Annotated in this window: 41 protein-coding genes (1 of these 41 running past the window's edge); 22 read left to right on the plus strand and 19 right to left on the minus strand. The window is 72.6% G+C overall.

Annotated elements, in window-relative coordinates; genetic code table 11:
• Positions 1-408: 408 nt before the first annotated feature.
• The gene (locus ACFWP2_RS21565) at positions 409-1605 is read left to right on the plus strand and encodes an SDR family oxidoreductase (protein ID WP_380453713.1); all 1197 of its coding nucleotides are present in this window, start codon (positions 409-411) and stop codon (positions 1603-1605) included.
• Positions 1606-1623: 18 nt separating this feature from the next.
• Here the strand turns inward: ACFWP2_RS21565 and ACFWP2_RS21570 are convergent, their stop codons facing one another.
• From ACFWP2_RS21570 to ACFWP2_RS21585, 4 genes are all read right to left on the minus strand, one after another.
• Positions 1624-2214 carry a hypothetical protein gene (locus ACFWP2_RS21570; protein WP_380453715.1) on the minus strand — a complete coding sequence of 197 codons (591 nt, stop codon included), beginning with the start codon at positions 2212-2214 and terminating at the stop codon, positions 1624-1626.
• A gap of 192 nt (positions 2215-2406) precedes the next feature.
• Positions 2407-3606, minus strand: coding sequence for an NAD(P)/FAD-dependent oxidoreductase (locus tag ACFWP2_RS21575; protein WP_380453717.1), 1200 nt, complete (start codon positions 3604-3606; stop codon positions 2407-2409).
• Complete coding sequence (locus ACFWP2_RS21580) at positions 3603-3800, minus strand: ferredoxin (RefSeq protein ID WP_380453719.1); 198 nt, start codon at positions 3798-3800, stop codon at positions 3603-3605. The genes ACFWP2_RS21575 and ACFWP2_RS21580 overlap by 4 nt, the downstream gene beginning before the upstream one ends.
• A gap of 139 nt (positions 3801-3939) precedes the next feature.
• On the minus strand, positions 3940-5139 hold the full coding sequence (locus ACFWP2_RS21585) for a cytochrome P450 (protein WP_380453721.1): 1200 nt from the start codon (positions 5137-5139) through the stop codon (positions 3940-3942).
• A 201-nt stretch (positions 5140-5340) separates the two neighbouring features.
• Here ACFWP2_RS21585 and ACFWP2_RS21590 point away from each other — a divergent pair, with 201 nt between their 5' ends.
• A complete protein-coding gene (locus tag ACFWP2_RS21590) occupies positions 5341-5946 on the plus strand; it encodes a MarR family winged helix-turn-helix transcriptional regulator (protein WP_380453723.1) in 606 nt (201 codons plus the stop codon).
• 31 nt (positions 5947-5977) lie between these two features.
• A complete protein-coding gene (locus ACFWP2_RS21595) occupies positions 5978-7510 on the plus strand; it encodes a PTS transporter subunit EIIC (protein ID WP_380453725.1) in 1533 nt (510 codons plus the stop codon).
• 89 nt (positions 7511-7599) lie between these two features.
• On the opposite strand, the gene ACFWP2_RS21600 is transcribed toward ACFWP2_RS21595, so the two are convergent.
• Together ACFWP2_RS21600 and ACFWP2_RS21605 are read right to left on the minus strand one after the other, a co-directional pair.
• A complete protein-coding gene (locus tag ACFWP2_RS21600; protein WP_380453728.1) occupies positions 7600-8604 on the minus strand; it encodes a helix-turn-helix domain-containing protein in 1005 nt (334 codons plus the stop codon).
• 153 nt (positions 8605-8757) lie between these two features.
• Positions 8758-9096, minus strand: coding sequence for a hypothetical protein (locus ACFWP2_RS21605; RefSeq protein WP_380453730.1), 339 nt, complete (start codon positions 9094-9096; stop codon positions 8758-8760).
• 294 nt (positions 9097-9390) lie between these two features.
• Between ACFWP2_RS21605 and ACFWP2_RS21610 the strand changes: the two genes are divergently transcribed.
• From ACFWP2_RS21610 to ACFWP2_RS21620, 3 genes are all read left to right on the plus strand, one after another.
• Positions 9391-12156 carry a SpaA isopeptide-forming pilin-related protein gene (locus ACFWP2_RS21610; RefSeq protein ID WP_380453911.1) on the plus strand — a complete coding sequence of 922 codons (2766 nt, stop codon included), beginning with the start codon at positions 9391-9393 and terminating at the stop codon, positions 12154-12156.
• Positions 12157-12316: 160 nt separating this feature from the next.
• Positions 12317-12673, plus strand: a complete 357-nt coding sequence (locus ACFWP2_RS21615; RefSeq protein WP_380453732.1) for an ArsR/SmtB family transcription factor — start codon at positions 12317-12319, stop codon at positions 12671-12673.
• A gap of 150 nt (positions 12674-12823) precedes the next feature.
• Complete coding sequence (locus ACFWP2_RS21620) at positions 12824-14158, plus strand: MFS transporter (RefSeq protein WP_380453734.1); 1335 nt, start codon at positions 12824-12826, stop codon at positions 14156-14158.
• Between the two features lie 205 nt (positions 14159-14363).
• Here ACFWP2_RS21620 and ACFWP2_RS21625 read toward each other — a convergent pair whose 3' ends face one another.
• The gene (locus ACFWP2_RS21625; RefSeq protein ID WP_380453736.1) at positions 14364-15161 is read right to left on the minus strand and encodes a hypothetical protein; all 798 of its coding nucleotides are present in this window, start codon (positions 15159-15161) and stop codon (positions 14364-14366) included.
• A gap of 526 nt (positions 15162-15687) precedes the next feature.
• On the opposite strand from ACFWP2_RS21625, the gene ACFWP2_RS21630 reads away from it, so the two are divergent.
• From ACFWP2_RS21630 to ACFWP2_RS21660, 7 genes are all read left to right on the plus strand, one after another.
• Entirely contained in the window at positions 15688-16530 is an 843-nt protein-coding gene (locus tag ACFWP2_RS21630) for a hypothetical protein (protein ID WP_380453738.1), read from the plus strand.
• A gap of 410 nt (positions 16531-16940) precedes the next feature.
• Positions 16941-17375 (plus strand): hypothetical protein, encoded by a 435-nt coding sequence (locus ACFWP2_RS21635; protein WP_380453740.1) that lies wholly within the window; start codon positions 16941-16943, stop codon positions 17373-17375.
• A 271-nt stretch (positions 17376-17646) separates the two neighbouring features.
• On the plus strand, positions 17647-18543 hold the full coding sequence (locus tag ACFWP2_RS21640) for a S1 family peptidase (protein WP_380453742.1): 897 nt from the start codon (positions 17647-17649) through the stop codon (positions 18541-18543).
• 166 nt (positions 18544-18709) lie between these two features.
• A complete protein-coding gene (locus tag ACFWP2_RS21645; protein ID WP_380453744.1) occupies positions 18710-19612 on the plus strand; it encodes a trypsin-like serine protease in 903 nt (300 codons plus the stop codon).
• A gap of 200 nt (positions 19613-19812) precedes the next feature.
• Positions 19813-21465, plus strand: coding sequence for a phospholipase D-like domain-containing protein (locus ACFWP2_RS21650; RefSeq protein WP_380453746.1), 1653 nt, complete (start codon positions 19813-19815; stop codon positions 21463-21465).
• A gap of 241 nt (positions 21466-21706) precedes the next feature.
• Entirely contained in the window at positions 21707-29272 is a 7566-nt protein-coding gene (locus ACFWP2_RS21655; RefSeq protein WP_380453748.1) for a LamG-like jellyroll fold domain-containing protein, read from the plus strand.
• A gap of 181 nt (positions 29273-29453) precedes the next feature.
• Positions 29454-30794 (plus strand): PP2C family protein-serine/threonine phosphatase, encoded by a 1341-nt coding sequence (locus ACFWP2_RS21660; RefSeq protein WP_380453751.1) that lies wholly within the window; start codon positions 29454-29456, stop codon positions 30792-30794.
• A 64-nt stretch (positions 30795-30858) separates the two neighbouring features.
• Here the strand turns inward: ACFWP2_RS21660 and ACFWP2_RS21665 are convergent, their stop codons facing one another.
• On the minus strand, positions 30859-31830 hold the full coding sequence (locus ACFWP2_RS21665; protein ID WP_380453753.1) for a pyridoxal-phosphate dependent enzyme: 972 nt from the start codon (positions 31828-31830) through the stop codon (positions 30859-30861).
• Between the two features lie 246 nt (positions 31831-32076).
• On the opposite strand from ACFWP2_RS21665, the gene ACFWP2_RS21670 reads away from it, so the two are divergent.
• Positions 32077-33285, plus strand: a complete 1209-nt coding sequence (locus ACFWP2_RS21670; RefSeq protein WP_380453755.1) for a hypothetical protein — start codon at positions 32077-32079, stop codon at positions 33283-33285.
• A gap of 171 nt (positions 33286-33456) precedes the next feature.
• Here the strand turns inward: ACFWP2_RS21670 and ACFWP2_RS21675 are convergent, their stop codons facing one another.
• The 3 genes from ACFWP2_RS21675 to ACFWP2_RS21685 all read right to left on the minus strand — a co-directional run bounded on the left by ACFWP2_RS21675 (position 33457) and on the right by ACFWP2_RS21685 (position 37632).
• Positions 33457-33762 carry a GNAT family N-acetyltransferase gene (locus tag ACFWP2_RS21675; protein ID WP_380453757.1) on the minus strand — a complete coding sequence of 102 codons (306 nt, stop codon included), beginning with the start codon at positions 33760-33762 and terminating at the stop codon, positions 33457-33459.
• A 163-nt stretch (positions 33763-33925) separates the two neighbouring features.
• Positions 33926-36070 carry an NPCBM/NEW2 domain-containing protein gene (locus tag ACFWP2_RS21680; protein WP_380453759.1) on the minus strand — a complete coding sequence of 715 codons (2145 nt, stop codon included), beginning with the start codon at positions 36068-36070 and terminating at the stop codon, positions 33926-33928.
• A gap of 335 nt (positions 36071-36405) precedes the next feature.
• Positions 36406-37632: a hypothetical protein gene (locus ACFWP2_RS21685; RefSeq protein WP_380453761.1), complete on the minus strand. Its 1227-nt coding sequence runs from the start codon at positions 37630-37632 to the stop codon at positions 36406-36408.
• Between the two features lie 194 nt (positions 37633-37826).
• Here ACFWP2_RS21685 and ACFWP2_RS21690 point away from each other — a divergent pair, with 194 nt between their 5' ends.
• The gene (locus ACFWP2_RS21690; RefSeq protein ID WP_380453763.1) at positions 37827-38795 is read left to right on the plus strand and encodes a LuxR C-terminal-related transcriptional regulator; all 969 of its coding nucleotides are present in this window, start codon (positions 37827-37829) and stop codon (positions 38793-38795) included.
• 259 nt (positions 38796-39054) lie between these two features.
• Positions 39055-41829: a SpoIIE family protein phosphatase gene (locus ACFWP2_RS21695; protein WP_380453765.1), complete on the plus strand. Its 2775-nt coding sequence runs from the start codon at positions 39055-39057 to the stop codon at positions 41827-41829.
• Between the two features lie 131 nt (positions 41830-41960).
• Here the strand turns inward: ACFWP2_RS21695 and ACFWP2_RS21700 are convergent, their stop codons facing one another.
• Genes ACFWP2_RS21700 through ACFWP2_RS21710 form a run of 3 tightly spaced genes read right to left on the minus strand, consistent with a single transcriptional unit; the run spans position 41961 to position 44972 of the window.
• On the minus strand, positions 41961-42785 hold the full coding sequence (locus tag ACFWP2_RS21700) for a carbohydrate ABC transporter permease (protein WP_380453767.1): 825 nt from the start codon (positions 42783-42785) through the stop codon (positions 41961-41963).
• Entirely contained in the window at positions 42782-43693 is a 912-nt protein-coding gene (locus tag ACFWP2_RS21705) for a carbohydrate ABC transporter permease (protein ID WP_380453770.1), read from the minus strand. The genes ACFWP2_RS21700 and ACFWP2_RS21705 overlap by 4 nt, the downstream gene beginning before the upstream one ends.
• The gene (locus ACFWP2_RS21710; protein WP_380453772.1) at positions 43683-44972 is read right to left on the minus strand and encodes an extracellular solute-binding protein; all 1290 of its coding nucleotides are present in this window, start codon (positions 44970-44972) and stop codon (positions 43683-43685) included. Before ACFWP2_RS21710 ends, ACFWP2_RS21705 begins: the two co-directional genes overlap by 11 nt.
• 214 nt (positions 44973-45186) lie before the next feature.
• Between ACFWP2_RS21710 and ACFWP2_RS21715 the strand changes: the two genes are divergently transcribed.
• Together ACFWP2_RS21715 and ACFWP2_RS21720 are read left to right on the plus strand one after the other, a co-directional pair.
• Positions 45187-46362: a serine/threonine protein kinase gene (locus ACFWP2_RS21715; protein WP_380453774.1), complete on the plus strand. Its 1176-nt coding sequence runs from the start codon at positions 45187-45189 to the stop codon at positions 46360-46362.
• A gap of 10 nt (positions 46363-46372) precedes the next feature.
• The gene (locus ACFWP2_RS21720) at positions 46373-47179 is read left to right on the plus strand and encodes an HAD family hydrolase (RefSeq protein WP_380453776.1); all 807 of its coding nucleotides are present in this window, start codon (positions 46373-46375) and stop codon (positions 47177-47179) included.
• Here the strand turns inward: ACFWP2_RS21720 and ACFWP2_RS21725 are convergent.
• On the minus strand, positions 47130-48659 hold the full coding sequence (locus ACFWP2_RS21725; protein WP_380453779.1) for a N,N-dimethylformamidase beta subunit family domain-containing protein: 1530 nt from the start codon (positions 48657-48659) through the stop codon (positions 47130-47132). The two genes, ACFWP2_RS21720 and ACFWP2_RS21725, sit on opposite strands and share 50 nt — an antisense overlap.
• Positions 48660-48899: 240 nt before the next feature.
• Here ACFWP2_RS21725 and ACFWP2_RS21730 point away from each other — a divergent pair, with 240 nt between their 5' ends.
• Positions 48900-49745 carry a class I SAM-dependent methyltransferase gene (locus ACFWP2_RS21730; RefSeq protein WP_380453781.1) on the plus strand — a complete coding sequence of 282 codons (846 nt, stop codon included), beginning with the start codon at positions 48900-48902 and terminating at the stop codon, positions 49743-49745.
• A gap of 44 nt (positions 49746-49789) precedes the next feature.
• Positions 49790-50596, plus strand: coding sequence for an N-acetyltransferase (locus ACFWP2_RS21735; RefSeq protein WP_380453783.1), 807 nt, complete (start codon positions 49790-49792; stop codon positions 50594-50596).
• Here the strand turns inward: ACFWP2_RS21735 and ACFWP2_RS21740 are convergent.
• Both ACFWP2_RS21740 and ACFWP2_RS21745 read right to left on the minus strand, forming a co-directional pair.
• Complete coding sequence (locus tag ACFWP2_RS21740) at positions 50565-51686, minus strand: hypothetical protein (protein WP_380453785.1); 1122 nt, start codon at positions 51684-51686, stop codon at positions 50565-50567. The two genes, ACFWP2_RS21735 and ACFWP2_RS21740, sit on opposite strands and share 32 nt — an antisense overlap.
• Positions 51687-51812: 126 nt before the next feature.
• Complete coding sequence (locus ACFWP2_RS21745; protein ID WP_380453787.1) at positions 51813-52043, minus strand: hypothetical protein; 231 nt, start codon at positions 52041-52043, stop codon at positions 51813-51815.
• A 491-nt stretch (positions 52044-52534) separates the two neighbouring features.
• Between ACFWP2_RS21745 and ACFWP2_RS21750 the strand changes: the two genes are divergently transcribed.
• Both ACFWP2_RS21750 and ACFWP2_RS21755 read left to right on the plus strand, forming a co-directional pair.
• The gene (locus ACFWP2_RS21750; RefSeq protein ID WP_380453789.1) at positions 52535-52849 is read left to right on the plus strand and encodes a hypothetical protein; all 315 of its coding nucleotides are present in this window, start codon (positions 52535-52537) and stop codon (positions 52847-52849) included.
• Positions 52850-53169: 320 nt separating this feature from the next.
• Positions 53170-53676, plus strand: a complete 507-nt coding sequence (locus ACFWP2_RS21755) for a hypothetical protein (RefSeq protein ID WP_380453791.1) — start codon at positions 53170-53172, stop codon at positions 53674-53676.
• A gap of 297 nt (positions 53677-53973) precedes the next feature.
• On the opposite strand, the gene ACFWP2_RS21760 is transcribed toward ACFWP2_RS21755, so the two are convergent.
• Positions 53974-56520, minus strand: a complete 2547-nt coding sequence (locus tag ACFWP2_RS21760) for a hypothetical protein (RefSeq protein WP_380453793.1) — start codon at positions 56518-56520, stop codon at positions 53974-53976.
• A gap of 747 nt (positions 56521-57267) precedes the next feature.
• A protein-coding gene (locus ACFWP2_RS21765; protein WP_380453795.1) for a hypothetical protein crosses the window boundary here: on the minus strand, positions 57268-57671 show its 3' portion. Its footprint extends 1057 nt past the window's final position; 404 of the gene's 1461 nt are visible here — the last part of the coding sequence; its start codon lies beyond the right edge, outside the window; the stop codon is at positions 57268-57270.

Raw genomic sequence — 57671 nt, forward strand, 5'->3', positions numbered from 1 at the left:
CCGCTCGGGGAGGTCCCAATGGGCCCCCTGCCCTTCAACTACCCCCCCCTATCCCGGGCACCGCGGGGGGCCCAGGGGTGCGGGGTTGCGCGCGCGACCGAGCGCTCACCCCGGCACCGACGCCCTTTGACGACTCGCCCCCGTTCGGCCGGCGTCGGCGCCGCCGGCGGGCTCTCCGGGGTGCATGTCCCGAGCGCGAGACCAACGATGAGACGCGGCCCGGGAAGTCCGACCGCCTCGGCCGGCGACCTGCCTAGCCGAAGCGGCACACCGCCGCAATGACGACCTCCGACAAGTGGAGGCCTGATCTTCCGTGACGGCGTGGCAGAGGTGGCGCCCGTCGGCGCGGATAGGCTCCGGACGACCGACACCTTGATCACGATCTCCGGATCGGAGAGGCACCACCGCGTGAGCATCCAGCAGATCGCCCCCAAGCAGCGGGGCTACCTGATCGTCAACTCCCACCCGGCCGGGAGCGAAGCCACCGTCGACCGCCAGTGGCAGCGCATCGAGCCCGCGGCTTCGGCCGGCCGGGCCCCGGTCGCCCTGGTCCTCGGCGCCAGCGCCGGATACGGCCAGGCGCTCCTGCTCGCCGGGCTGCGCCGCCAGGGCATCCGCGGCATCGGTGTCGCCTACGAGGCCGACGCCACCGAGCGGCGCACCGCCACCGCCGGCTGGTACCGCACCGCCGCGACCTCGGCCCTGGTGGAGCGGAGCGGGGGAGACTTCACCTTCGTCAACGCCGACGCCTACGCGGACGCCACCCGCGCCGAGGTGCTCAAGCTCCTCACCGAGCGCTACGGCCCGGTCGACTACCTCGTCTACTCGCTCGCCTCGCCCCGGCGCACCGACCCGGCCACCGGCGAGGTCCACCACTCGGTGATCAAGCCGCTCGGCGCGTCGTACACCTCGCCGTCGCTGCTCTTCGACGGCGGCGCCCCGCAGATCGGCACCGTCGACCTCACCCCGGCCGAGGAGGCCGAGCGGGCGGCGACCGTCAAGGTGATGGGCGGCGAGGACTGGCGGCTGTGGGTGCGGGCGCTGGCCGATGCGGAGCTGCTCGCCCCCGGCTTCACCACCGTGGCCCTGTCCTACGTCGGCTCCGAGATCACCGCGCCGGTCTACCGGCAGGGCACGATCGGTGCCGCCAAGGCGCACCTGGAGGCCACCGCCCGTCAGCTCCAGACCGAACTCGCCGACGGCGGAAGGGCGTTCACCGTCGTCGCCGGTGCGGCCGTCACCCAGGCGTCCACCGCCATCCCCTCCATCGCCCTCTACACCTCGCTGCTGCGCATCGCCCTCGGCGAGGACGGCTGGCGCACCACCGACGAGCAGGCCGTGGACCTGTGGGAGCAGCTGACCGGCGCGAAGGAGCTCACCCTGGACGAGCAGGGCCGCATCCGCCTGGACGGCTGGGAGCTCGACCCCGCGGTGCAGGACCGGGTGCGGGAGCTGTGGGCCGATCCGGCGGGCGCGCTGGCCGCCGAGCCGGACGGCGCCGCCTGGTTCTACAACCAGTTCCGGCAGCTGTACGGCTGGGACGTTCCCGGCGTCGACTACACCGCCGAGGTCGAGACCTCGGTGCCCTGGCCCGGGCAGCGGTAGACCGGGTTCGGTCGGTCGTCAGCCCGCCGCGGCTGCGGGCGGCTGCCGCCGGGTGCGGGCCCGCCCCAGCAGCAGGACGGCGAGTACGGCCAGCAGGGCCGCGGCCAGCGCGTACACCGGCAGCCAGAGCGTGGTGGTGGCGGACAGGCAGTCGGCGACGGCGCGTCCTGCCTGCTGTTCCTGGGCGGTGGCGAGCGCGGCGCCGTCCCGGGCGGCCAGGTCGCCGAGGGTGGCCTGCGCCTGCAGCCGCGCGTAGTCGCCCAGGTGGGGGCAGTCGCGGCGGGTTCCCGGCATCGGGAACAGCCAGGACCAGCGCTGCATCGCCGGGGCCAGGGCGAGGGCCACGGTCAGTCCGATGACCAGCGTGTAGGCGGCCAGGCTCCGGACGTAGCCGGCGCCCGCGTCCGTGGCGGGGGTCGGCGGGCGGGTGGAGGAGAGGACCACCGCGAGGAGGGTCAGCCCGAGGTAGGTGGAGAACCACTGCCACGAGCCGGTGGAGAGCGAGAAGGCGAGCACGGCGGCCAGTGCGGTGCCCAGGACCCCGGCCCGGGGGCTCACCGCGGGGATCGGTCCGGGCCCCCGGGCGGCTCGTCGACTGTGGTCGTCCATGCGCGTGCTCCCCTGGCCGGATGCGGGCCACCAGTCTCCGGGGGCGGCCGTTCCGGGACCCTCGCACCATGCCGGTCCGCCCGCCGCCTCGCCCGGTTGGCGGGCGGCGGCGGCCGGCGGACCGTGCCCCCGGGGGACCAGGGACCGGGGACCGGGGGAGGGGCGCTGGGGGGCTGGGGAGCCGGGGAGGCCTCAGACCGGCTCGGGCGGCCACGGGCCGTGCGCCGCCACCTGGGCGCGCAGCCCGCGCAGCGCCCGGGCGGAGGCGATCCCGACCGCGCCAGTGGCCAGGCCGTCCCGGACGCAGACGGCGGCGAAGCGGTGCTCGGCCAGGCTGCCGTCGACCACCTCGAACCGTTCGGCCTCGCCGGGCCGGCCGAACACCTGCACCCGCAGCCTGTACTGGTCGGTCCACAGGTACGGGACCGGCCGGTAGGCCTGCCGGGCGCCGTCCGGGCCGGCCAGCAGGTTCCGGGCCGCGTGCATGGCCTGTTCGGTGGCGTTGGTGCGCTGTTCGATGCGCCGGTGGCGGCCGGTGCGCGGGTCGGGCCAGGAGGCGGCGTCCCCGGCCGCCCAGACGCCGGGGCCGGCGGCGCAGTACTCGTCGCAGACCACGCCGTCGTCCAGCGGGACTCCGCTGCCGGCCAGCCAGTCGGTGGCGGGCTCGGAGCCGACGGCCATCAGCACGGCGTCGGCGGCCAGTTCGGTGTCGTCGGCGAGCCGGACGCCCCGGGCCCGGCCGCCGCGCTCCAGCAGCCCGGTGGCCACGCCGCGGTGGAGCCGCACCCCGTGCTCGCGGTGCAGGCCGGCCAGCAGCGCGGCCGTCTCGGCGCCCAGGACGGCGGACATCGGCGTGGCGCTGGAGGTCAGCCAGGTGACCTCGGCGCCGAGCCCGACGGCGGTGGCCGCCGCCTCGGCGCCGAGCAGCCCGCCGCCGACCACCAACAGCCGTGCGCCCGGCCGCAGTTCCTCGCGCAGAGCGAGGGCGTCGGCGAGGGTGCGCAGCACGTGTGCCCCGGGCCGCGGTGCTTCGGCGCCGGGGAGCCGGCGCGGGCGGACCCCGGTGGCCACGACGAGGGCGTCGCAGCGCACCCGCCGGCCGTCGGAGAGCCGCACGGTGCGCTCCCGGCGGTCCAGCCGTTCGGCCCGGACCCCCAGGCGCAGGTCGAGCCGGAGCTCGTCCAGCGCCTCGGGGCCGCGCAGGGCCAGGCGGTCGGGCTGCCACTCGCCGCCGAGCAGGTGCTTGGACAGCGGCGGCCGGTCGTACGGCGGCTCCGGCTCGGCCCCGATCAGGGTGAGCCGGCCGTCGTAGCCGGATCTGCGCAGCGCCTCGGCGGCGTGCAGTCCGGCCGCGCCGGCGCCGACCACGGCGACCTCCCGCAGTGCGGTCACACCTGCTCCAGCCGGATCGCCGCGGCCGGACAGACGGCGGCGGCGTCCTGGACGGCCTGGTGGAGCTCGGCGGGCGGTTCGGCGTCTAGCAGGACGACGATGCCGTCCTCGTCGCGCTGGTCGAAGACGTCGGGGGCGGCGAGCACGCAGCTCCCGGCGCCGCAGCACTTCTCCTGGTCGATCCGGACGAGCATGGTCTTCCTTTCGGAACGGACGCCCCGGAGGCTGTGAACTCCGGTGCGGGTCAGGTCGGTCGGCGGTGTCGTGGCGGTGTCGTGGTGGTGTTGTCGTGGTGTTGTCGTGGTGTCGTGGCGGCTCCCGGGGGAGCCGGGGTCACCAGGCGACCGGCAGCTCGTGGACGCCGTAGATGAGCATGTCGTCGCGGAAGGGGATCTCCTCGAACGGGACGGCCAGGCGCAGTTCGGGCAGCCGCCGCAGGACGCTGGTCAGGGCGATCTGGAGCTCCAGCCGGGCCAGCGGCTGTCCCAGGCACTGGTGGGGCCCGAAGCCGAAGGCCAGGTGGCGGCGCGCGTCGCGGGTCAGGTCGAGCTCGTCGCCGTCCGGGAACTCCCGCTCGTCCCGGTTGGCGGTGTTGACCATGCAGATGACGCCCTCGCCCGCCGCGATCCGCACGCCGCCCAGCTCGACGTCCGCGGTGGCGACCCTGGCCAGGCCGGAGTGCACGATGGTGAGGTAGCGCAGCAGCTCCTCGACGGCGCCGGGCACGGAATCGGGGTGCTCGCGCAGGTGGTCGAGCTGGGCGGGGTTGCGCAGCAGGGCGAGCACGGAGAGCGCGGTCATGTTCGCCGTGGTCTCGTGTCCGGCCACCAGCAGCAGCCGGCCCATTCCGCCGATCTCCTCGGTGCTCAGCTCGCCGCGCTCCACCAGGCGGCTGAGGATGCCGTCGTCGGGCCGGGTGCGCTTGCTCTCGGTGAGCTCGACCAGGTAGTCGGCCAGCTTGGCCTGGGCGGCGGCGACCTCCTCGCCGGTGGAGTCGCGGCGCAGCAGGACGCGGCTGCACTCCTGGAAGAAGTCGTGGTCCTCGTAGGGAACGCCGAGCAGCAGGCAGATGACCAGCGACGGCAGCGGCAGCGCGAACTCGCGGACGAGGTCGGCCTCGGAGCGTCCGTCGGTCATCCGGTCCAGCAGGTCGTCGGCGATCCGCTGGACCTCGGGGCGCAGCGCCTCGACCTTCTTGATCATGAATTCGCCGGTCAGCATCCGGCGGTGGTGGGCGTGCTCGGGTTCGTCCATCCGGATCATGGTGGGTCGGCCGGTGTTCAGCTGCCGGGCGCCCGAGCTGACGAACGGGAAGCCGGGCCGGGTGGAGTCGGAGCTGAACCGGGCGTCGGCGAGGACCGCCTTGATGTCCTCGTGGCGGGTGACCAGCCAGGGGGTGGAGCCGTCCCACAGGGAGACGCGGCTGACCGGCTCCTCCTGCCGGGCCTGCCCGTAGGCGGGCGGCGGGGTGAACGGGCAGGCGCCGCGGGCGGCGGGGTGGGAGAACCGCGGGGTCTTCTCGGCGGTGGCCATCGGTGAATCCCCTTCCGGGAGTTGAGTCGGGCCCAGTGAACGCGGCCATATTTACGTGCCCAAAGCAACTAACTCACCGTCACGTTAACTCGCGTTCCGTGGCGACGGAAGGGCGCACCGGGAGTCGGCCGAATCTGTCCGAAATCCGGTCGGGCCTTCCGGCCCCGGCCACCGCCCGAACCGGATCGCTACAGTTCCCCCATGTCGGACGAAGAAGACGCCGAAGACGATCGGATCACCACCCCCGCGCCGCGGAGCCCGGACGGCCTGGACGGCCTGGAGGACGTACTGGCCACGCTGGCCTACCTGTTGACGCGCTCTCAGGAACACGAGCGCCGCACGGCCCGGGCCGGCATCACCGCCGCCCGCTCGGACGTCTACCTGCTGCGCGCGCTCGCCGAGGGCGCCGGGGCCAGCCGGGTGAGCGACCTGGCCGACCGCCTGATGGTCAAACCCTCCCACGTCACCCGCCAGATCGACCGCCTCCAGGGCCAGCGGCTGGTGGAACGCAGCCAGGACGCCCAGGACCGGCGGGCCCGCCAGGTGGCCATCACCGCCGACGGGCGCGAGCTGCTGGACCGTCTGAAACAGGCCAACATCATCGGACTCGCCGGCGCGCTGGACGGCGTCCCCGAGCCCGACGTCCTCGCCACCGTCACCGTGCTGCGCCACCTGATCGACCGGTACGTGCACCGGGTACGCACCATGGGGACCGAGGACGACCCGCTCCCGGACCGGGCGGACGGCGGCACCGGCACCCCGCGGGCGGCGGCCCGGCTCGGCACCGCCGCGCACGGCGGCGGTTGAGCCCGGGGACCACCCGGGTACGTCCCCGGGCATGTCGGACGAGAAGAACCGCGCCGTGGCCGAGGCGATCCTCCCGCTCGTCGGTGGCGCCGCCAACATCCGCTCGGTCGCCCACTGCATGACCCGGCTGCGGCTGGGCCTGGCGGACCGTTCCCTGGCCGACACCGAGGCGCTCCGCGCGCTGCCGGCGGTCCTGGGCACGGTCGAGGACGACACCTACCAGATCGTGCTCGGGCCCGCCGCCGTCGCCGGGGTCACCGCGCAGCTGCGCCGCCTGCTGGAGCCCGCCGGCGCGCGGGCCGGGGCGGCCGGGGCGGACGCAGCCGGCGGGGCCGACGGGGCAGGCGGGGCAGGCGGACGGGAGGAGGCCGCCGGACGGGACGGACCGGGATCCGCCCCTACCGCCGAGGACCTCGCCGGACGCGGCGAGCGCATCCGGGCACAGGCCCGGGCGCGCAACGCGACCCCCGTGAAACTCGCGCTGCGCCGGATCGCCGACATCTTCGTCCCGCTGATCCCCGCCCTGATCGGATGCGGGATCGTCGCCGGCCTCGCCGGGGCCCTCGCCAACCTCGGCTGGGCGCCGGCGCTGGTCACCGCCCTGGGCCCGGTCTCCTCCGGCTTCATGTCCCTGATCGCCGTCTTCGTCGGCTACAACACGGCGAAGGAGTTCGGCGGCACACCCGTGCTCGGCGGAGCCGTGGCCAGCGTGATCGTCTACGCGGGAGTCGCCAAGGTGGAGGCCTTCGGCCACCACCTCACCCCCGGACAGGGCGGCGTGGTGGGCGCGCTCGGCGCCGCGCTGCTGGCGGTCCACCTGGAGCGCTGGACCCGCCGGCTGCTGCCCGCCTCCCTGGACGTGCTGCTCACCCCGACCGTCACCGTCCTGCTCGGCGGGCTGGCCGCGCTCTTCGGCCTGATGTTCGTCGCCGGGGAGATCTCCACCGCCATCGGCCACGCCGCCACCTGGCTGCTCGCCCACGGCGGCCTGCTCGCCGGACTCGTGCTCGGCGGCCTCTTCCTGCCGCTGGTCATGCTCGGCCTGCACCAGGCGCTGATCCCGATCCACACCACGCTGATCCAGCAGCAGGGCTCCACCGTCCTGCTGCCGATCCTCGCCATGGCCGGCGCCGGGCAGGTCGGCTGCGCCGTGGCCGTCTACCTGAGGCTGCGCCACAACGCCTCGCTCCGGGCCACCATCAGGTCCGCCCTCCCGGCCGGCCTGCTCGGCGTCGGCGAGCCGCTGGTCTACGGCGTCACCCTGCCGCTGGGGCGCCCCTTCGTCACCGCCTGCGTCGGCGGCGCGGCCGGCGGCGCCTTCGTCGGGGTGGCCGGCCAGCTCGGCGGCGCCGTCGGCTCCACCGCCATCGGCCCCTCCGGCTGGGCCCTCTTCCCCCTGCTGGCCGGCCCGCACGGCCTCCTCGAGGCCGCCGCCGTCTACGGTGGCGGGCTGCTCACCGGCTATGTCGCGGGCTTCCTGGCCACCTGGTTCTTCGGCTTCACCCGCGAGACCCTCGCCGAGTACAACGCCCAGGCCGCCCAGCCGGACCGGACGGCGGGGTAGCCCGCCCCGCCGCGCTCCCGACGAGCCCGGATGAGCGCGGGCCCCGAGCAGCACGGGCCCGGAACGGCGTCGTCGCGCACGCGCCGCGGCTACCGGCCGATCGGCTCGGCGCACGCCAGCAGCCGGTGCTCACGGGGGGTCAGTCCGTACGCGGACTTGAAGGCGCGGCTGAACTCGGGGGCGCGGGGGATGCCGCAGCGGGCGGCGATGACGTGGACCGGCACGGCGTGCAGCGCGGGGTCGGCCAGGTCGCGGCGGGCCTTCTTCAGCCGTTGTCCGCGGATCCACGCGGCGACGGTCTCGCCCTGCAACTCCTGGGTGAAGAGGCGGTGCAGGTAGCTGACCGAGATGTGGTGGGCGGCGGCGACCGTGATCGGTGTCAGGGCGGGGTCGTGGAGGTTGTGCCGGATGAACGCCCGGACGTTCTCGACCAGCGCCCGCCGCCGGGCTTCCGGCGAGAGTACGGTGGCGGCGTCGAGCTCCTGGGCGAGCCAGGCCGCCACCAGGTCGACCAGGACGGTGCCGAGCCGGGCCGCCTCGGTCGGCCGTAGGGCGGCGGCCTGCCGGTCCAGGCCGAGCATGAACTCCGCGAGCAGTGCGCCTGACCCCTCCCGCCCGGACAGCCTCCGGCCGAGCAGATCGCGCAACTGCCGCGGGGGCATCGGCAGCAGTGACACCGGTAGGTCGATGCCCACGCCCTCGACACGGGCCTCGCCGCTGCCGACACCGTAGACCCGCACGTCGTACGGCTGTGAACTGTCGATGACCGCCAGGTCGCCCGGCCTGAACTTCTCGGCCTGGTCCCTTCCGCGCCGGAGCGCGTGACAACCCGCCGTCAGGAACGTCAGGTGGTACAGCTCCGGACCGTCCGAGCTGCGCACCATGCGTTCGGTCCGCCGGAACCGCGCCGACGGGAACGAGGTCCCCAGCAGGGCCACCGGGCCCAGCTCCGATCGCCGCACCTGCCCCGTGAAGTTGTCGGCGTGAGCGCTGGTCGTCTCGCAGTCCCGTGTCCGGGCGAGCGCCTCCCGCCACTGCTCGAAACGGTCCTTCGCGGTCATGCCGGTACCGCTCTGCTCGCTCTCCGCCCCCACGGCCTCTCCACCCCTTGTGATTGTCCTCCCCGCCGAGTGGGAAGGACCTCCCCGCCGACATCATCGTGGCCGGTGGCAGCACACGCTAGTGGAAATTCGAACACGTTCAAAGGTCTGGGGCGTCAGGCGGACGATCACAGGTCAGGGGCCGGATCAGGTCGCCAGGAAGCGCTCCCGGTGCGCCTGCTCGGGCGGGATCCCGGCGAGGGCGGCGGTGCGCAGGACGGCGTCGACCAGGGGCGGCGGTCCGCAGACGTAGAGGTCCGGCGCGGTGCCGCCGAGCTCGGGCAGGGCGGCGGCGAGCAGGTCGGCCGGGGTGCCGGTCGGGCCGGACCGGTCCGGGCCCGGCTTCCAGACGCAGACCTCGTACCGGAAGCCGGGCAACTCGGTTGCGACGGCGGCGAGTTCGTCCAGTCCGAAGACGTCCTGGGACTCGTTGACGCCGAGGAACAGCCGGGCGGGCTGGAGGCGGCGGGTGGGCGGCCTCGACACGTCCAGGATGGAGCCGCCGTTGACGCCGCATCAGGGCCGGAGGACCCCGATCCGGGGCCGGGAGCCTGCCGGTCCGCGTCCGTCGAGGGCGGTGGGGCGCCGCCTCCCGTACGTCCGATCGGGGGCACCTGGCGCGGCATTCAGCTGAAACCGTCCGGCGGGGCGCCGCCGCCGGGGGCTCCGGCGAGAACACTCCGAGGGTTGTCTTTGTGTTCAGATGATGAAAGGACTGATGTGAAGCCCAGTCAGCATCCGGCGGCCGCCGTCACCTGGGGACGAAGACTCGGCAGGGTGATGGGATCCGCCCTGGCCCTGGCGCTCGTCCCCTTCGGCATGTCGCTCGTCGCACCGTCGGCCGCTCACGCGGCCGGCCTTCCGGGCGGCCTCGGGCCCTGCCTGGGCGCGGACTGCCCGGCCACGTTCCCGCCGGTCAACAACGGACCCTTCGCGGGCCGCGACGCCGGAGTGAACATCTTCGTCGGCGGCGACTTCAACGTCAGCGGCTCGGCCGCCGAGGCCGAGGGACACGTGGTCACCCTCGGCAGCTTCACCATGAACAAGGCCGCCGGAGTCAGCTCCGTCTACAACGTCGGCATCGTCGGCGTCGGCTCACGCGTCCCCCCGCCGGACGGAGCCGACTTCCTCACCGCCGGCGGCAACGTCACCGTGGCCCCGGGGCAGCGGCTCCTGGCCGAGGGCGGCGTCGTCCGCTACGCGGGCACGGCCACCGGCACCATCACCGGCACGAAGGTGCAGGACCCGCAGGCCGTGGCCGCCTACACGCCGCTGCGCGCCGAACTGCAGAACGCGAGCGCCTGCTACGCCGGGGTCGGCACGCCCCGCCCCGCCACCGGAACCGCCGTCAACCAGGGCTACCAGACCCTGTTCACGGGTGACGGCACCTCCACCCTCCAGGTCTTCAACGTCGACTTCGACCTCGTCGGGCGCGGCGGCGGCACCCAGGGCGTCGCCTTCGCCGGCATCCCCGCGAACGCGACCGTCCTCGTCAACCTGGTGGGCGACGCCCGCACCATCAACACCTACAGCGGCAGCCTCCAGGACACCGACCCCTGGAACCAGCTGCGCGAGCGCCTGCTGTGGAACTTCCCCACCGCGACGACCGTCACCCTCACGGGATCCGGACAGTTCCAGGGCAGCGTGCTGGCCGGCAACCCGGCCGGCACCGCCACCATGAACCTGCCCGGCCTGAACGGACGGTTCTTCACCGCCGGCACGCTCCAGCACAACTCCGGCCAGGGCATGACCGGGACCGAGTTCCACGCCTACCCCTTCAACGGCAACCTCCCGGAGTGCGGCAACCCCCCGGCCCCCACCGGCTCGACCAGCGTGACGAAGGTCGACTCCGCCACGGGCCAGACCCTGGCGGGCGCGACCTTCCAGCTGTGGCGTGAGACCAACGGCACCGCGGGCCTGCAGACCACGGGAACCACCCCGGACACCAAGGTCGGCGCCCCCTGCACCACCGGGAGGAACGGTGTCTGCTCCACCGCCGACCTCCCGCTCGGGACGTACTACTGGCAGGAGACGGCGGCGCCGCCCGGGTACGACCTGCCCCAGCCCGCCGTGACCACCGTGGTCCTCGACACCGACGGGCAGAACGTCCAGGTCACCGCCCGGGACACCCGGAGCCCGGTCGTCGAGACCGGCTCCACCCACGTGACGAAGATCGACTCCGCCGATTCCCAACCATTGGCGGGCGCGACCTTCCAGCTCTGGCACGAGACCAACGGCGTGCCCGGGCTGCAGAGCACCGGGGCCGACCCGGACGCCGCCGTCGGCCAGCCCTGCGTGACCCCCGCGTCGGGCGTCTGCTCGGCGAGCGGCCTGCCGCTCGGCACGTACTACTGGCAGGAGACCGCTGCCCCCTCCGGCTACGAGCTGCCCGAGCTCAACGTGACCACCGTGGTGCTGAGCACCAACGGGCAGAACACCCCGGTCGACGTCGCCGACACCCAGACCACCGCCCCCACCGGCTCCACCAGCGTGACGAAGATCGACTCCGGCAGCGGGCAGCCGCTCGCGGGCGCGACCTTCCAGCTGTGGCGCGAGAGCAACGGGGTGGCCGGCCTCCAGACCTCCGGGGCCGACCCCGACACGGTCGTCGGCTCCCCGTGCGTCACCCCGGCGTCGGGCGTCTGCTCGGCGGACGGCCTGCCGCTGGGCACGTACTACTGGCAGGAGGTCTCGGCGCCCAACGGGTACGACCTGCCCGAGCTGAACGTGACCACCGTGGTGCTGGGCATGAACGGGCAGAACACCCCGGTCGACGTCGCCGACACCCAGACCACCGCCCCCACCGGCTCCACCTCCGTCACCAAGGTCGACGCCGCCACCGGGCAACCGCTCGCGGGTGCCTCCTTCCAGCTGTGGCGCGAGACCAACGGGGTGGCCGGCCTGCAGACCTCGGGGGCGAGCCCCGACACCGCCGTGGGCTCCGTCTGCGTCACCCCGGCGTCGGGTGCCTGCGTCGCGGACGGCCTGCCGCTGGGCACGTACTACTGGCAGGAGACCGCGGCGCCCCCCGGCTACGACCTGCCGCAGCCGATGGTGGCGACGGTGGTCCTCGACACCGGCGGGCAGAACATCCACGTCACCGTCCGGGACGCGAAGGCGGCCGCCACGTCCACCGCCGTCAAGAAGGTCGACGCCGACACCGGACAGCCGCTGGCCGGCGCGACCTTCCAGCTCTGGCACGAGACCAACGGCGTGCCCGGGCTGCAGACCTCCGGGGCCGACCCGGACACCGCCGTCGGCGCCCCGTGCGTGACCCCCGCGTCGGGCGTCTGCTCGGCGAGCGGTCTGCCGCTGGGCACCTACTACTGGCAGGAGGTCTCCGCGCCCGAGGGCTACAGCCTGCCGCAGTCCCCGGTGACCAGGATCGAACTGACCCGGGACCACCCGTGCATGACGATCACGGTCGAGGACCGCAAGTGCCCGCCGGAGCCGTGCCCGCCCACCCCCTGCCCGCCGGACGGTGAGTGGGGTGAGTACGTGCGCTACACGCCCGTGCCGGGCTTCCTCTGGGGAGTGAACTCATGACCGGGTGAGCTCGATGAGCGCGTGAGCTGACGACCTGGCCGGAGGAGCCCGCGGTGGCCCCTCCGGCCAGGCGTGTCGGGACCGGTCTCCCGGGGCCGGTGTGTCGGGACCGGTGTCGCGACGCTTCGGCAGTCCGGGCCCGGGGCCCTACGATGTCGCCATGAGCGGGAGCCTTCGGATATCAGGTGCACATCATGTGCAGGAGCAGCGGGACGACGAGCGGCTGGAGGCCGCGGCCGGCATCCTGGCGCTGCTCGCCGACCGCACCCGGCTCGCGCTGCTCCAGCGGCTGAGCGCCGGCGAGGCCGACGTGACCACGCTCACCGAGGCGGCCGGAGCCCCCCGGACGTCGGTCAGCCAGCACCTCGGCAAGCTCCGGCTGGCCGGACTGGTCACGACCCGCAAGGACGGCCGGCGCGTCGTGTACGCGCTGCGCCACGGCCACCTGCGCCGACTGGTCGACGAGGCGCTGAGCGTCGCCGACCACCAGATCGGCGAGCTGCCGCCGCACGACTGACCCGTTCCGTTCCGGGTTCTCCGGTTCCGGTTCTTCGGCCCGTGCCCTTCGGGGTGCGGGCCGCTCTTTCGTCAACATGTGCACATGCGTGCACATGTTGACCTATCCTGGTCGTACCGTCCTACCGCGCCCAGTTCGAGCGGGGTCCCCATGCTGTCCGTGCTGCGCAACCGCACCTATCTGCACCTGTTCGCCGCCCAGATCGTCGCCCTGCTGGGCACCGGCCTCGCCACGGTGGCACTCGGCCTCCTCGCGTACGACCTCGCGGGGGTGAACGCCGGATCGGTGCTCGGCACCGCGCTGGCGATCAAGATGCTCGCGTACGTCGGCATCGCGCCGGTGGTCAGCGCACTGGCCCACCGCATCCCGCGCCGGCGCCTGATGGCCGCCTCCGACCTCACCCGGGCCGCCGTCGCCCTCACCCTGCCCTTCGTCACCGAGGTCTGGCAGGTCTACGTCCTGATCTTCGTGCTGCAGTCCGCCTCGGCGGCCTTCACCCCGGCCTTCCAGTCGGTGATCCCCGAGGTACTGCCCGAGGAACGCGCGTACACCCGCGCCCTGTCGCTGTCCCGGCTGGCCTACGACACCGAGAGCCTGGTCAGCCCGGTGCTCGCGGCCGCCCTGCTCGCGCTGATCAGCTACAACTGGCTGTTCTGGGGAACGGCCGGCGGGTTCCTCGCCTCCGCCGTCCTGGTGGTCTCCGCCGCCCTGCCCAAGCCGGTCCGGTCGGAGTCGGTGGGGCCCGAGCCGGTGAGGCCCGGGTCGGCCCGGCGGGAACCGGGCCGGGCGGGCGGGCCCGGCGGGGGCGTGCTCGCCAGGTCCGTCCGCGGCACCCGGCTGTTCCTCGCCGTGCCCCGGCTGCGCGCGATGCTCGCCCTGGACCTCGCGGCAGCCGCCGCCAGCGCGATGGTGATCGTCAACACCGTCGTCTACGTCCGCGGCCCGCTCGGCCGCCCCGCCACCGACGTCCCGATCGCGCTCGGCGCCTACGGGGCCGGGTCGATGGTCGTGGCACTGCTGCTGCCCCGGGTGCTGGACCGGGTGCCGGACCGGACCGTCATGCTTCCGGCGGCCTTCGGCATCGTCGGCCTCTTCGGCCTGCTCGCCGCGCTCACGGCCGCCGGGCCGGGCGCCTGGCGCTGGCCCGTCCTGCTCGCCGTCTGGGCCGCCTTCGGCGCGGTCGGCTCGCTGATCCTCACCCCCACCGGCCGCGTCCTGCGCGACTCGGCGGCCGCCGAGGACCTCCCCGCCGTCTTCGCCGCCCAGTTCTCCCTCTCCCACGGCTGCTGGCTGCTCACCTACCCCCTGGCCGGCTGGCTCGGCGCAACCCTGGGCCTCACCGCGGCCTCCGTCGCGCTCGGCGCCGTCTCCCTCGCCTCCGGCGTCCTGGCCACCCGCGCCTGGCACGCGGTGCCCAGCGCCGTGGCCCCGGCCCCGGCGGCGGCCCCGGCGAGCGGGAAGCGCGGCGCCGCCGTCCCCGGCTGACCGGCCGGCGCGCGGGCGCCCACACGGCGGGGATCCCACCGGCACCGAGCGGGCCGCTCGACCGCCGTGTCGGCCCCGGGCCCGATGCGGCCCGTCGCGCAGGTGGTCGCCCGTCCGCCGTAGGCCCTGAGGCGGGTCAATTCACCAGGCCGCGCCGAGCGGGCCCGCCCCAACCCGCTCCCACCCGGGAGCGAAGATGCCCGGGTCAGCTCGCGGGATAGGTGTCGCTGCGGCTGGTCGATGAGTCGCGGGTGTGCCATTCCAGCACGGTGCTGCCGTCAAGGCGTTCGAGGACGTAGTGGTCGGCGCGCCACCACACCGCCTCCGACGCGTGTGTGCCGGCGGTGAAGGTGCGGGTGACGTCCTGCTCGACGGTGGCCGACTCGGTCGTCGTCGACGAGCTCGTCACCGTCAGCTGCTCGCTGTACGTGGCCGAGAAGGACGTGGAGAAGTGCTTGAACATCACCGACGTGTCGGAGTTCACCGACCAGCCCGTCGTCTTCGACACCGTCTCGGTGTCGCTGCTGGTGAGTCCGAACGTCACCTTGGTGGTGTATGTGTCGCTCGACGCCTCGGTGTGCTCGTAGTAGAACTGGCGGTCCCAGTAGCCGTACCGCTTGAGGACGTAGTACGGGCTGTTGGCCACCTGCCAGCCGACGCCGCCCCCCATGGTGTCGGTGACCAGGGGGAACGGCACGGCGACCTGGCCGACCAGGACTTCGTCGCTGGTGCTCTGCGGGGTGGGTGCGTAGCCGGTCATCCGGGGGATGTCGCCGATGTCGACACCGGAGATCGGCTCCAACCCGGTGATCGTGTCGTAGGTGTCCTCGACGGTGAACTGCCAGTTCTCGTAGGAGCGGTGCGGGTCGCCGGTGCCGCACAGGTTCAGCTGTTCCAGGTGTTCCGACTGGGCGGTGCTGTACGCGGCGACGTTGGCGTACAGTCCGCTGCCGCTGTTCCTGAGGGTGTAGGTGTAGCCAGGCGTGAACGCGGTCGTCTCCATGAGGCTCCTTGTCGACGCTGCCGGACGGCCCCCGGCGAATCGGGCCTGGCCGGGGTGGTCCGGCCCCAGACGCCGCAGGACCGGACCGCTACAGCCTCTCCGCACCCCCTACACGCGACAAGCCAAGAACCGGCCACTCCAGGTGATGCGAACGGATCCTTGCGAGCTCCAGCCGACGAGCCCGGCTTCCGGGCAACGGACCGTGACTGCGAGGGCCGTTGCATGCGGCAGCGCCACGGTGGGCCTCCCGACGCAGTCCATGAAGCCCAAGCGGACCGAGCTCCCCGCCGGGTGGAGCGTGATGGACGACTATCGAGCGGCCAACGTGGCCGGTCAAGCCCCGTCCGTCGGAGCGCTGCTCCAGATCGCCGCCGTTCTCGTTCCTCCCGGTGCGGGCGGACGTGCGGCCGCTGGACCCGAGGTTCCTGGCGACCACCCCCGACCTCGCGGCGGCGTTGGCGGTCTCGGTTGACGACGGCCGCGACGTCTTCGAGCACATCCCTTGCGAATGGAAGGCAGTTCGAGAATGGGCGAGTTCCTTGCCGAGGCCCGCGAAGCGCTGAGGGCGGCGGAGGCGGTCTGCGGGCCGCTGGAGCTGATGGAGATCAGCAACCGGCGGGGTTCGGCGGTGTGGAAGGCCAGCGGTCCGCGCGGTGTGGTGGGCATCAAGCTCGGCACCGGCGAGGCCGCCGACGTCACCGCCCGCGAGGCCGCCGTGCTGGACCAGCTCCCCGGCTACACCGTGACCGCCGGCCGCTTCGACGGCGGAACCTGGTACGTGACCCCGTGGCTGGCCGGACCGTCCACCTGGCAGGTCTTCCGCCCGGTACGTAAAGGCGGCGAGGGGAAGGACGAAGCCCTCGCCGCCGCGGTGGGGCTGTGCCACGCGGTGGCGGACTTCCACGCCGACGGCTGGGTGCACGGGGACCTCCAGCCCGCGCACGGCATCCACGGCGAGGACGGTGTCCGCCTCCTCGACTTCGCCTGGTCCCGCCGGCTCGACAGCACTCCGTGGCGGGCGTTCGACGGCACGATGATCCACCTCACCGCGCCCGAGCTGGCCGCCCGGATCATCAACGGCCCCCAGCCCGTCGAAACGACCCGGACCGCCGACGTCTACGCCCTCGCCGGAACCCTGTGGACCTGTGTCACCGGCAAGTGGCCGCTGGACTACGCGACCGCCGGCCTCGAAGCGGGCACGCCGGTGGAGGCGATCCGCAGGGCCATCGCCCACAGGGCCGTCCCGATGTCCACCGTGATGCCCTGGCCCGCCCTTCAGGCCCGGCTGCGGTACGTCCTGCTGGCCGCGCCCGATGAGCGGCCCACCGCCGCCGAACTGGCGAAGCTCATCGAAACGGTGGACGGGTGATCGAGCTACGGGGAGCCGGGCCCCGGCGACGCCGAGGCCCGCCACTGCTGACGCGACATCATGGCGGCAGCGGCAGCGGCACAGTCGCCCCGCAAGCTGTACGTGCTCGGCCTCGATGTGGACGGTGACCGCGGCGCAGGCGGGTGGCAGGATGCGCGGGTGGAGGAGATCCTGCGGGCCGCCGAGCGAGTGCTGGCCACTCCGTTGTCCGAGCCCGTCGACCTGGGCGGGAGTGCCCGGAGCACCGTGCTGCGCTGTCGGGCGGCCGATGGGCGGAGCGTCGTCGTCAAGGCCTGGCGGGCGGGGAGGAGTACCCGGCGTTCACTCCGGGGGACACCTGCCCGGACAACAACCTGCTCACCCCGCGGGGGCTCCGGCTGCTCGACTTCGAAGTCGCCTGCTACCAGTCGGTGTTCCTGACCGCGGCGTACTGCCGGATGCCGTTCGCCACCTGCTGGTGCGTCTTCGCTCTCCCCGCGGGACTGGCCCGGCGGATCGAGGAGGCGTACCGGGCCGAGGTCGTCCCGGTGTATCCGGCGTTGGCCGACGACGCGGTGTGGGAGGCCGGGATGCGGCAGGCCGTCGCCGTGTGGACGGTGAACGCGACCGTACGCCTGCTGCCGCGCACCGTCGAGGACCTCCCGACGCACCGGACCCGGCGGCCGGTGCCGACCTGGCGTCAGGTGCTCAGGCACCGCTGGGAGACGGCGGCGGCGCTCGACGGGTTCCCCGCGTTCACGGAGGCGATGCGGCGCCTGCTGCGCGAGGTTGCCGACGGTTGGGGGACGGCCCCGCTGCCGGGCTACCCCTGCTTCGCACCGGGCGGGGCCGTACACGGCAGGTGACGGCCGTGCCGCGCGCTCGGGGGAGCGCCTGTTCGAGCCCGGGCCCGCCCGGCGGTGGCGGGGACGGTTGTCGAGAAGGTGTGCAGGCCCGTGTCCGAAGTCTTGTGCCGCTCCACGGGCCTGCCCATACTTCCCGTCAGCGCCTGTCAGGGGCAGCTCGTCCGCGGTGGCTCCCCAAGGGCGCCGTCGGGTGTCCGCGCGCCTTGTCCCCTGATCGCGCCTCACGGCCCCCACACCCTCAGGGGGCCTCTCACTCCCAGGAGGAGACCCAGTGAGGACCACGCGCACCATCCCCCACACCGGCACCACGAGGACCGTCCGGCTGCTCGCCGCCGCCGTCGGCCTGCTGTCCGCCACCGCGGTCGCCGCGCCGAGCGCGGTCGCCGCTCCCGCTCCCGCTCCCGATCCGTCCGCCGCCCCGGCCCGACTGGCGGCGGTGGGCGACGCCGTGCAGCGGACGGACGTCAACGGCATCGCCTGGTACGTCGACCAGGCGGCCGGCCGCGTCGTCGTCACGGCGGACGACACCGTCCCGCCGGTCGCGATCGCCAGGATCAGGCAGGCCGCGGGTTCCGACGCCGCCACCCTGCGGATCCAGCGCACCGCCGGGACCTTCCGGCCGCTGCTCGCGGCCGGTGCCGCCGTCTACGGTGGCCAGTACCGCTGTTCGCTCGGCTTCAACGTGGTGAGCGGCTCCACGTACTACTTCCTCACCGCGGGGCACTGCGGGAACGTCGCGAGCACCTGGTACACCAACTCCGGTCACACCACGCTGATCGGATCCACCGTCAACTCCAGCTTCCCGGGCAACGACTACGCGCTGGTCCGCTACGACAACGCCGCGCTGAGCCACAGTGGCGGGTTCTCCTCCGCCCCGGACGCCGTCGTCGGCGAGTCGGTCAAGCGCACCGGGTCGACCAGCGGCACGCACGGCGGGACCGTCACCGGGCTCAACGCGACCGTGCGCTACTCCGACGGCGGCACCGTCCGCGGCATGATCCAGACCAACGTCTGCGCCGAGCCCGGGGATTCCGGCGGTCCGCTGTACGACGGCGCCAAGGCCCTCGGCATCACCTCCGGCGGCAGCGGCGACTGCGCCTCCGGCGGCACCACCTTCTTCCAGCCGGTCAACGAGGCACTCGCCAAGTACGGCGTCAGCGTCTTCTGACCCCGGCCCGTCGATCCTCCGGCCCGCCCGGCCGGTCCCCGGCCGCGTGCGGTGGCCGGGGACCGGCCGGGCCGGCGTCGGGCGTCGGGCATCCACCCGGTGGCACCCCAGGGTGCCGAGCAGCGGACGCCGGAGGTTCCGGTGGTCCGGAAGGGAGCTCCGAGCAGTGCCGATCACCGATTTCCGCGCGGTCCTCAGACGGACGGCAGGCGCCGCCCTCGCGGGCGCGCTCGCCGCGGGCGCGTTCGTCACGGGAACGACGCCCGCCGCCGCGATCAACTCCTACAACGCCTCTCCCGCACCGGAACGCACCGAGGTCGGGGCGCTGGTGGTGCAGTGGGACGACGACGGCGACCCCGCCACGCCGGACCGGGTCGACTGGATGTGCTCCGGCACCATGGTGGACGCCGACACGTTCCTGACCGCCGCGCACTGCACCAGCGACTGGCCGGCCGGCGCCCGGTTCCACGTCTCGCTCGACCAGGACGTCCAGGCCGGTCTGGACGCCGCCCGGGCCGCGCACCCGGGCGACCCGTCGGCCGTCGCCGCGGCGGTGGCCGTCGAGGGGACTGCCCATCAGGACCCGGCCTACCCCGGGCCGTCGTCGGACCCGCACGACATCGCCGTCATCCAGCTGCCGGCGGCGGAGGTGGCCGCGCGCTGGACGTTCACCCCGGCCGCGCTGCCCACGGAGGGCCGGCTCGGCGCGCTCGGGCCGCGGCAACTCGACGCGACCCCGTTCACCGTCGCCGGCTACGGCACCCAGGAGGCGCAGCGCGGCCCCGGCGGCCTGACGCACCCGGGCGGCGGCGTACGGATGAAGGCACCGGTGGGCTTCAACGCGCTCAACGCCCCGTGGGTGCGGCTGGCGATGACCGCGCCGCAGGGCAACGGCGGTGCCTGCTACGGGGATTCGGGCGGGCCGAACTTCGCCGTGATCGACGGGCGGTCGCTGCTGGTGGCGACGACCATCACGGGTGACGGACCGTGTTACGCCACCAATGTCGCGTACCGGCTGGACACGCCCGTCGCCCGGGCGTTCCTCGCCCCGTTCGTCGCGCTTCCCTGACGGAGGGCGGCCGGGCGGCGGTGCGGCCTCGTGCTGTGCCGCCGCCCGGCGGGACCGGTCGGCGGCGGACACCCCGGGGGGCCGGTCGGGGCGGCCCGCGCTTGTCATGCGCAAGTTGGACGATGTGTTACCAACCGGTAGTCTCTGGGTGTCTTGCGGGCGAACAGCACGATGCCCGCCATGTTCTGAAGGATCCTCACGTGTACCGATCCGGCTCCCGCCGATCCCGCCGCGCCCTGCGCGGCACCCTCGCCGCCGTCGCGGCCACCACCCTCCTCTCCCTCGTGCCGGCCGCGCCGTCCCAGGCCGCCACCGCTTCGGCCCAGGGCGCCGGCACCAGCCACCTCGACGCCGTCGAGCAGGTGCTGCGCCAGGTGTCGCCCGGCCTGGAGGGCACCGTCTGGCAGCGCACCGAGGGCAACGCCCTGGCCGGCGCCGACCGCGTCGGCGGCCCCGCCGACTGGCTGTTCCAGACGCCCGCCTGCTGGGGCGACGCCACCTGCGCCGACCGGCCCGGCACCCGCGCGCTGCTCGCGAAGATGACCGCCGACGTCTCCGCCGCCACCCGGACCGTCGACGTCTCCACCCTCGCGCCCTTCCCCGACGGCGGCTTCGAGGACGCCCTGGTCGCCGGACTCAAGGCCTCGGTCGCCGCCGGGCACCGCCCGGTGGTGCGCATCCTGGTCGGCGCGGTGCCGCTGTACAGCATCAACGTGCTGCCGTCGCAGTACCGGGACGAGCTGGTCGCCAAGCTCGGGCCGGCCGCCTCGTCGGTCAGCCTCAACGTCGCCTCGATGACCACCTCGCGCACCTCCTTCTCCTGGAACCACTCCAAGCTCCTGGTGGTCGACGGACGCACCGCCCTCACCGGCGGCATCAACGGCTGGAGCAAGGACTACCTCGACACCACGCACCCCGTCTCGGACGTCGACCTCGCGCTCAGCGGCCCCGCCGCGACCTCCGCCGGCCGCTACCTGGACACCCTGTGGGAGTGGACCTGCGGCCGGGTCGGCGTCTTCGACAACGCGTGGTTCGCCTCCTCGGACGGCGGCGCCTGCCGCCCGTCGATCGAACGCGAGCTCAACCCGCCCGCCCCCGCCACCGGGAACGTCCCGGTGATCGCCGTCGGCGGCCTCGGCGTCGGCATCAAGGACGCGGACCCCTCCTCCACGTACCGGCCCGGGCCCGTCCCCGGGGCCGCGGACGCCAAGTGCGGCCCGCTGACCCTGCACGACAACACCAACGCCGACCGCGACTACGAGACCGTCAACCCCGAGGAGAACGCCCTGCGCGCCCTCGTCGGCAGCGCCCAGCGGCACATCGAGATCTCCCAGCAGGACCTGAACGGCACCTGCCCGCCGCTGTCGCGCTACGACGCCCGGCTCTACGACACGCTGGCCGCCAAGCTGGCCGCCGGGGTCAAGGTGCGGATCGTGGTCAGCGACCCGGCCAACCGGGGCACCGTGGGCAGCGGCGGCTACTCGCAGATGAAGTCCCTCGCCGAGATCAGCGACATCCTGAAGGCCCGGCTCACCGCCCTCACCGGCGACCCGGGCAAGGCCTCCGCGGCTCTCTGCGGCAACCTCCAGCTGGCCTCCTTCCGCGCGGCCTCCGCCGCCACCTGGGCCGACGGGCACCCGTACGCGCTGCACCACAAGCTGGTCTCGGTCGACGACTCGGCCTTCTACATCGGCTCGAAGAACCTGTACCCGGCCTGGCTGCAGGACTTCGGCTACATCGTCGAGGACCGCAACGCGGCCGCGCAGCTCGACCGCGACCTGCTCGCCCCCGAGTGGACGTACTCGCAGGCCGCCGCCACCGTCGACTGGTCCACCGGGACCTGCCGCGCCTGACGGCTGACGCCCGACCGGTGGGTTCCCCCGGCCCCGGCCCGTCCGGGCCGGGGAGCCCACCGCGGGGCGCGGTGATCCGACGTCCCGCTCCGGGGGAGACGAGGGGGATGGCGGGATCGCCCAGGTCTCCTGGCGCGAAAGTGTCTTGATGATCCGTCACATCCAGTGAAAGCGTGAACACGTTTTGTGTTGATCGCGTGGCCGTGGGTGACCCCGCGGCCACCGGGTGTGAGGTGGCAGCTTGACGGAGACGCAGCACCTGGCGAAGGTCTACAGCGACCGCGCCTACGTGCACACCACGACCGTGCGGCACCAGGGCAGCACGGTCGCGTTCGCGATGGACGACCAACGGCGCATCCTCTACAGCGTCCTGGACCTGTCGCAGCACGACGAGGCGAAGGGCGAGGCCGACGCGGCGTACTGGTCGGAGGACCCGCTGCACCTGCGCTTCCCCTCCGAGGTGGCGCGGGTCGGCTACGCGGTGACGGGCACGGTGCGGATGCCCGTCGTCAAGCGTGGCGGGCGAGTGGAGGCGGACGCGGCCGAGCGGCTGGACGAGCAGGAGCTGGACCGCTTCCTGTCCAGCACGGCCCGCCTCGGCGCCGCCGCCCCCTTCCACGTGATCTCCGACGGCACCCACGTCTACGTGCTGCGCCAGTCCGTACGGGCCGACCACCCCGACGCGGTGTTCCGGCTCGCCGACGGCACCGGCTCCTCGGGCGACCCGAACCGCACCGACTACCTGACCAAGGACGGCCAGGGCAAGGCCGCGGTGGTCGACGCCACCCTGCTGTGCGACCGCTTCGTGCTGGCCGGCGGCGAGTTGAAGCCGGTCCTGGAGGTCCGCTACCGGCGCAGCCGGCACAAGGGCCGCCCGGACTCCGCCAAGGACAGCCTCGGCACCCAGGACATGGAGGGGCAGCCGTTCGTCGAGCCCACCCAGGAACTGTCCTTCGTCCGCAACCTCTCCGAGGGCCGCTTCACCGCCCTGCTGGTGCCCACGGCGGTGCACGGCCGGGAGCGCTGGCAGGTCTTCGCGCACAACGACGCCACCGGCCGGATCGACGGCTTCAGCGTCGAGCGCAGCCGGGACGGCCTCTTCAACACCCAGGGCACCCAGGCCTGGACCAGCCCCGACCCGCGCCACCGCAGCGCCGTCTACGAGACCGCGCCCGGCACCTGCCCGTTCACCGGCCGGCCGCTGGTGCCCGCGGCGGGCGAGGGCGGCCGCGCCGGGACGGCACTGCGCTTCGACGGCGTCGACGACCTGGCCGAACTGCCCAGCAGCGCCCTCGACCTGGCCGACCGCGACTTCACCGTGGAGTTCTGGGCCCGGCGCACCGCCACCGGCGGCCGCGAGGACTTCCTGATCGGCCACGGCGCCTCCAAGGGCGTCCGGCTGCGCACCCTGCACATCGGCTTCCGCGGCGACGACACCTTCACCTTCGCCTTCTACGGCGACGACCTGAACGTCCCGCAGCGCACCACGGACAGCGACTGGCACCACTGGGCCTGCGTCTTCGTCCGGGACACCCGTGAGCAGATCGTCTACCGCGACGGCGTCGAACTCGGCCGCCGCACCACCGACATGCCCTACGCCGGCCTCGGCGGGCTCACCCTGGGGCGGGCCATCCGCTCGTACGGGCGCGGCGAGCTGGACGAGGTCCGGATCTGGCACCGCGCGCGCACCGGCACGGAGATCTCCACCGACCGCGGCCGCCGCCTGGTCGGCAACGAGCCGGGCCTGGCCGTCCACTACCGGTTCGACGAGGGCTCCGGCGCGACCCTGCACGACCAGACCGACCACGGACGGCACGCCGCGCTCAGCGGCGGCCCCGTCTGGGTCACCTCCGAGGCCCCCGTCGGCGAGGACTCCGGGATCGGCCGCAGCAGTTTCGCCTTCAGTGGCCGCCGGGTGCTCTCCGGCCTGTCCGCGCTGCTGCACCACCAGCAGGAGATCGCGCCGGCCGGCTACGACCAGACGGCCAAGCCGGTCAAGCGCCAGGCCAGGGTGCTGCTGGCCTGCACCACCGGCGGGCCCGACCCGGTGACCGGCGCGGCCACCGAGGAGGCCTACGTCGCCACCCTGGACCTGGGCGTGGGCCGGGACGGCCGGCTGGCGCAGGTCCCCGAGGAGCTGGCCCTGGCGGTGCTGGCCGCCCCGGAGTCCAGCGGGAACGTGGAGGCCGCCGGCGAGGTGGACGCCCAGGTGGCCCGGCTGGCCCGGGACGTCGCCGGCACCGAGGCCGAGATCACCCGCCTCCAGCTGGAGACCGCCGAGATCCCCGACGTCGAGGGCCAACGGGCCCAGGCGCGCAGCGCGTTGGAGAACGATCCCACCTACTGGCGCTACCGGCTGCGGTTCAAGCTGCCGAAGGACGGCAAGGACCAGTACCTCGCCGTGGAGGGCGACCGCAAGGACAGCGCCGCCCCACTGGTGCGCACCGCGAACCGGCAGGCCGCGTCGACGATCTGGACCTTCGAGCCCACCGGCACCACGCTCAACGGCGTCGCCTGCTACTTCGTCCGGAACGCCAACTCCGGACTCGACATGAACGTCGCGGGCCGTGAGACCGGCAACGACGCCCGGATCATCCAGTACGACCGGGAGGCCGACAACGACTCCACCCACTTCGCGCTCGACTCCTGGAACGGCACCGGACTGGTGGTCCGCCGCAGCGGCAGGCTGATCGCCGCCCGGGACAGCCAGGGCGACCGCATCGTCCAGTACGACTACTCGACGGCGAACGCCTCCGGCGAGGGCGTTCTGGTCCTGGAGCGGATCGACAACTCGCTGAAGTCCAGCCCCGCCACCGACCGGCTGAACCGGCAGATCGCCGAATCCACCGATCGCCTGGAACTCCTCGCCATCAAGCAGGACCGGCTCGCCCAGCTGCGCCGCGACCTGACCGCCCAGCAGGCCGCCCTCGCCGCCAAGCAGGAGGAGCTCGGTCGGCTCACCGGCGGCGTGCGCGGCTCCGACGACATCGCCCTGCCGGTGCCCCAGCTCACCGTGGACCGCACCGGGCTGAGCGGCTCCGGCGCGCTGCTGGGCTTCGCCCGCGCCGCCGACCGCCCGTTCCTGCTGGACAGCGCCACCGGCAACGTCGTGCTCTACTTCCGGGGCTCCAACGGGCAGTTCTTCGCCGCCTACTACGACACCCAGGTGCTGCGCTCCTCCCGGCGGCTGCCGGCCGGCGGACGGACCGTCTCCTTCACCGCCCGGGACGCGGCCACCGACCTCACCCCGACCGCGATCACCGTCGAGGCCGGGGACGGCCCGACGCAGGTCACCCTGACGATCCGGCACGACGAGCAGAGCGAGAAGTGGTCCCATCTGCCCCGCCGGGCCGAGGACTTCGCCGCCGTGGTGAACGGCGCCGCCGAGCAGCCGGTGACGATCGGCACGGTGCTGCGGATCGACGGCGACGTGGTGCAGTTCACCGAGGGCACCCTCGCCCCGCTGGCCGGCCCCGGCTTCGTGACCGTCGGCGGCCACGGCTTCCGCTTCGAGGGCAGTCACCCCGCCGGATCGAAGTCGCTGCGCCTGGGCGCGGGCGCGGAGACGACCCTGCTGACGCCCGGGATGAGCGTGCAGCGGGTGCGCTACGACCACCGCTGGTCCGCGTCCACGCAGCCCGGCAGCACCCTCGCCGAGGGCTCCCGGCTGGTCACCGTCGACCCCGGCGGACTGGCCGAGCTGCCCCTCGGCAGCGCGGACGAGCTGGTGCGCGGCCACGGCGGACGCTGGCGGGCCGACATGCCGGGCCGCGCCTACGCCTTCGACGGCAAGGGCCGTTTCCTCGCCCTGCCCGCCGGGCAGCTACCCCGGGCGGCGACCCCGGGTGACCTCACCCTGGAGACCTGGATCAACCCGGAGCGGGTCGAGGGCCCGGTGCGGCTGCTGCACGCCAACGCGGGGGACACCCCGTATGGCCTCGGCCTGCTCGGCACCCGGGCCGCCTCCGGGCTGGTCTTCGACGGCGTGGACGACACCGCCGTGGTGCCGGGCGCCTTCGGCTTCGGGGACGGCGACTTCACGGTCGAGTTCTGGGCCCAGCGCACCACGATCGACAGCCGGTCGCACTACGTGCTCGGGCACAGCGGGGACCAGGGGCGGGACGGCGAGAGCCTGCACATCGGCTTCCGCTCGAACGGCCGCTTCACCTTCGCCTTCCACGGCGACGACCTGGACACCACCCAGCTGTTCGGCGACACCAAGTGGCACCACTGGGCCTGCGTCTTCCAGCGCGAGACCCGCCAGCAGGTGATCTACCTGGACGGCCGGGAGATCGCCCGGCGCACCGCCAACGCCCCGTACCGCGGACAGGGCCGGTTCTCGCTGGGCTCGGTGGTCTGCTGGCCCCGCGAGTTCGCCTCCGTCCGGCTGGACGAGGTCCGACTCTGGTCCAGGGCCCGCGGCGGCGACGAGGTCCGGGCCGGCCAGGGGCGGCGGCTGAACGGGACCGAGCCCGGGCTGCTCGGCTACTGGACGTACTCGGCGCCGGCGCCCGGTGCGCAGCCCGTCCTGGCCGACCGCTCCGGCAACAACCGCCACGCCGAACTGCGCGGCATGCCCACCCCCGTCCCGGCCCGCTCGCCGATCGCCGACGGCGGCTACCGGGCCGTCGCGGCCGTCGGCGACCGCCGGGTGGTCAGCCGGGAGACCTTCCCGCTGCGCGAGTGGAGCCACCTCGCCCTGGCCTACCAGCAGTCCTGGGCGGTCGAGTTGACCGGCGACGCCCACCTCGAAGTCCCGGACGACGACGCCCTGGACATCGCCGACGACCTCACCCTGGAGGTGTTCGCCCGCGTCGACCGGCTCGGCGAGACCCAGGGCCTGCTCTCCAAGGGCCGCACCGCCGACGGCGTCGGCGGCAGCGTGCCGTACCGGCTGGCCGTCCTGCCCGACGGGCGGCTGGAGTTCGCCTTCGAGGAGCCCGACGGCCGGGCCGTGCGCTTCACCTCCACCGAGGGCGTGCAGGCCGGGAAGTTCCACCGCGTCGCCGTGGTCCGCAAGGGCGGCCGCTCGATGCAGGAGCAGAAGGGCACCCAGCAGATCACCGCGGTCGGGGCCGACGGCAAGCCGGTCACCCGGAGCGTCGAGCTGGTGGAGTCGCTCGCCGTGCGCGAGTGGCAGGACATCCGCTTCCACCTGGACGGCCGGGAGATCGGCGCCGCCCGCTACGAGGGCCCCGGGCCGCGCGGCAACGACGCGCCGCTGGAGCTCGGCCGGGCCCGCGAGGGCGCCACCGTCCAGCAGCTGGCCGGGGTGCTCGCCGAGGTCCGGATCTGGGGAGCGGCCCGGGACGCCGCCCAGCTCGGCACCGCCGTCACCGCCCGCGACCGCGGCCTGGTCGCGCACTGGCGGTTCGAGGAGAACGCGGGCGGCACCACGGCCGACGCCACCGGCTCGCACCCGGCCCGACTGCGCGGCGCCCGCTGGGTGCGCAACCCCGACCCGCGCGGCAGCGTCTTCCGGCTGTACCGCAACGGCGTGGCCGTGGCCTGCGACCCGGCCGGAACCCCGGGCCTGCCCGACACCACCGCCTTCGCCGACAGCGGCGACCCGCAGCTGACCCTGGGCGCCGTGCTCAGGGGCGGCAAGCCCGCCGAGGCCTTCGACGGCGTGCTGGAGGAGGTGCGGATCTGGCGCACCGCCCGCACCCACGAGCAGCTGCTCGACAACCTGTTCACCCGGCTCAAGGGCGAGAAGGAGGACCTGGTCGCCTACTGGCCCTTCGACCGGGACTCCACCGAGGCGGGCGCGGCCCAGGCCCGCGACGAGGGCCTGCGCGGCAACCACCTCGACCTCGGGCCGGAGGCCACCCGCCCGCGCACCGTGCTCTCCAGCGCCCCGGTCTCCAACGACGCCGCCCAGGTCCGCTCCGCCCTGGCCGGGCTGCGCACCCCGTTCCACCAGAGCGTCTCCGCCGCGCCGGCCGTCGCCGAGTACGCCGACATGCAGTACGGCTCGCGCGGCGAGGCGTTCGGCGTCCTCAAGCGCGCGTACAGCTACCTCCAGGACGGCCGCTGGCACCTGATCACCGGCTACAAGGTCGGCGAACTGGTCAGCGAGTGGGTCAGCCAGGTCCAGTTCGACCCCCAGCTGGTCGGCTACGTCGAGGGCGCCCCGCCGATCCCCTCGGAGAACCTCACCGCCGGCCTGACCGACCCCGGCAGCGACACCTTCGAGGGAGCCTCCACGGTCAAGCTCACCGAGGCCGAACAGGTCGTCCGCTCGCTGTCCTCCGCCAAGGAGCGCAGCGTGGACGCCGCCTTCGGCTTCGCGCTCTCCAACGAGGTCGACGTCGACGTCTGGATGATCACCGCCCCGCTCGGCTTCGGCATCGCCAAGTCCATCGCCAAGGGCGGCGTCTCGGCGAGCGTGCGCGGCAACCTGGAGTTCTCCAACAGCTGGGCCGAGGACACCTCCGTCTCCCAGGGCGAGAACACCGCCCGCACCACCAAGGTCGCGCTCACCGGCCACTGGGAGGACCCGGGCCGGGTGCTCAACCCCACCGCCGGGCGGAGGTACGTCCCGGCCAACACCGGCTTCGCCGTCGTGCAGTCGCAGACCGCCGACGTCTTCGCGCTGCGCCTGGCGCACACCGGCTCGCTCGTCGCCTACCGCATCCAGCCCAACCCGGACATCCCCAAGGACTGGAACGTCGTCCCCTTCCCGATCAACCCGCGCTACACCAAGCAGGGCACCCTGGACGGCACCGTCGGCTTCGACGAGCGCGGCAAGGTCGCCGACCCCGACTACCAGGGGGTGCGCGAGCGGGGCGAGTACAGCTACTTCAAGCCCCGCGAGGCGTACGCGCTCAAGCGCCGCATCCAGCGCGACCAGCAGCGCCGGCACAGCTACTTCGACAGCGTCTCCACCGAGACCCACGCCCCCGACCCGATCGCCCGGAAGGCCGGCCGGGTGCTCGGCGGCGCGCTCGGCGCGGACGCCTCGCCGGCCCGCGGCCGGGACACCGCCGACAGCGCCACCGGGCAGGGCTTCTCCCAGCGCGACCTGGTCAACACCTACGTGTGGACGGCCGCCGGCGGCTTCTTCGCCGAGACCACCGAGACCACCGACGTGGTCAGCGAGACCACGGCCGGCTCGTACTCGCTCTCCGGCTCGGTGGGCACCTCGATCGGCACCTCCTTCCAGATCGCCGGCATCGGCATCGGCGCCCAGCTCGACGCCTCCGTGGGCGGCGGGATGACCGCCACCCGGGCCCGCGGCAAGGAGGCCACCCGCTCCTTCGGACTGGAGGTGGAGGTCGCGCCCAGCAGCAACCTCCAGAGCTACGACACCGACCGCAACCCGGTCTTCGACCGGGACGGGAACCCCGTCAAGGTGCCGGGCAAGGTGGACGCCTACCGCTTCCTCAGCTTCTACCTCGGGGAGGACAGCGAGCACTTCGACAGCTTCTTCCACAAGGTCGTCGACCCGGTCTGGCTGGAGAACGGGCACGACCCCAACGCGGCTGCGCTGCGCCAGGCCCGGCAGGGCGACCGCAAGCCGCCGTGCTGGCGGGTCCTGCACCGGGTCACCTTCGTCAGCCGGGTCCTGCCGGACATCCCGCCGGCCGACGCGCCCCCGCTGGAGAAGGCCATGCGGCAGCTGGACGTGGAGAGCAACTACGAACTCGTCCGCCGCCTCGACCCGTACGTGAAGTCCGCCGCCACCGGCCTGCCCGAACTGGCCGAGGCCACCCGCACGACGCTGGCGCGGGAGCTGCCGGAGCTGCTCCCGCACGCCGACGACGTGATCGGCTTCCTCGCCCAGTACTACGGCGTGGAGGTCTGAGCCCGGGTCCCGGTACGGGCGGTCGGCTCCCCGACGCCCGCACCGGGACCGAGCCCCGGTTCCGTGGACCTCCCCGCTGCCGGCGCGGCCCGGGCGACCGAACCGGGCCGTGCCGGGCGCGTGCTCCCGGCCGGCCGGCGGTGGCGTCGGTAGCGTTGGCGGGCATGAACGAGGCGATGTGGTGAGCCCCGCGGGGGAGCCCGCCGGGTCACCGGGTGAGGGCGGGCTTCCGGAGCCGGGGGCGGATCCGGACGAGCGGTCGGAGGGCGTCGCCGCGCAGCTGCGCGCCCTGGCGAGGTCGACGGACCGGTTGCACGGGCTGCTGTCGGCGGTGGTGGCCATCGGCGGCGACCTGGACCTGCCCGCGGTGCTGCACCGCATCGTCACCACGGCCATGGACCTGGCCGGTGCCCGCTACGGCGCGCTCGGCGTCTTCGCCCCCTCCGGCGACCGTCTGGAGCAGTTCGTCACCGCCGGTCTGACGGAGCAGGAACGCGCGGCCCTCTCCGGGACCGGGTTCCCGCACGGGCGCGGGGTGCTCGGCCACCTGATCCGCCACCCCGAGCCGCTGCGGGTGGACGACATCCCCTCCCACCCGGCCTCCGTCGGCTTCCCGCCGGGCCACCCGCCGATGCGGACGCTGCTCGGCGTGGCGGTCACCGTCCGCGGCGAGATCTACGGGGACCTCTACCTCTCCGAGCGCCTGGACGGCCGGCCGTTCGACCAGGACGACGAGGAGATCGTGCGGGCCCTCGCGGGCGCGGCCGGCATCGCCATCGACAACGCCCGCCTGTTCGGGCACCTGCGCGACAGCGCGGAGCAGTTCCAGCGGCTGCTGCTGCCCACGCTGCCGGACCTGGACCCGTTCTCCGGGGCCGCGGTCTACCGCACCGCCGCCGAACCGGCCGGAGTCGGCGGTGACTGGTACGACGCCGCCGTCCTGCCCGACCACGCCTGCGTCGCCGTCATCGGCGACGTCGTCGGCCACGACCTGCACGCCGCCGCCGCGATGGCCCAGGCCCGCAACATGCTCCGCGCCCTGCTGTACGACCGGAGGAGCCCGCCCAGCTCGGTGCTGACCCAGCTCGACCTCACCGTGCGCGCCATCACCGACCTGCCCGTCACCACCGCGTGCCTGGCCCGGATCGAACCCGCCGCCGACGGCTGGACCCTCCACTGGAGCACCGCCGGCCACCCGCCGCCCCTGGTCCTCACCCCGGACGGCCGCGCCCGGTACCTGGAGGGCGAACCCGGCATCCCCCTGGGGATCGATCCCGAGCTCCACCGGCCCGACCACCGCCACCCCCTGCCCGCGGGCAGCACCGTCGTCCTGTACACCGACGGCCTGGTCGAACACCCCGCCCGTCCGATCGACCAGGGCCTGGACGTCCTCGCCGACCTCGTCGCCGCCCACGCCGACCGCCCGCTGGACGAGCTCGTCCGGATCCTCGCCGACCGGCACCCGAGCGACGGCCACGACGACATGGCCATCCTCGCCATCCGCACGCCCCCCGCATTCTGACGTATCGTCAACTCTCCGGTGCGGTGGGCGCGGTGGGCCGGGGTCTGCGCCGCCGGCCGGGGAGTCAGCCTCTCGGGCCGTAGGTGTTCAGGAACAGCACCGGGCCGTCCGGGTCGGTGCTCAGCGCCGCGGCGAACGCCTTGGCGGCGTACACGGGATCGAGGTGCAGTCCGGCGGCCTCGGCGGCCCGGGCGGCGGCGGTGCCCTCGGGCGTCGGGTGACCGTAGCCGCGGCCCAGGTGGGCGCGGGTCGAGGTGAGCCGGAGCGGCGGGAGGTCGACGGTGGCGCCGCGCTCGCGCAGGACGGCGGCGGTCCGGTCCGCGAGCCGGGCCAGATCGGCCGTGGCCAGCGGCAGGGTGTCGTTGACCACCACCGCCAGGACCTCCGTCCGCAGCCCGGCCAGTGCGCAGCCCAGGGCCAGGCCCGCGGCCGTCCCGCCGGAGCCCGCCGCGGTGACGACGCGCCGGGGCTCCGGCAGTTCACCGGCGGCCACCTGGGCCGCGAGTTCCAGGCCCGCCTCGACGTAGCCGAGCACGCCGATCGGTGCCGAGCCGCCGGCGGGCAGGTAGGACGGCAGCCGCAGGCCGCGCGCGTGGCGCAGGAAGAGCCAGGGCGCGGCGGCGATCGTCAGCGGCTTGGTGCGGGTGAAGTGCAGCGTCGCGCCGGAGCGCCGCAGTCGGCCCAGTTGCTCGCGGACGTGCTCGTCCTCGGGCTGGTCGATCAGGGCGATGACGGTGTGGATGCCGAGCTCGCGCCCGTACAGTGCGGCCGCCAGGCCCCAGTTGGTCCCGGTCGCGCCGACGGTCAGTACGGTCCGGGTGCCGCGCCGGCGCAGCTCGGGCAGCAGCCACTCCAGCTTGCGGACCTTGTTGCCGCCCCAGCCGCCGGAACCGTAACCGCTCTCGTCCTTGCACCACAGCCCGCCCCGGCCGGTCCCGGCGAGCTCCCGCACCGGGGTCGGGGCGTCCCCGAGGCGGAGGAACGGCAGGGTGCCTTCGAGCGCGGGGAGGCGCCGGTGCAGCTGCGAGGTCGTCATGTCCGGCCCGTTCCACGGTGGTTGTGGGGAGCCGTCAGGATGCCCGGGCGCCGCGCGGACGGCAAGCGGTTCGACGGCCGGTGCTGGTGCGCGACGTCCGTGGACGGCTGCTCCGGCGGGAAGGACCGGGTGCCGTGCCGCCCTCGGGACCGGCGCCGAACCTCCACCGCGTGGGTGTTGCGGACATGCTCAAAGCGCCCCTAGCGTGAGTGCCCCCGATGATCCATTCACGTGGAGAGGCTCACTTTGATCTTCCGTCACGTCAGAAACGCGGCGCGGGCGGCACTCGCGGCCGGTCTGCTCGTCACCGGTGTGCTCGGCGGCGCGTCACCGGCGACGGCCGCCACGGCACCGACGGCCCTGCCCGCCTCCGACTACACCCTCACCGCGGACTACCACAAGTACGACACCCTCAACTCGGCGCTCACCACGACGCTGGGGACCTCCGCGGTGCACACGGTGATGGAGAACGCGAACCACGACCGGCAGGCGCTGCCCTCGTCGTTCTCCGTCGCCGGCCTGTCCACCGGCTTCCGGTTCGACGACGGCGACAACTCCGATTGCCAGAGCTACCCGCAGGGCATCACCACCAGCCGGGACGCCGTGGGGACCGCGAACAGCGGCAACTACGACGGCCACCAGCTCGTGCTGGTGAGCTGGTACACCAAGGACGGCTGCGACGGCGCCCAGCAGCGCAGCCGGATCACCCTGGCCGACTGGGACGCCACCTACCCCAACACCTACCGCAAGATCCTCCTGGTGGAGCCGACCGGCACCGCGGCGGCGCCGGACTTCAAGGACATCCCGATCCACGCCGGCGGCGTCTCCTGGTACGGCGACTACCTCTACGTCGCCGACACCGGGCGGGGCATGCGCGTCTTCGACATGCGCAAGATCCTCAACACCGACACCGGCGGCACCGCCGACCAGATCGGCCGACAGTCCGCGTCCGTCTACTATGCCCACAACTACGCCTACGTGCTGCCCCAGATCGGCACCGTCACGGCGCAGACGACCTCCAGTGACAAGCTGGTGTGGTCCTCGGTCTCCCTCGACCGGGTCAGCAAGTCGATCGTGATGACGGAGTACACCTGCCAGTCGGGCTGCACCGACTACCCCAACCGCGCGCCTCGGGCCGTCCGCTTCCCGTTCGCCTCCGGGGCGACGACCTTCGCCGCGACGACGACCGCCAGTGAGTCCCTCCAGCTGCCCTGGTACAACCTCAACGGCGTGGCGTCCCACAACGGCCGGTGGTGGTTCAACTCCTCGGGGCAGAAGAAGCTCTACTACTGGACCCCGACCGCCGGCCCCTCCACCTTCGCCTGGGTCGGCGGCGGCGAGAGCCTCTCCTACTGGGAGGACGCCACCAACCCCGACCTGCTGTGGTCGCTGCAGGAGACCGCGGGCGGCCGCAACGTCTTCGCGGTCACCCAGGCCACGTACGGCGGCGGCTGAGCACCGGACCCGTTTCAGGACCTCAACGGTCGGGTACGGCAAGGGCGTTGACGGTGGCGAGGCTCCGGCTCCCGGGCCGGGGCCTCGCCACCCGTCGTGGCACCTCGCCCGCCTCCGGCCTCGGGTGCCGAGGTGACACTGGTGTCAGAGGTGTCAGAGGTGTCCGTGGTTTCACAGGCCGAAGCGGGCGCGGTGGCTGGCGGGGACCAGGTCGGCGTACTCGGGGTGCTTGGTGATCCAGCCCCGGATGAAGGGGCAGTAGGGGAGGACGGCGAGCTGCTGCTCGCGTGCCGTGTCGAGGGCGGCGCGGGCCAGTCGGCTGCCGAGTCCGCGGCCCTCGAAGCGGGGGTCGATCTCGGTGTGGATGAAGGCGATCTCGTCGCCGGAGCGGTGGTACTCGGCGAAGCCGGCGAGTTCGCCGTCCTCCTGGATCTCGAAGCGGGACTTCTCGGTGTTGTCGGTGACGGACTGGTCCATGGTTCCTCCTCGTACGGCTGGATCGCCTGGTCGGCACTCCTGACTATAGTTGAATTCTCAACATTTGTCGCCCCGTGTCGACGCGTGGCGGAAACGCGGCGGGCCGCCGCCGCCCCTCGGGGGGAGCGGCGACGGCCCGTCACGCGCCTGCGGGCGGGGCGGCTCAGGTGCAGGTGAGCACGGGAGTCGCCCAGTCGGCGTGGTCGGAGGTGTTGCCGTCGCCGGCATCGGTGACCTGGAGGGTGAGCTCGTTGGCGCCGGTGAGCGGGGCGCTGAGGTGCACGGCGGCCTTCGTGCCGGTCAGCGTCCCGCTGTCGGCGACCTTGACGCCGTCCGCGAGGATCTGGAAGACCACGGAGCCGCGGAGTCCCGACTCGGCGTCGACACCCACGTCGGTGCTCAGGCTGGTGCAGGTGCCGCCGAGGTAGTAGCTGACGGCGGAGGGGGCGTGGACGCCGAGGCCCTTGGCGTAGGTGGTGGTGCCGATGGTGAGGGCGTGTCCGTCGCCGGCGGCCGTCTCGCCGTTGCTCTGGTCGCGCTCGACCGGGCCCCAGCCGTTGGCGGCGCTGGACCAGGCGAGGTCGCTGAGGGCGTGGGCGCCGGCGCTCGGGCCGGTGCCGCAGGCGAGGCGGGGGTCCGCCCAGTCGGCGTGGTCGAAGGTGCCGCCGTCACCGGCGTCGGTGACCAGCAGGCGCAGGTCGCCGCCGCCGGTCAGGTCCGCGCTCAGGCGCAGCGGCCCGTCGGTGCCGCGGCGCACGCCGCTGTCGGCGACCAGGGTCTGGTCGCGGTAGATCCGGAAGACCGCCGAGCCGTTGGTGCCGGTCTCGTCGTCGATGCCTACGTCCACGGTGAGGTTCCGGCAGGCGCCGCCGAGGTGGTAGCGGATGTCGGAGGCCGCGTGCACGCCGAGGCCCTTGGCGTAGGCGGTCCCGCCGATGGTGAGGGCGTGTCCGTCACCGGCGGCCGTCTCGCCGTTGCTGTGGTCGCGCTCGACCGGGCCCCAGCCGTTGGCGGCCGAGGTCCAGGCGAGGTCGCCGAGCCGCAGGAGCCCGGTGGGCAGCGGGGTCGGGGTCTTCGGCGTGACCCGGTACATCACGGTGCCGTGGGAGGGGACCGTGGCACTGATCGCACCGGCGGAGGTGGTGGTCGCCTTCGACCACAGGTCCTTGACGGTGTACGAGGACGAGCCGCCGATGCCGGCGGCCGCCGCGGTGGTGCTGATGGTCTGCGGGGTGCCGGTCTCGTTGGTGAGGGTGATCGCGCGGCTTCCGTCGGCCAGCGGCTTGCTCATGACGACCAGGCCGCCGGAGTCGGCGATGACGGTTCCCTGGGCGCCGAGCGGGTCCTGGTCGACGGCGATGACGTCGGTGTTCTTCAGGATGGCGAGGGTGGCCGGGCTCGCGGTGCGCAGGTCGCTGCCGATCAGCAGCGGGGCGGACATCTCGGCCCAGAGGCTGAAGTGGGTGCGGTACTCGGTGTCGGTCATCCCGCCGTTGCCGACCTCCAGCATGTCCGGGTCGTTCCAGTGCCCGGGTCCGGCGTACGGCGCCAGCGCCTGGTTGGCGTGCGCGATGGCGATCATGCTGGACCAGGAGTCGGAGATGTCTCCGGTGGTGCGCCAGGAGTTGCCGAGCGGTTCCGCCCAGGTCCAGGGCTGGTTGCTGCCCCACTCGCAGATGCTGTACAGGATCGGGCGGCCGGTGGCCTTGAGGGCGTCGGCCATCGCCGTGTAGCGCTGCTTGGCGTCCTGGCCCAGGTTGTTGCAGTTGTCGTACTTGAGGTAGTCGACGCCCCAGGAGGCCCACAGGTTCGCGTCCTGCTGCTCGTGGCCGAGGCCGCCGGGGAAGCCCTGCACGTCGCAGGTCGAGGTGCCGGCGCTGGAGTAGAGGCCGAACTTCAGGCCCTTGGCGTGGACGTAGTCGGCGACCGCCTTGATGCCGTTCGGGAAGCGCACCGGATCGGGCACCAGGTTGCCGGCGGCGTCGCGGCTCGGCAGCGCCCAGCAGTCGTCCAGGTTGACGTAGGTGTAGCCGGCGTCCTTGAGGCCCTGGGAGACGAAGAGGTCGGCGATGCCCTTGACCATCGACTCGTTGAACTCGGCCCGGCAGTGGGTCGAGTTCCAGTTGTTGAAGCCCATCTGCGGGGTGCGGGCGAGGGTGTTCTCCACCGCGGCCGCCGGGGGCGCGGTGGCGACGTCGAGGCCGACGGCGGCCATGACGGCGAGTGCGCCTCCGCCGGCGAGGAGGGTGAGCGCGGTCGTCGCCGCGGTCAGGGATCGTCGAAGCCTGTGTGGTGCGGCAAGGGGCATGGGGGAGCTCCACTGTGACGGGACGGGGGGATGCCGTGGCCGCCGGGGCGCGAGGGACGGGGTGAACTGCCGCCGGTCGACCGGCTTCTGAGGAACAGGTCGGAGGCGCTTCCCGGTCAAGGGAGTGGGAAGCAACACAGACAAACAGAAGCCATCACAATCAAACGTTCGGGTCACAGGAAAGCCCGCCACTCGCGCGGGCGTCAAGACCTCGTGCGCAAAGAGCTGTTCCGGTCGCGTCAAAAGCCCCATATTCAGTCACAATCGAACACTGATCGCCTGGTTGGCCCCACACGGCGACCGCGCTCACCAGGGCAAGGGCCCCGTCACACAGCTCAGTTCGACGCGTCCGGCTTCACGAGGTCCGGCAGCTTCGCCTCGAACAGGCCGTAGAACTGCCGCGAGGGCAGGATGTGGCCCTGGTCGGCGGCGCCGTCGGCCACGCTCGCCGCCCACGAGGCCGTCGCGAGGCGCTGGTTGGGCGTGCCGTGGTGGCCGGCGGAGCCGAAGCCGCAGTCGCCGACCTGGTAGAAGGACTTCTCGGAGTCCAGCACCCGCTTGGCGTTGAGGGCTTCGCCGCGCGAGTGGGTGAGGAAGTACGTGCCGAACGCGTCCGCCATCAACTCGACCCGGCGGCCGGCCTCCGGCCCGGTGAGCGCGGTGTCGGAGATCAGGCCGTCCTCGTACTGCACGTGGTGGCCGAACTCGTGGGCGAGGATGGCGCGCGGGGCGGTGTCGCCCAGGCCCACGGCCTTCTCGGCCTCCAGGATGCCGTCGCCCATGACGATCCGGTCGGAGACGCCGAGCGGACGCGGTGAGCCCTTCTCGGTGAAGGCGAACGCGTTGAAGGTGAAGATCGGGTTGTCGCCGCCCCGGAGGATCGGGTCCAGGTTGACGAGGGCGCGGAACAGCTTGGCCAGGCCCAGCGCCTGGTCGCCCTCGGCGCCGTACACGACGCCGATCACGCGGGCCAGCCGCTCCGGCGAGGAGAAGAGCGCCCGGCCGTGCATCGGCACGATCTGGATGTCGTCCGAGGAGATGTCCCAGAACCTCTTCAGGTCCTTTCCTTCGGACGTCAGCTCGTTGGTGTACTCGCCGTTCAAGCCGAAGGAGTCGGACTTCGACTCGCTGCCGAAGAACAGCGCGTCATAGGTGGGCAGGTCGAGCACGCCGATGAGGGAGAGGAAGAGGAGCAGCCCCGGGTCGGCACCGTCCAGCATGGTCCTCGAGTAGTCCCGCAACGCGGTGGGCGCGCACTGGTAGTCGCCCGGGTTGATGGCGCTGTCGGCGAAGTCCGCCCACTGGGTGTCCTTGAAGCCGTACGCGGCGGCGGCGGCCCGGGCGCGCTGCTGCCAGTCGGCCGGCAGAGCGGCGAGGATGCTGTCGACGACGGCCTTCGCCTCCGGGGAGAGACGGGACGTGTCGAACGTCGAGCCGGCGGCCGCGGTGGCCGTGACGGCGGCGGGCGTCGTGCCCTCCGCCGCCGAGGCCGGGAGGGCGGCACCGAGGGCGCAGGTGGCCGCGGTCGCCACGGTGACGGCCCAGGCAAGGGTCTTCTTCACGGGGGAGCTCCTTGATGTCGTCGAGCCGACGCGCGGAAGAGTCCCTGGAGGGGCAGGGCGCCGTCGGCTGTGCGATACGGAGAGTCTGCGGGGGAGCCGACGCGCCGGTGAAGGGTTCACGGTGTCGGAATCCGGCATGACGGAAACCCGACAGATACTCATCCGGTCAGGCCGCTCGCGTGCGAAGGTTGGGCATGCATTCGCTTCGTGGCATAGGTATCAACGCGGAGGCCGAGGGCGCCTACCTCGCCCTCGTCGAGAGCGGTCCGATGACACCGGACGAACTGGCGAGCGCCGTGCGGGCGACGTCCCATGCCGTGGGTGCGGCCGTGGGCGAGCTGACCGGCCTCGGCCTGGTGGAACCCGACGGCGCACGGCTCGTCGCCCGCCCCCCGCGGGCCGCGCTCGACGCCGTGGTGGAAAGCCGCACCAAGGAACTCGCCACGCTGCGCGACGGCATCGAGGAGCTGTCCCGCTTCTGGCGCGACCACCAGGTCGACGGAGCCGACTACATCGAGATCGCTCGGACGGACGCGGCCCGGAGCGCACTCGTCCGGCGGCTCCACGACGAGGCCACCGAACGGATCCGCTCCCTGACCATCGGCTACACCGGCCGGGCGGCGCGACCCAACCAGCTGGCCCCCGGCTGTCAGGAGGCACTGGCGCGTGGCGTCAAGACCTCGGTCGTCTACGGATCCCACGTGCTGCACGACAGGTCGGCCCGGGACGCCGTCCAGACCGCCATCGACCTCGGTGAGCAGGCCCGTGTCTTCTCCGACGTCCCCCTGAACATGGGGATCTGCGACGACCGCTTCGCCCTCGTGTGTCCCCCCTCGCGCACCTGGGACCGTCGTCACCACATCCTCGTGCAACGGTCGGACCTCCTGGAGGCGCTGATCGGGGTGTTCGAGTGCTTCTGGCGGATCGCCGTCCCACTGCCCGCCGCCGTCGAGCCGGCGGGCGACGTCGGCGCGGCCTCCACCGACGAGACCCGGCAGCTCCTCACCTGCCTCAGCGGCGGCCTGACCGACGAGTCGATCGCCCGCGAACTCGGCGTCAGCGAACGGACGGTGTCGCGCCGCATCACCCGTCTCCAGGAGATGCTCGGCGCCCGGACCCGCTTCCAGCTCGGTGTCCAGGCGAGCCGTCGCGGCTGGCTCTGACGGCGGACGCCACACCGGTGGCGCACGGGCGGGCGGACGGCACCCGGGGTGGACGGCGCCCCGGGCGGTGCGGCCCCCTCGTCACGGACGGTCGTGAAGGTGCGGCAGGTCGTCGAGGCAGGGCCAGGGGCCCGGTACTAGTCTGAGAGCCGAGGTGGCGTCCGGGGTGAGGACGACGCCACCGACTCGGGGACTCCGCTCAGCCGCCGGACGATGGGAGACCCGCATGACCGACCGTGGCGAGAGCTGACCCGGGCCGATGGACGCAGCGGACCGCCACGATGCCGGGAACGAAGCCACGGCCGGGCCCGGGCCGCACCGGTCGGCCCCGCACCGGCTGCTTTCCCGGCTGCGGGTGCGCAGTGTCGCCGGGCAGGTGTTCGTGTGGCTGCTGGTCGTGGTGGTGGTGCTGGTCGGCGCGGCGCTGACGGCGCTGCTCCTGCAAGCCCACCGCTACGCCACGGGGGTGGCCGCCGGTCGCACCCGCGCCGCGGCCGTCGCCCTGGCGCAGGACCCCGGTGTGGTGAGCGCGATGGACGGCCCCGATCCGACCGCGGTGCTTCAGCCGCTGGCCGACCGGGTCGTGAAGGAGGGCCGCTTCGACTACGTCGTGTTCGCCAGCCCGCAGGGGATCCGCTACACGGCCGAGAGCCCCGAGCTGATCGGCAAGCACGTGGTCGGCCCGTTCGAGCACGCCCTCGCCGGGCCGACCACCGACAGCTTCCAGACGCCCATCGGAGAGGTCGTGGAGTCCGGTGCGCCGGTTCTCCGACCGGACGGCTCGGTCGCCGGCGTGGTCGGCGTCGGGATCAGCGTCGCGCACGTGGGCAGCACGGTGAGCCGGCAGCTTCCGGTCCTGATCGGTGGCGCGGCGGCCGCGCTCGCCCTCGGCACCCTCGGGGCGGTGCTGGTGCGGCGTCGGCTGCGCCGCACGACGCACGGCCTGGGCCCGGCGGAGATGACCCGGATGTACGAGCACCACGACGCGGTGCTGCACGCCGTCCGCGAGGGCGTGCTGATCGTCGACGGGGACGGCCGGGTGGTGCTCGCGAACGACGAGGCCCGGCGGCTGCTCGACCTGCCGCCCGACGCGGAGGGGCGAGAGGTCGCCGAGTTCGGGCTCGAACCCGGGCTGGCCGAGCTGCTGGTCTCGGAGCGGTCCGCGACGGACGAAGTGCACCGGGCGGGGGACCGGCTGCTCGCCGTCAGCAACCGCCCCACCGCCCCCTTCGGCGGCGGGCCGGGCGGCGTCGCGACCCTCCGGGACACCACCGAGCTGCGGGCGCTCGCCGGGCAGGCCGAGGCGGCCCGGGCCCGGCTGCAGCTGCTCTACGACGCGGGGCTGCGGGTGGGGACCACCCTGGACGTCACCCGGACCGCCCAGGAGCTGGCCGACGTGGCGGTCCCCCGGTTCGCGGACTTCGCCACGGTCGAGCTGGCCGACCCGGTGCTGCACGGCGAGGAGCTGTTCTCCGACCTCGGCATCGAGCAGGGACTGCGGATCCACCGTACGGCCGCCAGCAGCGGCAGCGGCGGCATCGCCGACTGGCCGTTCATGCCCGTCGGCACGGAGATCACCCCGCTCCCCGGCAGCCCCGAGGAGACCGCCCTGAGGACCGGGCACGCCGCGCTGACCGACGACCTGCGCCGTGAGCACGGCTGGCGGGCGCGCGACCCGGAGGCCGCCGACCGGGTGCTCTCGTTCGGGGTGCACTCGCTGATCACCGCGCCGCTGCGGGCACGGGGCCTGTCCCTGGGCACGGTGAACTTCTGGCGGGCGGGCACGTCCCCGCCGTTCGGCGAGGAGGACCTCTCCTTCGTCGAGGAACTGGTGGCCCGGGCGGCGGTGTGCGTGGACAACGCCCGCCGCTACACCCGCGAGCACCGGATGGCCGAGACCCTGCAGCGCAGCCTGCTGCCCCGGGGCCTGCCCGAGCAGAGCGCCCTGGACGTGGCCTACCGCTACCTCCCGGCGCTGCGCGGAGTCGGCGGGGACTGGTTCGACGTCATCCCGCTGCCCGGCTTCCGGGTGGCCCTGGTCGTCGGCGACGTCGTCGGCCACGGCCTGCACGCCGCCGCCACCATGGGGCGGCTGCGCACCGCCGTGCTCAACTTCTCCGCCCTCGACCTGCCCCCGGACGAACTGCTCGCCCGCCTCGACGAACTGGTCACCCGGCTCGACCAGGACGAGGCGAACGGGGCCGAGGGCGAGGAGGAGAGCGCGCCCGTCACCGGAGCCACCTGCCTGTACGCGGTCTACGACCCGGTCTCCGGGCAGTGCACCATGGCGGGGGCCGGACACCCCCCGCCCGCGCTGGTCCGTCCCGACGGCACCGTGGAGTACGCCGACCTGCCCGCCGGCCCGCCGCTCGGGGTCGGCGGACTGCCCTTCGAGACCGCCGGGCTGCGCCTGGCGCCCGGGACCTCGCTGGTGCTCTACACCGACGGGCTGGTCGAGAACCGCCACCGCGACCTGGACACCGGACTCGCGGAGCTGCGGCTGTCCCTGGCCGGCGCCCAGGCCCACCACTCCCCGGAGGACACCTGCCGGGCCGTGTTCGGCGCGCTGCTCCCACCGCGCCGCAGCGACGACATCGCGCTCCTCGTCGCGCGCACCCGGCTGCTCCGGCCGGACCAGGTGGCCGAATGGACCGTGCCGTTCGACTTCGCCGCGGTGTCGCGCGTCCGCAAGGAGTGCACCGACCAGCTGACGGCCTGGGGCCTGGAGGACCTGACCTTCACCGCCGAACTGATCCTCAGCGAGCTGATCACCAATGCCATCCGCTACGGCGCCGAGCCGATCCGGGTGCGCCTGCTGCGGGACCGCAGCCTGGTCTGCGAGGTCTCCGACGGCAGCAGCACCGCGCCCCACCTGCGCTACGCCGCCACCACGGACGAGGGCGGCCGGGGCCTCTTCCTGGTGGCGCAGCTGGCCGAGCGGTGGGGGACCAGGTACACGGCCCGGGGCAAGGTCATCTGGTCCGAGCAACCGCTGACCGCGCCCGAGTTCCAGTTCGAGGCGCTGCTGGGGTGAGACCGGGCCGGCATCGCCGAGGACGCGCAGGACCCGGCGGGTGCCGCGGTGGGCGAGGTCGTGCGTCACGGAATCCTCCTGTGGACGTGAACGGGGTGCCGCCGGGAGAGCCGGGCCTCCTGCGCTCGCGCTCAGCCCTTGACCGCGCCGGCCGCGAGGCCGGAGGCGATCCTGCGCTGGACGACGAGGAAGACGACGACGACGGGCAGGGCGGTCAGCGTGGCTCCCGCCATGAGACCGCCGTAGTCCGTCCCGAAACTGGTCTGGAAGGAGACCAGCCAGATGCTGACGGTCTGCTTCTTCGGGCTCGACAGCAGGACGTAGACGAGGACGTACTCGTTCCACGCCTGGACGAGCGCGAAGACGGAGGTGGCGACGATGCCGGGGGCGAGCAGCGGGAGCACCACCCGGCGGAACGCGCCGAGGCGGCCGCAGCCGTCGACCATGGCCGCCTCCTCGAGTTCCACGGGGACGCCGGCGATGAAGCCGCGCAGCATCCACACCGTGAAGGGCAGCGTGAACACCAGGTAGGTGAGGATCACGCCGGTGAGGCTGTCGGTCATCCCGACGTCGTTCAGCAGCAGGTACACGGGGATGACCAGGGCCGTCAGCGGGACCATCTGGACGATCAGGATCACCACGACGAACGCTCTGCGGCCCGCGAAGCGGAACCGGGCCAGGGCGAAGGCGGCGAGTACGCCGACGACCAGGGACACCAGGACGGTGCCCAGACCGATGACCACGCTGGAGCGCACGTTGGCCCAGAAGGTCTCGGTGCGCAGGGCCCGGGCGAAGTTGTCGAGCGTGAACCGGCCCGGCCAGAACTCCGGTGGCAGGCTGAGGATCTCGGTGGCCGGCCGGAAAGCGGTGAGCACCATCCAGTAGACGGGGAAGCCGATCACCGCCGCGACGAGCAGCCCGAGCAGGTCGTGGCCCAGCGACCGCCGTCGCCTCATTCGATCTCTCCCGTCCTGAACATCTGACGCAGGTGGACGACCGATCCGGCGAGCAGCAGCACCACGGTCACCAGCGCGATCGCGGCCCCGGTGCTGTACCGGTTGACGGCGAAGGACTCGATGAAGGAGTAGACGCCCAGCAGGTAGTACTCCCGCTCGGGCTGGCCGCCGCGCATCAGCCAGATCTGGTTGAACACGCCGAAGTCCCAGATCGCCGACAGCGTGGTGACCATGACGAGCACCGGTCTGATCGCCGGCAGGGTGACGTGCCGGAAGACCTGGAACGGCCGGGCCCCGTCGAGCACCGCGGACTCCTCCAGCTCCGGCGGCACCTGGGCCAGCGCGGCCCGCAGGGTGATCGCGGCGAACGGGAGCGAGCCCCACACCACGACGGCGACGATGACGGAGAACCCCTGCCAGGGGTCGGTGAACCAGTTGTGGCGGGCCAGGTCGACCCCGGGCAGGTTCGAGAGCAGCCAGTTCACCACGCCGTAGTCGGCGTCGAAGAGCCAGCGGAAGATCGACGCGGCGACCATGACGGGCATCGCCCACACCGTGACCAGCACCCCGGCGATGACGGCCCGCACCCACGGGGAGACCCGGTGCATCAGCTGCGCGGTGAACAGCCCGCACAGCACGGTGAGGGCGACGCACACCGCCGTGAACAGCACCGTCCGGGCCACCACCGTCCAGAAGAACCCGTCACCGAGGATCCGGCGGAACTGGTCCAGCCCGGCCCACGGCGGCGAGCTGCCGCTGAACAGCTGCTCGCGGGTCATGTCCTGGAAGGAGAGGACGACCATGTCCACGAGCGGGTAGCCGAGCACCAGGACGAGCGCGAGGACGGTCGGGCCGATCAGCAGGTACGGCAGCAGCGGACGCCGCCGCCGGCCCGGGTCAGCGCTCATTGATCACTTCGTCGATCCGCCGGTCCGCCTCCCGCGCGGCGTCCTGCACCGACGCCTTGCCGTTGGCGATCCGTTCGAGCATCTCGGGCAGGACGTTGGACTTCTCCACCGACGTCCAGCCGGGCGCGAACGGCGTCATCCAGCCCCCGGTCGCCGCGGCCTGGGCGGCCGGGCCGTTGATGCCCCCGGCCGCGACCTCGGCCAGCTGGGTGGTGTTGTTGGGCAGGGTGTTCGCGGCGATCAGCGTCTTCTGCGACTCCCGGTCGGTGAACATCCTGATCCAGTCGGTGGCCAGGTCCTTGCGCGTCGACTTGGCCGGCACCGCCAGGGTGGAGCCGCCCAGGAACGGCGGCAGGAGCTTCCCGGACGGGCCGGGGAAGGGGAAGGTGGCGAACTTGTCCTTCAGCTTCGGATCCCCGCCGGAGCGTTCGTCGGCCGCGGCGTCGGCCTCCCAGGTGTTGCCGTAGAACACGCCCACGTGGCCCTGGCCGACGACGGCCGGCTGGTCGCCGTTGTCCTTGGCCCGGTCGCCGACGTAGTAGGCGTCGATCAGCCGCTTCCACTCGGTGAGCCCGGCGACGGACTTCGGCGAGGACAGCGAGGCCTTCCAGCGCTCGCCCTCCTTCACCGCGATCTCGCCGCCCGCGTCCTTCACGAAGGCCATCGCCGCGTACCAGTAGCGGCCCGGCATGTAGAAGGCGGAGAAGTTCGGGTCCTGGGCGCCGACGGTGCTCTTCAGCCGGTCGAAGGCGGACAGCAGTTCGGGGTACGTCTTCGGGGCGCCCGGCACACCGGCCTGCGTGAAGTAGTCGGTGCGGTACACGCCGACCCGGGCCCCGACGTAGTACGGCACGCAGTACGACCTGCCGTTGGCGCGGCACGCGTCGGCGAGCGCCGGCAGCCAGGCGCCCGACTGGTCGAAGCCCGCCGGGTCGAGGGCGGCGAAGGCGCCGTTGACGATGTAGTTGGTGGTCTCGCTGTTGCCCATCTCCACCACGTCGGGCACGTTCTTCCCGGCGAGGACGGCGTCCAGCTTCTGGTTCTTCGTCGTCCACTGCTGGTACTGGACCTCGACCTGGACCCCGGGGTGGGCCTTGGCGAAGCGGTCGTTGGTGGACTGGACCAATTGCGGCCAGCTCTCCTGGGCGTCCACGGCCAGCCACACCGTCAGCTTGCCGCCGGCCCCGGAGCCGCCGCCCGATCCGGAGCCGCACCCGGCGGCGGCCAGGGACAGGAGCAACGTGAGCACCAGGGGGTGGCAGGACACGCGAATGGCCATGGGGTCTCCAAGTTCGCTATGGGGGCGGTCTTCTGACTACCCGTCTGATCCGCCGACGGCGCGGAGGCGCGGACATTCGGCCGGAAGATGACGTTCGGTGTCCCGCAGAGGGCGCAACGCCTTGACTCCTCCTGGGTGGCACCCGCAGGTTGGGCCTCTGCGTCATCCGCACGACCCCGCGTCACCCACACGACCCCGATCGAAGGGCTTGTACGTGACCGAGCAGACGACGACCGCGCCCGAAGCGAACCCCGACGCCGCCGAACGGCCGGTGCGGGTCAACGCCTGGAACGGCTGGGACCCCCTGCGTCATGTGATCGTCGGGCGCGCCGAGGGCACCGTGGTCCAGGCTCCCGAGCACGCGGTCCGCCGGGACTACCCCGACGACGGCTTCCCGCTGGGAACCCACGGCCCGATGCCCGCGGACATGGTCGCCGAGGCCGAACAGCAGCTCGACGACTTCGCCGAACTGCTGCGCCGCCGCGGCATCCGCGTCGACCGCCCCACCCCCGTCGACTTCACCCGGCAGGTCAGCACGCCCGACTGGACCCACGACTCCATGTTCGGCTGCATGCCGCCCCGCGACCTGCTGCTGACCGTCGGCAACGAGGTCCTCGAAGCGACCATGTCCTACCGCAGCCGCTGGCACGAGTACCTGTGCTACCGGCCCGTGCTGCAGAGCCTGTTCGAGGCCGACGAGCGGATGCGCTGGGAAGCCGCCCCGAAGCCCCGCCTCACCGACGCCTCGTACCACACCAAGTTCTGGGACACCTACAACGACCTGTCGACCGAGGAACAACTCGCCCGGGTCCGCGACTACGACCTGGTGCTGACCGAGGCCGAGCCCCTGTTCGACGCCGCCGACGTCGCCCGCTTCGGCAAGGACCTGTTCGTCCAGCTGTCCTTCGTCACCAACCGCAGCGGCTACCAGTGGCTCAAGCGCCACTTCCCCGACCACCGGGTGCACGCCGTCACCTCCACCAACACCCACCCGCTGCACATCGACGCCACCTGGGTGCCGCTGCGCCCCGGCCTGGTGCTGCACTGCGGCGAGCGGCTCGCGGACGCCGAGCTGATGGAGTTCTTCCGGCTCAACGACTGGGAGATCGTCGAGGCGGTGCAGCCCGCGAGCTGGGACCACCCGCCGAAGCTGTCCTTCTGCAGCCCGTGGCTCGCCGGGAACATGCTGAACCTCGACGAGAACACCCTGTGCATCGAGGAGAAGGAGGTCCGGCTGGCGGAGCAACTCTCCTCGTACGGCTTCGAGATCGTTCCGGTGCCGTTCCGGGCGGTCGGGCCGTTCGGTGGCGGGCTGCACTGCGCGACCGTCGACATCGAGCGGGACGGCGGGCTCCAGGACTACTTCCCGCGCCGGTACGGCCGGTACTGAGGCCGGTTCGGTGCCGGACGCGTCGCTGAACGCGCTGCCTCAGGCGCTGCCGATCGCGCTTCCGGTCGAGGCGCTGCCGGAGATCCGTGCCGTCGTCTTCGACTTCTACGGGACGCTGGTGCGGATGGTCGAGCCGCTGCCGCCCGACCACCGCGCGATCTTCGAACGCCGGGGCCTGGCCGCCCAGGGCGCCCGCTGGGGCGACCAGTGGGCGGTGGGCCCCGGCGAGGGCGAGGAGCACGCGGCCCAATCGGTGGACGAAAACACCTACCACCGCTGGGAGTTGGAGCGGCTGCGGCGCAGGGCGCGGGCCTGCGGGGTGCCGGAGCGCGAGCTCGACGGCCTGGTCGAGGAGATCGACCGGGCCATGAAGGCCGTCCGGCTGGAGCTCTTCGAGGACGTCCGTCCCGTCCTCGGGGAGCTCCGCGACCGCGGCCTGCTGGTCGGCGTCTGCTCCAACTGGTACTGGAACCTGGAGGACCACGTCGAGGAGCTCGGCCTCGGCGCGGTGGTCGACGTCGTGGTCGGCTCCGCCCGGGCGGGGGCGCGCAAGCCGCACCCGCTGATCTACCGGGTGCTGCTGGAGCGGTGCGGGCTGCGGGCGGGGGAGGTGCTGTTCGTCGGGGACATGTGGGCGCCCGACGTCCTCGGACCGCTCGCGGCCGGGCTGCGGCCCGTCCACCTGCGCCGGCCGGACCCGGCGGTCCGCGGAGCGGAACCGCCCCTGCCGGCCGGGGCGGCCCGGATCCGCGGGCTGCGGGAACTGCTCAGCGGAGCGCCGCGCGGTGCCGCAACCGGTCCAGGAGGTTGCGGGTGACCTGGACGACGCCGGCGTCCTGTTCCCTCCCGCAGACCACCGGCCAGTCGGTGGTGCCCGCGGTGAACACCGTGCCGCCGGCCGTGTGGACGCCCATCGTCGCGGCCCGGGGGCTGGCGAGGCCCGGCTCCCGGACCGGGCCGTTCCAGTGGCCCCACTTGACGTGGTGGAAGTCCTCGTGGACCGGATCGAGGACGTGGATGCCGAGGATGAGGAAGGAGGCGGGAGTGCCGTCCTCGCCGGTCGCCCGGGCCACGCCCCGCGCGTCCCGGACATAGGCGGCGCCGTCGCACTCGTATCCGATGAGCGGGGTGCCCGCGCCGAGCCGGTCGGGCTCGCCGCCGTCGGAGCCGTCGCGCAGACCGGTGCCGGCGAAGACCCAGTGGTCCGCGTGCTGCACGGTGTACCCCTCGCGCGGACGGTCCCCTGGCCATTCGGTGCTCGGCCACATTCCGCCGTTGCGGAAACTCACCCCGGTGAGCGAGTTCTCGGGGCGGCCCGCGCCGTTCGGCGCCGCCGGCCACCACTGGTCGGTCGCGGGAAGGTGCGGATACTCGTCCCCCACGTGGTGGTCGGTGTCGGAGACGAAAGCGGTGTTCCCGTCCGTCGGGTGAATGCGCCACCAGCAGGTGTTGGCACTGAGGAAGGCGATGTTCCCGCCCTCCCGGACGAATCGTTCGGCGTGGGCGCGCATCGCCTCGCTCCAGTATTCGTCATGGCCGACGCTGAGCAGAAGGTCGTACGAGGAGAGCAGTTCCGGGTCCTCGTGGAGATCGAGATCCGTACAGAATTCGACCGGGTAGTCGTTGCGCTCCAGCCAGGCGATGAACGGGGCGTCCCAGTAGGCGAGGTCGATGATTCCACCCGGCCGGTGCAGGCTCACCTTGTGCCCGCGGAAAGCGCCGTCCGACAGGTACGCCGGGTGATCGTAGAGGCTGACGGCGCGCTCCTCGCCGGGCCGGTCGGAGCGGTTGTAGGCGTGCCGGGTGAAGGTCGACTTCTTGTAGAGGATGCGGGAGCGGCTGCCGGCCAGCCGGGGCCGCACGACGAAGAACTCGCGGGCGGGGCCCTCGAGGCTCGCGGCGTCCAGCGGCGGCGGTGCGTCACCGGCCTCACCACCCTCACCGGCCTCACCACCCTCACCGGCCTCGCTGGCCTCACCGCCCTCACCGCCCTCGCCGTCCTCGATTTCCTCGATGAACTGGACGAGGTGCATGCCGGGAGTCCAGTCCTCCGGCACGGGCAGGGTGAGCGGCGGCCAGTTCCAGTCGTGGGCGGGCGAGGCCCGGCCGGGGACGCCGTCGGGGTGCGGGGGCGGCAGGTGGAGCGAACCGGGGTACCAGTCCGACTCCGCCACCGGCTCCACCGTCTCTCCCAGCCGGTAGAACCTCAGCCGGAACCGGGCGGCGTCGGTGGAGACGTGGACCGTCAGCCGTCCGCCGGAAGTGACGCTTTCCCGCCCGAGATAACCCTCTATCATTCCGCCTCCCCAGCAGAACGATCGACCGTCGAATATTCATTCCGGCCGCTTCGGCAAGCCATGCTAGGGGGTGCCGGAATTCCGGGCAACGGCGCCGTGAACCGGTCATTCGGGGCCGCCTTTCGGACACCCGGACCGGCCGGCCGAGTTCTTTCCGCCGAACCGGGTAGGGCGAAATCCGGCCGCGCCCGTCGGGCTACCGCGAAATCCGTCACCTCCGGTCATCGACAAGGGGCTCTCATGAACAATGAATTCCGGGTACGGGAACTCGTCCTGGGAATCGAGGGGCTGGCGCTCCTGCGCCACGCCGTGGACGGGGAGGAGACGTTCCTCCGGGAACGCGTCGAGGACATCCGGCGCTTCGTTTCGGGTGAGGAGCGGCTGCCGGACGGCGGCGCCGCCGTCAGCGAACTCGACGCCGCCGAGGGCTACGCCTCCTGGTCGGCGGTGTACGACTCGCTGCCCAGCTCCTACATCGAGGTCGAGGAGCCCGTGCTGCACGCGATCCTCGACACCCTCCCCGCCGGCACCGCCCTCGACGCGGCCTGCGGCACCGGCCGCCAGACCGGCGCCCTCGTCGCCCGCGGGCACCGCACCGTCGGCGTGGACCAGTCGCCCGAGATGCTGGCCAGGGCCCGCGAGCGCGCCCCGCAGGCCGAGTTCCGGACCGGGCACCTGGAGAAGCTGCCGCTCGACGACGACTCGGTCGACCTCGCCGTCTGCTCCCTGGCCATGACCCACCTTCCGGACCTCGCGGCGGCCGTGTCCGAGCTGGCCCGGGTGGTCCGTCCGGGCGGGCGGATCCTCGTCTCGGACATGCACCCGTTCGTCATCGCCCTGCAGGGGCAGTGCCTCTTCGTGCACGGCTCCGACCGGCTCGCCTTCGTCCGCAACCACGTCCACCTCCCCGGGCGGTACCTGGAGGCGTTCACGGGCGCGGGGCTGCGGGTGCGGGCCTGCCACGAACCGCTCTTCAACGGGCGCCTGGCGCCCGGCGGTTACGAGGAGTTCATCGCGGACGCGGCCCGGGCGGCCTGGGACGGGCTGCCGATCGTCATCGTCTGGGACGTCGAAGTCCCGGCGTAGGACCGGCGGGTCCGGTAGGGACACGAGGAGAGGAGGACGGCCCGATGGCCCTGGTCGTGGTGACCCACGCGGAGCGCCCCGAACTGTGGGACCGCATGCCGGAACGGTTCGCCGGCATCGTGCCCGAGTACAACCTGCACGGAGACGTCAACGACACCTACTGGGAGCGGCTGTTCGAGGAGTTCCCCGACTACCAGTTCGTCCTGTACGACGACGAGCGCGAGCTGGTGGCGGGCGCCGGACGCTCGCTGCCGCGCACCTGGGGCGGCACCGCCGCCGACCTCGGCCCCGGGCTGGACGACTCGATCGCCCGGGCGTTCGCGGACCGCGCGGCGGGCCGGCCCGCCGGTGCCCTGTGCGCACTCGGCATCGAGGTCGCCGAGGACTACCAGCGCATGGGCTTCTCCACCGTGCTCCTCGACGCGATGCGCCAGGTGGCGCGGCGAGCCGCCCTGGAGACGGTGCTGGTGCCGGTGCGCCCCACCTGGAAGGACCGGTACCCGCTGGTGCCGATCGAACGGTACGCGGGCTGGCGGCGCCCGGACGGGGCCCCGCTCGACCCGTGGATCCGCACCCAGGTGGGCGCCGGCGGCACGATCGCCGGAGCCTCGGAACGCTCGTCGCGGATCACCGGAACGGTGGCCGAATGGGAGCGCTGGACCGGCCTCGACTTCCCGGAGGACGGCGACTACGTCTTCCCGGGAGGCCTCTCCACGCTGCGGATCGAGCGCGCACGGGACCTCGGCTCGTACTGGGAACCCGGGGTGTGGATCACCCATCCGGTCGAGGCGGACGTCACCCCGGAGGCCGTGCCCGAGGTCACGCCGGACGCAACCGCTCCCCGGCCCTGACGGCGGTCCACGCGAAGGCGGACATGAGCCGCACCTCGTCCGGACCGGCCTCGGGGCGGCGCTCGGGCGGCAGGCCGGCGGGGCCGACGGTGGCCACCGCCGCCTCCCGCAGCCGGGCGAGGGCGGCCGGCGGGACGTCGCCGGTGCCGTTGGTGCCGACGGGGCCGGTGCCCAGCCGGCGGGCGGCCTCGGCCGCCTGCCGGCCGAGCAGGAGGCAGTGGATCCACAGCTCCTCGGCGAAGCTCCGGCCGAACCGCCGGGCCACCTCCGAGGCCAGGTCCTCCGGCATGTCCGCCGCCACCGCGTCGCGCACGGCCCGCTCCGGAACGCCGGTCGCCGGCAGGGCGTCGCGCCAGCGGTGATGACCGCGACCGCCGTCCGGGCCGTGCTCTTGGCCGACGAGCCGTACGTAGCCCTCGCCGTACCGCATGTACGGGATCCACCCCGGCTCCTCCAGGACGCGGCCCCGCTCCAGCAGCGGTGCGGCGTCGGCGGCGTCCACGGGGCAGACGGCGAGCCGGATCCCCTGGGTGGCATGGCCGTTGATGCTGCTGGTGCCGATGTGCTCCACCACGGTGGGCACGGCGATCAGACTCATCCGGCCACGCGCCCGGAAGAAGACGGAGAACAGCTCGTCGTCGTGCCGCTCGGCGCTGCCGGTGGCGAACCGGCGGAAGCCCTCCACCGTGTCGAGCGGCAGGCAGACGGCGAGGGACGGCGTGAACTCGTCGGGCACCGCCCGCACCCAGCCGGCGCCGGCGAGCGCCGCGAGCCGGGCGGCACCGCCGTTGCGCGCGTGCCAGTTCGTGTAGAACACCAGGGCCTCGTCGGGGAACCGCGCGGCCGCGCGGCCGACGAGCGCCACCAGGTTCTCCGGGGCCGACACGTCGTCCTGGACGACGAGGTGATGGCTCCCCCCGGCGTCCGCCGCCGCCCAGGCGACCAGGGCCGTCCGCAGCGCCGAGGGCGGGCCGTCCGGCTCCGGATCGAGCGCCAGGCCGTCCAGCCCGAGCCGCTCGACCAGCTCGCGGGCCTGGACCAGGCGTACCGGGTGGGTCATGACCGCCGAACTCACGCTCACCGTCGGCACCACAGCTCTCCCTCGCTCCGGGGTTCCTCGCGTCATGGTGGCAGGAGCCGCCCACGGCGGAAAGGCCGCGACCCGACCTCGGCCGGTTCCCGTAGGGTCGGGTTCGGGCCGAGAGCCCGGCCGGGGTCAGGGCCAGTGGCGACCTCGCCAGTGCGTCGTCGCGCGAGGCTCGCCGTCCGTCCGGTACGGGACGTCGGCCCGCTCCGACCGCCCGTCGCCGTCGTCCACCGACGCCCCCTCGGACCGTCGTGGCGGCAGGGCCAGGGCGAGGAGTGAAAGCCAGCCCACCCCGACGACCCCGTCCACGCACAGGGCGGGCACCAGCGGCAGCCGGCCGTCGACGTGCACGGTTGCCACCACACCCGCTCCGAGCCCGGTGGCAACCCCAACGACCAGCCGGCGCAAGGCCCTTCGCATCCCGCCTCCCACGTCGACCGGTCGTGCGGCGGCGAACCCGGCCGCTCGGAAGGAACAGTGAACGGCAGTCCGGTGCCCGCTGTGACGACGTATTCAGGACAGATTGGAGTAGACCAATTGCTGGATCGCCCGGCCGCGCGTGCCGACGCGGCCAGGGAACGGCGCGGCGCCACAACACCGCTCCCCGCGGACGCACGGCTGAACGACGGCTCCGTACGGCCCCGAGGTGGCGCTCCCCCGTGAACCGGGGCGGCGGGCGTCCTGCGTCCGTCCTCCGACCCCCAGGCCGTCGACGACGTGGTCGAGGTGCTTCTCGCCGCCCTGAGGTGGATCAGTAAGGTGCGGCCGTGTCGCGTCCTGAAAGCTGGTCCAGGCTTACGGGTGGCACGCTCCTTCCCGGGATACTGCGGGACACGGCGGACGACTGGGAGGTGCCCGCCCAGAAGGGCCTGTACCGGGTGGAGGACATGCTTGTCTGGGTCGACACCGAGGCGGCGGACACGCTCGCCTGGGTCGCCGCGAACCCCGCTCCGGACCGCCGGCCGGTTGCCGTCTGGTCGCGGTGCCATGCAGGCTGGACGGTCTACCCGTTCGGGATGACCGAGTTCCTGGTCAGGCTGTTGCGCGACCAGTTCGAAGAATGGCCGCTGAGCGACATCGGCATCAGAGGCGTTGCCGCTCCGCGGTTCCTGCACGAGGACGACGAGGAGACCGCCGCGGACCTGGGCCACAGCCCCTGGGACTGATCCCGGCCGTCGGGTCCACGGGCGGGAGAGCGGATGTCAGTCAGCAGCTCGCGGTGTCGAGTGATTCAGCGTGCAGCAGTCGGCGGAGGCCACGGGGACGCCGGCGACGACGCTCTACGGGCTGGTCGGCAAGCCGGACGGCCCCGACCCGATTCGGCTCGGCCCCAACGGACGCTTCCTCGTGCACCGGGTGGCGGCGGAGCGCTTCGCCCGTTCCTGCCGGCGCAAGTCGGCGACCTGGGACACGGCCGGGAAGGCTTTGATCACGATTCGGTTCCACCGCCCACACGGGAGCTTTGCAGGCTGGGATGCTCGCGGGCATGGACGAGACCACTGCCATGCCGCCCGCACCCACCGCAGAGCCCCTACAGGCGGCCGTCGAGAAGCCGGCCGGGCCGAGCGTGCGAGTGCCGGTGTGGCTCGTAGCCGGCCTGGTCGGCTTCGCGGCCGGTGCTGGGGCGGTCGGTCTGACGTGGGGTCTGTCCTCCTCTGCTGACCCGGCCGTGCCCGAGACGTTCACCCTCACCGGGTCCATGTCCCTCAATACCGGCTCCACCAAGGGAGCCGCGTGTGCCGGCCGTGGCGGGTACAGCGACATCGCCATGGGTGCCTCGGTCACCGTGTACGACGAGGGCGGCCGGGTCCTGGCCACCGGCACGCTCGGTGGGGGCAAACCGAAGTCCCTGGACGGTTGCGACTTCCCGGTAACGGTTCCCAATGTGCCGAAGGGGCCTCAATTCTACCAGGTCGAGGTCAGCCACCGTGGGAGGATCAGCCTGCCGAAGGCCGATGCGGAGGCCGGTCTTCTCGCGGTGTCGCTCGGTTGAGCCGGCGGCCCTGGTGGTCGTAGTGGGGGGCGGCGATCATCAACGGGGCGGTGTAGCCGACCATCGTGTGCATCCCGGCCATCCACGCGATGACGGGCCAGGAGCCGCGGCCGGGGTTGTCCAGCGGGTAGGTCACGGAGCTGAGGACGAGGGCGTAGGCGAAGGCCAGGGCGGCGGTGAGTGCCTGGTGGGTCCGCCGGCCGGTGCGATGGCGGCGTAGGCGGTGGGTGTCGGCCGCCTCGGCAGGACAGCGTCCCGAGTCGTCACCGCCAGCGCCACTGGAGAATTCAACGATGCTCACCTGATTTCCCACTCGCCGGTCGCACTGTTGAAGCGGACGCGCGTATTGCTTCGGTGCGTCGACTGCGTGTAGTTGGCAGCCCCGTCGATGTTCGCCCCGTTGCCGGCAATAGTGACGGTGAAATCGCCGCTTCCTTTGATCTCGTGTGTCTCGCCATCGAACGGCGATTTCGGGAGGGTGATCATGCACTGTGCCGCTGTGACGGTGACGAACCGTTGATCGGTCGTGAGGGATTGGTTTGTGCTCGCCGTGACGCTGGGACCGTTCTCCGCGTAGAGCGTTTCGAACTTCGGCGCGGCGAACGCGATCGCTGCTCCGGCGGCTACGGTACCGTTCGCCGGCGTGTACGTGACTTTCTTGTCACTGATACTGATATCGGTGATCTTCTTGGTCCCGCCGCCGTCGAGATTGGCAACTGAGATGTACTGCCCGACGGCCAGATATGTCGGCGAGCTGACTACGAGTGTTCCTGGCGTGCCAACCGTCCCGGTGGGCATGGTTGCCGGTTGAATATCACGTAGGGTTCCTGCCGCCACGCAGCGCTGCGCCCACATGCCGCCCGGGCTCGGGTCGCTCTTCCAGACGGTGTCCCCGATCTCGTAGTTCTGAGGAAAGCCACTGTTCGGTACTGCCGTCTCAGGCCCGGTGCCGGCTTGAAATACCATCTGCTTGGATGGCTGTCCGGACGGGGGTGGATTCCCGAGGTAGATTCCGTTCGGGAAGTACGGCGCGCTTCGACGCAGCTTCAGGTCGTGCGTGGGAAGGCGCAATACTTCGAGCTGGGTGCCCCAGCTATCGAGAGTGATCCACGGGTTTGAAGGCCCAAAGTACCGCCACCGCAGTGAGTCCATTTGATAAAATGGCGACGGTGCAGGCGGTGAAGGGCTGTATACGACCATCTCGCCGAAGATCATGTCTCCATTTGGGAGATGGCCGGGCGGTGGGGGCTCCTTGTAGTCCTCACCCACTTTCGTGCCAATAACGACCTCGCCTCGCCTGTTCTCGTACTGCAGTGGCTTCCCTCGCATGATGCCGGAGATGAGATCGAAATTCGGTCCACCGGCGATGTGTCCGCCGAAGACATCGTTGTTGGTCGCCAGGCTTGCACGCCCCTCCGAGTAGCATCCGTGAAGGCTCGAATTATTGCCCGCACCCTCGAAAAGATAGTTTTTCGTTGTATTGCCTTCAGCGTGGCACGTGACGAAGCTGTTGAACCCTTCCGTGTCGCGGAAGCCGACGTCGTTGAGCATGGCCGTGCACCCCTGGATGAGACAAACCCGGGCGTCAGTCCCGGAGAGGAGGAGGCCCTCGCTCTTGCTGAAGAAAAAATAGCAAAACGTGAAGACGCTTCCGGATGGGTTCTTGAGCGACGATGTATCGCCATCCAGGAAAACGTTTGCACCTCCAAATCGGCCAACGCACACGTTGTGCATGCAGATCGGTACTGTGGCATGTACGCCGTACCCACTTGAAGTCCCGGAATCCTTGCAGGAGATTGTGAGGTCACGGAAGGTCGTGAATTTCGCGCTCGCCGTGTAGCCCTCTGGCTCGTTGCCACCGCCCTTGACCCGGAAGGCTGTCTTGTTCTGCGGGAATCCGAGCCACGTACCGGGAGCTACTCGGTCCCCCGGGCCGCCGAGATGTGCCTCTGGGTCGCTCATTCCGGTGCCCTCGATGACGACGCCACGGGTAATCGTGATGGTGTCCGAGAAATAGAGCCACCCGCGGAGGATGATCTTAGCGCTTTTATTGGCCTCGGCATGGATGGCAGCGAGGACGGTGTTAATTACCGCGAGGTTGTCAGTTCCGGGGGTGCTGGTTCCATTCCAATCGGGCACACCGCCGAAATCTTGAAAATGATAGTGCCCCGGCGTGTCGAAGCGGCGAAGCCATCGGCCCTTGACGGCGGCCGATGGAATCGTTGCTCCGCCATCCCCGACGAGACCGCCACTCAGGTAGGTTCCTGCCCCGGCCGATGCCGAAGCCGGAATCGTAAAGGTGGTGGCGGGGCCGATGAGACCAACCGGCCCCCAGGTCGCGTTGATCCCAGGCATACCCTGAACCCCAGCGATCATCGCTTGCGCGCCACTCGCAAAGCCGTGCACTGCCGACGTCGTTACCGTAACGCTCGTCGCTTGCGGGGTTCCGGATCCGCTCCACGTGCCATTGCCGGTAGAACCATTGAGCGAAAAGGTGTCGTTGTCCATCCTGGTGATGAGCCACTTGCCGTTCGCATTGATGCCGGTTACGCCTGAAATGCCGACGCTCTGGCCCGTGGTGAAGCCGTGGGCCGCGGCGGTGATTTTGATCGGACTGGTGCTGGTGACGTCGGTGATCGTCTTGGTGGTCAATGTGGCGCTCGTGAGCGTCGCGGACGTGGGCGGCGTTCCTTCGAAGAAGAAGCTGCCTCCTCCTCCGTCGCGAGCCGAGTAGTAGCCGGCCACATCGGTCTCGTCGTTGATGGTGAACGTCCCGAGCATCGACTGCAGGTCTGCGATGGTTTCTGCAGTCCTCACGATGCGCGGATTCAACGTCTGGTTCATGATCGAACTCCATGTCAGCAAAGGTCGCCGCTTCTCGATATCGAGCGCGTCCTGCGGTACATGGAATTTCGCCGGCGACCCGATGCTCGCCAGGCTGCGCTCACGGTCTGATCATGCTGGTCGTCACTGACCACTGCATCGCCGCCGTGCCGTTCGAATGAGGTGCGTCGTGTGGGAAAGTGGCCGTTGGCTCGGCGGCGGCAGGTGGAATCCGGCCGCATTTCTCCCACAAGGTGTCGCGTGGAGGCGGGCCGCCGGGGAAGCACGCACGGCACTCTCAGCCCCACCCGCTAACCGAGCGTCGTCGTCTTCCCGGCGTCATGCCCCTGGCGAGACCGCGGCACGGTCTTCTACGGCGAGGTCACTCCTGGGGCATCCCGGTGCCGGCAGGCCAAATCCGCGCAAGGGTCTTGAAGCAAGAGCTGCACCGTCGAGGTCCGGACCGACGGAAAGGGCTACCGCCAGCTTTTGGTAGACACGAAGTCGACCAGCGCTCCTGAAGAGTTCAACGGCCTGGCACAGCGCGGAATCCGTGTCACCTCCAACCTGTGAGTGCGCCCCCACTGACTCATCGGATGGCGTATCCGTCCCACAGTGGGCCGCCGGCCAAGTCCAGCACCTGTGCCACGACCGCGGCGAAGGCCTGCGCGTCCCCGGCGATCGCCTGCGGGGCGGCTTCGGACAGCACGCGGTGCCGGGCAGTCCGTCTCGACTGCCCGGCACCGCGCGATCAGTGCGCCGGTCGCGTCACAGGTCCCGGAAGGTGTTGAAGGCGGTCGCGATGCCGCTCTGGAAGGCGTGGGTGACGGTGCCCGAGGCCGTCTTTCCGAAGATCTCCAGCCGGCCGTCCTTGCTCTCGCCCACCACCGGGTTCGTCGCCAGTGGGCCGCCGACCGTCACCCAGCCCGAGAAGGTGCTGTTGGGCGCCACCTGGTGGATGTTCATCACGGTGCCGCTGCCGTTGCGGACGAACACCTCCAGGTTGCCGTTGCGACAGAGTACGACGGCGGGATCACCGACGAGGCCGCCGCCCTCGAACGTGGACCAGTCGTGCCAGGTGCTGTTCGGCTTGTTCTGCCAGCGGGTGGCGATCCGGCCGTCGGGGGTGCGGGCGAAGATCTGCTGGCGGCCGTCGGCGTTGAGCCCGAGCA

It is taken from the genome of Kitasatospora sp. NPDC058444 (assembly GCF_042721415.1).
Lineage (GTDB): Bacteria > Actinomycetota > Actinomycetes > Streptomycetales > Streptomycetaceae > Kitasatospora.

Coding starts and splice junctions, on each gene's coding strand:
- ACFWP2_RS21730 (WP_380453781.1), top strand. CDS start 48,900: ATGAACAATGAATTCCGGGTACGGGAACTCGTCCTGGGAATCGAGGGG.
- ACFWP2_RS21665 (WP_380453753.1), bottom strand. CDS start 31,830: ATGACGACCTCGCAGCTGCACCGGCGCCTCCCCGCGCTCGAAGGCACC.
- ACFWP2_RS21680 (WP_380453759.1), bottom strand. CDS start 36,070: ATGCCCCTTGCCGCACCACACAGGCTTCGACGATCCCTGACCGCGGCG.
- ACFWP2_RS21620 (WP_380453734.1), top strand. CDS start 12,824: ATGCTGTCCGTGCTGCGCAACCGCACCTATCTGCACCTGTTCGCCGCC.
- ACFWP2_RS21590 (WP_380453723.1), top strand. CDS start 5,341: ATGTCGGACGAAGAAGACGCCGAAGACGATCGGATCACCACCCCCGCG.
- ACFWP2_RS21760 (WP_380453793.1), bottom strand. CDS start 56,520: ATGAACCAGACGTTGAATCCGCGCATCGTGAGGACTGCAGAAACCATC.
- ACFWP2_RS21710 (WP_380453772.1), bottom strand. CDS start 44,972: ATGGCCATTCGCGTGTCCTGCCACCCCCTGGTGCTCACGTTGCTCCTG.
- ACFWP2_RS21705 (WP_380453770.1), bottom strand. CDS start 43,693: ATGAGCGCTGACCCGGGCCGGCGGCGGCGTCCGCTGCTGCCGTACCTG.
- ACFWP2_RS21725 (WP_380453779.1), bottom strand. CDS start 48,659: ATGATAGAGGGTTATCTCGGGCGGGAAAGCGTCACTTCCGGCGGACGG.
- ACFWP2_RS21630 (WP_380453738.1), top strand. CDS start 15,688: ATGGGCGAGTTCCTTGCCGAGGCCCGCGAAGCGCTGAGGGCGGCGGAG.
- ACFWP2_RS21595 (WP_380453725.1), top strand. CDS start 5,978: ATGTCGGACGAGAAGAACCGCGCCGTGGCCGAGGCGATCCTCCCGCTC.
- ACFWP2_RS21675 (WP_380453757.1), bottom strand. CDS start 33,762: ATGGACCAGTCCGTCACCGACAACACCGAGAAGTCCCGCTTCGAGATC.
- ACFWP2_RS21690 (WP_380453763.1), top strand. CDS start 37,827: ATGCATTCGCTTCGTGGCATAGGTATCAACGCGGAGGCCGAGGGCGCC.
- ACFWP2_RS21580 (WP_380453719.1), bottom strand. CDS start 3,800: ATGCTCGTCCGGATCGACCAGGAGAAGTGCTGCGGCGCCGGGAGCTGC.
- ACFWP2_RS21755 (WP_380453791.1), top strand. CDS start 53,170: ATGGACGAGACCACTGCCATGCCGCCCGCACCCACCGCAGAGCCCCTA.
- ACFWP2_RS21735 (WP_380453783.1), top strand. CDS start 49,790: ATGGCCCTGGTCGTGGTGACCCACGCGGAGCGCCCCGAACTGTGGGAC.
- ACFWP2_RS21695 (WP_380453765.1), top strand. CDS start 39,055: ATGGACGCAGCGGACCGCCACGATGCCGGGAACGAAGCCACGGCCGGG.
- ACFWP2_RS21625 (WP_380453736.1), bottom strand. CDS start 15,161: ATGGAGACGACCGCGTTCACGCCTGGCTACACCTACACCCTCAGGAAC.
- ACFWP2_RS21570 (WP_380453715.1), bottom strand. CDS start 2,214: ATGGACGACCACAGTCGACGAGCCGCCCGGGGGCCCGGACCGATCCCC.
- ACFWP2_RS21700 (WP_380453767.1), bottom strand. CDS start 42,785: ATGAGGCGACGGCGGTCGCTGGGCCACGACCTGCTCGGGCTGCTCGTC.
- ACFWP2_RS21615 (WP_380453732.1), top strand. CDS start 12,317: ATGAGCGGGAGCCTTCGGATATCAGGTGCACATCATGTGCAGGAGCAG.
- ACFWP2_RS21585 (WP_380453721.1), bottom strand. CDS start 5,139: ATGGCCACCGCCGAGAAGACCCCGCGGTTCTCCCACCCCGCCGCCCGC.
- ACFWP2_RS21610 (WP_380453911.1), top strand. CDS start 9,391: ATGGGATCCGCCCTGGCCCTGGCGCTCGTCCCCTTCGGCATGTCGCTC.